This window comes from Vreelandella sp. 2A-K22 (assembly GCF_054065485.1).
The window spans coordinates 1-57671 of record NZ_JBSUGC010000021.1; the positions used below are offsets into that span (position 1 = coordinate 1).

The window sequence follows — 57671 nt, forward strand, 5'->3', positions numbered from 1 at the left end:
TGGTGCTGGCGTTTACGGACTCCGACGAACACCAACAACTCAGCCGTCCAGACGTGGATAATTATCTGGATCCAGCCAACCTGATAGGCGTTGAAACGGACCTTGAGTCCTACCTGTTCGGCTAGGGCTATGGACTAACCCAACGGCACCGCAACTAAGTAAGTGGCGGTGCCGATTTCCTCCCGTCGCTCAATACATGCAGTTTTTTTGAGAGCCAAGTGGCTTGGTGAGGTAATAAAAAAGCTTCCCCTACTCAAACTCAGAGCTTATGGGGAAGCTTTTTTGATACTCAATCCTAATGGGCTACAAATCTATCCTTAAGCCACTAGCAATTCTTGGTGAAGAGGCTCAGAGGTGCCAATAATGGGCGTACTTTCCATCAGCGTATCCAGCCCTGCGACTATCTCGCCTTGATGAGACTCTTCACCCTCGCCTGCCCATTCGATCTCTTCAGCGTAAATCTCGTCAAATTCAATTCGCTCACCGCGCTCAGGTATCAGTGTTGCCAAAGCAGGATCAATGCTATCAAAACTGTTTTGCCCCATAGCCTCTACAACGCCTAGCATACTCAGTACGCCCTCAAGTACTATGGCACTAGAAACCGCATCAAAATCTAGCTCTAGCCCTTCCAGCGCTTTTAAGCTCAGCTCTTCCAGGCCCCGTTGCTCAATGAGGAGCGTAGGCACACCATCAATAGCAATTCCATTGCGTGCTATTTGTGGCGTGTCGCCACCGGGAAACAGTGACAAGTAGCCATAATCAAAATCATCGAGCCCTTGTGATATAGCTACCGCCGCTTGCTGTGCTGTTGCGGTAATGGTGGGATCGACGTCATCATTGGTTGGCCACAAGACTGACATCGTGTCGAGCTTGCCTGACTCGTTGATGTAGTTATTTTGGTTATGGTAATCAAGAATTAATTCAGGTTGAATCGCTTCGACCACCTGCCTAACAGCGGTGGTTTCTGGGATTAATGATGCATCAATCACTTCACTAGAATCCCAGGTACGGTTGAGGTCAATGTCCTCGGAGTTACGACGGGGATCGATGGTTGTTTCAGGGTCTAATTCACCTGCAACGAGCCCCTCCCAGCGCTCAAAACCGTCAGGGTTTACTCGTGGCATCACGGTTAACGTCACTTGCTCACGCAATGCTTGAGCAGCTTCACTGTCACCGCTCAGCCACTCTAGAAAATGCATGGCCGCCTCTGTCCCAGTTGGTTCATCACCATGCTGTTGGGTCACGATCATTAATTGGCGCGCCCCTTCGCCTACCGTGGCACTATATAAGGGCCTGCCTTCCAGCGACTCACCCGCCTGCTCTAAGCTCAACGTATCATAGGTGGCATCTAACGCTTCCAGGTCTTGATAAAGCTGTTCATTGCTGCGAAAGCCATCCTGCACAAGAGAGCGTTCTGCATCGTAACTATCAGCATCAACACTGGACGAATAAAAATTAGCAATAGAGGCATAGGCCTCGAGCGCCTCTGCATCTGTCGGGCTAGCGCCCCCAATTAGAGCCTGTAACAGCGCTTGGGGAGAGAGCCCAGCACTAGCCTGCTCCGACCAATATTCAATACCCTCTGCCTCTGCTTCACGAGCAAACAGGCTTTGATAAACTTCGTTTATCCACTCATTATCTTCCAGCCCTGACAGTTCAATGCGCCTTGCCTGGAACTCTTCAGACTGCAACATAAACGCCGACACACCATCCATATCCACTGAGCCGCTTTCTACCTGCTCTAGCCAATAATTAAACCCGTCTGGATCAGCCGCGCGCCCTAGGACACCCAAATAAAGAGTTTGTAGATTTTTTTCAATGGAAAGAGTTGTCATCATTAATGCCTCCAGGCATCACTACATATCGTTCCCTGTATCGCCGGTGGAGCGTCATTAGCGAAGCTGAAAATAGGCAGCTACCGCTAGTCACAGCACTTTACTAAGCACCTTTATATTTTTCACGCAGAAGGCTGAAAGTGACAGCCATCCTTTTCACACCCCTTTAAGGAATAGAGACAAGCACCCTATTTGTCAATATTCACCCTGGGCTTATGTGCTGGCTAAGTCATCGTCAGAGACCTCTATGCTCCAGCACGAGTATTTCTATCCTCTTTTTCATTACAGTATGGCTGGCTTCCACCTACCCAGAAGCACAATAAAAAAGCCAGTCAACATTAGCTGACTGGCTTGTAGATCAAGATGGCCATACCTGACCAATGTCTTCTTTTAGTGTGTCTTTTGCTCAGGAAGCTCATCTTTTAGCGCACGCGCGTAGGCTGTACGAGCCGTTTGGGCGATAGCTAACTGCTGATTCAAACGTTGAATTTCTTGATCAGTCACGCGCAGGTTGAGTAGCTGATTACGTGCATTTTCAGATAGATCTGACACATTGAATTCACTGCCGTCGATAGTAACGGTTTGTGCTTTATCCTTCGCCATACAAAGCTCCTTAGGGTAATACAAATTAGCGGTGAATTATTGCAGCTACGCGCATAAATGTCGAAGCGGTGTGCACCTAACAAACCTTCTACTACGCTGCTTTGGTATCAAGCGCTGTCAACAGCCCATCAATATCGGCCGTAGCTGGCAACGCCTGAGATGGGCGACTAGGGTGGCGTAGCGAAAATTCTTTTAGCGTTTTAGCAGGCAGTGCGGCATCCAGCGTTGGCACGCCGACTTGCCAGACCAAATGCCTTTTGGTTGAGTGAGTGTCCTCCTCAACCACTCCCCAACCCACTACCCCATGACCTTTCACGTAGCATAGTACTCGATCATCTTGCCGGTAATCGTTAGTCGATTCAAAATCGCTCAGGCGAAATGTAGCCATTCTGATGGGCCAATGCTTTTGCGCCCATTCTTTTGAAACGCTTTGCCAGAAGTATCGGGGGGATTCGGATACCGAAGGCTGTCGATGAGGATCTGGCAACGCGCTTGCCAACAGTAATTGATAATGCTTGCGAGCAACATGGTGATGCGCCAGCCGTTGATGGAGCTCTGCAATGTGCGCATCTACAAGGCCTAAATTGATCAGCTGTTTTCGCGCTTTGGCACTTAATGCCCACGTGGGGTAGCGACGCCCTTCAATAACGATACTTTTCGGTAATTTCGCCATCACTTCCCAATCTCGTCGCTTAAAATCAACGCGGCATTGTACTCAATTCAATCAGCACGGTAAAAAGATTCGTCCTGCGCCTCTGGCGTTAGTCAGTCGGATTCATTCAGTCGCTATGTTTTCTAGCCCAGCAGGTATGTCTCGATATCTTCCGGCACCCCAATAAGACCCTGCTCGTAATGCTGTTGAACATATGCATCAACATTAGCTTGAGTTGCATTGATGTATTCATCAGAATTCGTAAACGCTAACACCAAATCCCCCCCATCAAATGCCTCTTTTTGTAGTTGCGTCTGCCAATAGACGGCTCCCTCTGCATCTGGGGCACGTCCTAAAACCTGCTCATAGAGAGAGTCGATCAGCACCTCTGCCGTCGTCTCAGTTTGGCTATCCAAAAACTCACTGCTTGCAAAGAAGTCTGCAGCGGTAGACGTAAGTGATTTGCCACCTGCTAACGCTTCAAGCCAATAGTCGAAGCCTTCCTCATCAGGTTCTCTCCCTAGCACACCGGTATACAAACGTACCAATGCAGTAGCCAATTCCTCCTCAGCTGCCGTCGGCCGACTGTCAAACCCAAGCGCTTCTGGGTCTAAAGCCTGCAAATCAACGCCCCACATTAACAGCTTTGCCCCCTGAACCAGAGAGTAGCTACTGGTCACATACTCTGCCGAGTTGGTAAACGCTAACGCAATGTCTGCCAGCTCTACTTGCCCCCCTGCGAGCTGCTCTAACCAGTATGCCTGACCCGCTGAATCCGGATCGCGGCCAAGGACACTGTTATAAAGCGCCTCAATACGCCCCTGCATTCCACCGCCTAGCTGGTCTGACAAGTAGGTAAACTCTTCCGATACCACAAAGCTATCCGCCAAAACGCGTAAACTACTCCCCGCATTGAATTGTGATACCCAATACTCAACACCTTCTTTATCCGGCTCTCGCCCTAGCAGACCTGTATAGAGTCGTAGCACTGGATCGATAGTGCTTTCTAAACCAGGGTAGCGAAGTAGTTCATCTCGACTTTGCAGCGCTTGATCAAGCGTCTCAGACCACTCCCAACCCGCTGCAGCTAGCAGGGATTCAAACGTCTCCACATAAGACGCGCTATTCTCAACGTCTTGGCTTGGCAGTGGAGAAATCAAGCTGTCATTATCTTTAATCCATTGATCAAGTGTTGCTAAGTGAGCACTCACGTCAGCCGCCCATTCATCAGTCGAAACGGCGCCTACTACCACTGGGCCGTCACTTGATGAGTACCATACTGGCCCACCGCTATTGCCAGGATTAATTTCAAAGTTCTTGAGGTCTATTAAGTCATAACCAGACATAAGTGTTGTGGCACTATTGTCTTCCATAAGCCTTGGGCCACTGGCATCACGATATACACCGGGATAACCTGTCACACGATAGGTCTCTCCAGAGGCATAATCCCCCAATGAAAACCAACCAATATCATCACCAATGGCATCGCCTAACGAGACTAAAGCAAGGTCATACTCGCTTTCGGACGGTGACAAAAACCCTGGTTCTTCAACATCTAACTCATAATAATTAAGCCCAGCCGCTTGAAAGGTGCCATAAGGACGTGCCCCACCATCGCGGCCAAACTCCACTTCTACATCAGTAGCAGCCCCCAATACGGGATCATAAAGCACATGGGCAGCCGTCAGTACATCGTTACGACCGACCAACGTACCCGAGCCTGAGACCCGTGTACCATCATGAAAGGTAGCTTCTAAGTAAGCCACGGCTGAGAAAGGAAAGGTATTGCTATCAGTACCAACATAACGGGTCATGGATAAACCTCTTTAACAAGCCAGTAATGGCTTACCTTATAAAGCAACATTGGACTGCTAAGAATATTTTCTACTCTGCGAGATGCCGCCTCATAACTTTTCGTTAAAAGCCAATAAAATTTTTCTGATATTCTCGGAATGAGCTTAATTATTCACCGCAACCCAATTATGCTGTTATCCCGTGCTGGGCATTACCAACATTGTATCTTTGCGTGTCTGTAATTGACAAAACGTTAGCTGTATAGCATACATTGTTTGAATGTCTAATAAGTAAACTCAAACAATGCAGAAACAAGCGCATGCAATTAAATTACTATCCAAAATCGAATTGCAGATCATCGCTATCGTCTGCAAATAATTCATCGACTGATTCAGTCATGCCTATTTTGGCATGCAGTGCAGCACGCTGTGCCAACTGGTCATGCTGCGCCATGGAAAACATCTGACCATAGGCTACCGCCAAAGGCACTCCCTGCAGTTGATGCAACTGCTGCGCTGTCAATCTATTCAGGGCCTCCTCTTCGACTTTATAAAGCCCTTTAATGCCTGGCCCGTCTTCAGTAGTTTGCCATGGCTTCAAGATGCCCTGCTCAGCAAGTGTCTGGCAGGCAGTGTCAGTAAGGCGGCGGTTCTTGGCGCACTCACCAACGAAGTCGAGTTGCTGCCTTACCGACTCTGTCAGCTCTCCCTGCTCATCGAACAGTGGCTCCCCCCCCTGTTGCAACAGATGATCGGCATGGACTTGCAGCACCATTTCATCTGAGTCCTGCCGCCTCGCTACTGCAAAAGGATAACCACGAAAATGGGCGGGAACATACGTCCCTAGCCAACGACCATCCTCGGGGTGGATATAGTGGTGTGAATGCGCTGCTCGACCAAGCAACGCAACAAGATGATAGCGCTCTTCACGCTTAATAAAACCCATAACGAACTGCGTCAAAGCCTGTCGCAGTTCTCCTGCCAGAATCGGTGCTACTGCCTGATCCGCGGTGAACCGATAGTTCTGGCGCGGCGAATAACGCATGGATGCATGCTGTTGACGCGATAAAGTAACCCAATTTGACATGCTATCTCCTTTACAAGAAAACCCCGATCCAAGGATCGGGGTTCAGTTTATCCCATACGTATATCAACAAAGATATAACGTTTAGGAACCAGATGTCGGTACAAGACCGACACCTGGAGTGCGTCCGCTATTACGCAAGGTTAACAGCAGAAGCATCGATTTCGTTACCGAAATCAACGATACCAACCAGCGACGCATCAGTGAACTCGTTGGCGGTATTGGCGTCGTTGACACCAGAACCGGTCAGTTCGAACACTTTGTATTCGCCAGCGTTGTTATCGTTCTCGATCATCACTACAGATTTAACGGTATTGCCAACAAGGTCAGCTACATTGGCAGATACGTCGAGAGTACCGTCGACGATGCTGCCGTAACCAGCGTTGTTGCCGTTTTGGATAGCAGCCAACAGATTTTCTGCTGTCAAGCCACCCCAAGTCTCATCTGCAGCATTACCAGTACCAGCAGCAAAGTCGTTGATGGTGATAACGTTGTTAGCAGTAACGGTAGTTCCACCGTTAACGCCAGTTGTCGGGAACGTATCACGCGACTCTGCAGAAGTGCTGCCTTGGAATTCTTCGTTGCCTAAGTAGGCAGTGAAGTCCAGAGTATCAGCGCCAGTGCTAGTGCCGTCGGCGTCGAAGTTAACAACGGTGTTACGATCGAAGTTATCTTCAAATACGATGGTTTCGTTGCTGACATCGTTAGTTGACAGAACGATAACATCGCCGCCAGAACCAGCATTGATTTCGTTGCCGGTGTTGTCAGCAGTAGAGGCTGTACCAGTATATGTGTCAGCCTGAACGCCACCACCAGTACCGATACCGTTAATACCGTGAGCAGCGCTGGTAGAGCCATTCAATACGGCTTGCAGGTTAGCGTCAGTGCCGTCGAAGTTAGAGTCATTAGACTCTTCACGGATGGCGGACTCGAGACGACCTTTAGCCGAATCACTCATGCCGCTTACGCCAGCAGGTGACAAGGTGATTTGCAGATCATCGGCTTCAAACTGGCCATCAACCTGTGAACGGATCACGAGGCTGTTGTCTGGGCCGTTTTCAGCAACCAGCAGCTTGCTAAGCACTTTATGGTTGTTAACAACCTGTGCAATTGCAGCATTGATATCACGCTGATCACCGAAGACGCGGTCACCCAGGATATCGTTCAGGTTGATGATACCTTCGAAACCATTGTCGAAAGAATCAGCTGCAGCAGAAGTTACTGCACCACCAAGGCTAGCACCGGCCAGTGTTACAGTCAGCTGAGCGCCGTAAAGCACAGCAGGAATATCGTTGCCAGCAGGTGTGGTTTGACCAGAGGAAAGGCCAGCCGCATTGCCGCGTAGGTCATCAAATGCAGTGTTCTGAGTGTTAACCAACCAAGTGGCACCCAAATCGCTGTTCATTTGAGACAAACCGCTGTTGTCGCTGTAGATGGTGTCGTTGCCAGCACCAGTGCTGATCAATACACCGCCTGCGCCTTCAGTCCAAACAACGTCATCGCCTTCACCAGTGTTGATCACAACGTTGTGTTGCAGATCTTGCTGGTTAGGCAGACTGAAGTCGTCAGCGCCTTGAGCAATGGTGTGAACAGTATCGTTACCAGCACCTGTATTAATGCCCAGAGAGAAGCCGTTGAACTCAGCAGCTTTGTCGAGGGAGTAATCTACAGTGATGCTGTCGTTACTGGCACTGGTGTTATAGACGTGAGCCTTGTTTTCAGCGTTCGGCGCCCAGTCATTAGCAGTTGAATCCAAACCTGCTTGACCAGCTACAGAAAGGTTCTCGCCTGCAAAAGCAGTAGCGTCGAAGTTGTAGACATTGCCTACGTTTTCGATAGACAGGTCGCCTTCAGCAGCACCAGAAGTTACTTCGATCTGTTCGAAAGCAACAAGCTCAGATTGACCAGCTGCAGTCATGCCGTGAGCAGTAAGAACATTGTCTACCTTGCTGCTACGATCAACTTCCAGGTTCAGCTTCTCGATAACTTTCTGAGAGTTGGACATACCACCGATGATGGCATCGCCAGCTGTGGAGCCACGACCAGCGTTGTCGAGAATCAGGTTGGTTTCGATCAAGGTAGTGCTGACGTCCGGCTCAACCGGCTGTGCAGTACCGGCTACCAGGAATTCGTCGTCAACAGACTCAACGCTGTTGTAGTCGAAGCTAACGTCAGAGAATGCGTTACCTTCTGGATCGGTAACCAGGATTTCCTGGGCAGTGAACGGCAGGTTCACAGTGTTACCGGCTACAGTTACTTGGTTGTAAGGGTTAGCCAGTTCAACGTTGTAGCCATTAAGACCCAGCTCGTCCAACTGTGCTTTTACAGCTTCTTGCAAGCCAGCATAAGTACCGTCAGTAGAGCGCACGTCTTCTAGAACGTAGTCTTCACCGTCAACGCTGAAGCCGATAGTCAGTTCAACGTTAGTTAGCGGCGTCTCAGGCGTTGCGGTGGTTACGTCAGCAACGCGAACCATCAACTGAGAGTTGCTCTGCTGAGGACCTTCTTTGGTCAGCGAGTTGGTATCGAATGCAGCACGCAGGTCGGAATCAGTATCAACACTGCGCATACCAAAAGTGATGTCTTTGGTGACGGACAGTTTGCTACCCAGACGCACGTCATCAATGAAGAGACCTGAACGATCGCTGTTGTCAGACCAGAACTCTTCAACGCTGTCCATACGACCAGCATCCAGAACCACGCCATCCAATGCTTCGATGTGTGTTTCTTCGATGTTAGTAGTACGCGGCGCGACATATAAAGCATCAGTACCGAAATTAACGTCTCCAGCATCTACTTTCTGATCGTTAATCAGGCTAGCTTCAATCTTGTCGCGACCAGCGCCGCCGTCAAGAATGTCACCAGTAGACAGTGCGTTGGAAACGGCACCGTTCTGGTTTTGACCAACGAGACCCACAAAGGTGTCGTCTGCGTCAGTACCAGTTAAATTATCACGACCTTCAGTCAGGACGAACGTTTCGCCAGGATTAGAAGGCTCAGTCGGCTCTTCAGGTTCAGTCGGCTGAGGAATACCTGCAACAACTTCAGCGATGTCCAACTCGCCAAGGTCAGTGCTTGCGTCAATTCCGGCTAGGAATTCAGCAGCATAGTTATCAGCTGCGGTGCCTGACTGATCATCACCTGCCGCTTCGGTATAGAGGTCGGCTGCAGCAACTTTATTTGCCAGCGTATCGGCATCTGGCTCATCAGTGTTGGTTGCATTCTGTACGATGGTTAATGCAATGCTCGCCAAATCTTGCTCACCGCTTTCTAACTTCTCTACATAGAAAGCCAGGCCTTCAGCGTCAGCATCACGACCAAAAGACTGCTGATAAATGCCGTTTACCAGTTCTTCGTTTTCAAGGTCGCCAAAACGAGTGGTGTACTCTTCGGAAGTACCGAAAGCACCAACAACTGCTTGCGCGCCGCGGGCTTCAATTTCCTCTGCCCAGAATTCTAGACCCTCTGCATCAGCAGGGCGGCCATAATAGGCTACGTATAATTGTTGAGCCAGATTCAAATTCTCTTGTGTTGCCATGGGACTATAGTCTCCTTGCTTAAGAAAGATACCACCTACAAAGGCGGCTCTTATCACCTTGAGCGCTCAAGGTATTTTTAGGTTCCTTAAATAGCATAGTTTTCAGCGTACTGACTAAGCAGATTGGCTGATCCTCCTACACTACTAACATCAACTGGAACACGCCTAATGTAATGTCACACATCAAGATAAGTCAATTGCTGTGACCGTGGCAAGGTTGCAAAAGCAACACAGGCTACCCGCGTGAACACCTACTACAATAAGCACTCAACGTCAAAACCTACTACAGGGAACCCGTTTTAGGTTTTCGCGCTAACGTCGAGCCAGCTGTGTCAGAACCCTCGCGTGGAGTTTTTTACTAAACTCCACGTTTTCGAACACTGATCGCTAATAATCAGTATAAAGCGATGCGAGCAATTCTTGCAATACTTAGATTGAGAAGGCGCCCTCTTTAACTTGGTGCATAAACTCGTCTCAAAATAGCTACTTGAGCCTTTAGGTCAAATTCCGCTGGGCGTTTTATTGCTTTTTTTTGACAAATAACTGACCCAACGCAACCACTGCTGCGGTATCGAGCTACCGATCCAGTTCTCGCTTTGAGCTCAGCGCCCAACCGTTTGTTCGCCCCATTTATTCACTGTATACCAGCTTTGTGACAACTTGATGCCAAGAAATTTTCTCCGCGTAATAGGCCTCACGGCCTTGCTTACCCATTTGCTTAGCCTGAGCGCGGTGTGCATAAGCATCATCCAACGCCGCAGCGAGTGCCTGAGGGCATGGTTCGCATTTCCAGCCTGTCACGCCGTGCTCAACAAATGCTGTGGGGCCACCACTATCAGTGCAGGTAATGACGGGCTTGGAGGCTAGCATTGCTTCTAATGTGACATAACCATAATCTTCATCAAAGGGAGGAAACGCTACTGCTAACGCATGGGCGTATAGTGTGCGCTTCTCCTGCTCGGAAATATGCCCTAATAGCCGCACTCGGTTACCCAAACCTAAGCGCTCAATCAGTTCTTCAAGCTGGCGACGCTGACTGCCTTCACCGGTGAGCAATAACTTTATGGGCGTCCGGGTGTTCGCCATGGCCTCTATCAATAGCATCTGACGTTTCAGCGGCTCCAGTCGGCTAGGGTAAAATGCATAGCCCCAGTCATCACCGCAGGTAAAGTGTTCAGCTTGGTGAGGAGGATGGTACAACGGTTCCGCCATTAAGCCGTTATAATAGTGCAAGCGTTCGGCCACACGGGGGGAGTTGGCAAACAGGTGTTTGGCCCCACTAAGGTGGCGCCGGTCAAACGCTTCTACCTGGGGTTTTAATGCGGCCAGTGCGGGACTTGCCTGCTTGGGGTCGTAAAGCTCATAGCAAACACGGTGCTGATGCATTAACCAAACCACATGTGCGGGGTGGTGTAAGCCATAGGTAGGAAATTGCAGGCTGATAACACGATCAACCAACACGTCGTTTGGAGCAGTAAGGTCGAGTTGCTCAGCAAACATCATTTGGCGTTCAATCTGTGTTTCGCCATAGTGAAACGGTAGGCGTAGGCATTCCACTTGGTGCCCATAACGCCTTAGCGCCGCCACTAATCCTTCCACATGATAGTTGGCACCGCCGGCGATAAAAGGCGTATGGTTAGCTGTCACGAGTAGCTTCACGGTGCTTCCTTGTGGTTGGCCTTTAACCCTCGTAGAGCATCGCGCAACAGTTTAATCATGGCAGCAGCCTGTTCGTCGCTTAGCCATTTAATCGGTGGCTTTGCTTGCGATGATGCCGCTTGTGATAATGATGCTCCCGGTCGTGAAGTATCTGGCAGTGCAATGCCTAGAGTCATCATTTTTTGTTGTATATCAGCCATTTCAGTGAGCGTTATAGCTAACGCTTGATACTCCTCACGGCGCTGCCCTTGATGAACTAAAATATCATAAAATTCGCCCTCTTCTTTCCAGCGTTGTTGATAACGGCGCCACAGTAAGTTGACAATCACTTTCCACCCCCACAACCCCCTACGGCAAACGCCAGACAGCGCCGTTAACCGCCGATGCCAGCGGTTGAGCCGGAGCAGTCCACGGGGCAACTCTAGCCGCTCCTGCTTTATGTAGTCTTGGGTTTCAGTCGCTTGCAGCAGAATCATTAACGTGGCAACTCGACCTTCACGGGCTGCAAGCTCGCTATGATAACGAGCCCCTTGCTGGTCTGGCATACGCCCCATTAGGAAGCTATAGGCGCGTTCGACAAATGCCTGGTCATCTAGATGAGCACTCAATAGCTCGGCTAGGCGCGGCGCACGAGGATCGTAAAGTCGATGTTGTTGTGTTTGCAAAATAGGCACAAGGCGCTGCTGCCATAACCAGAGCCAGCTTTCAATTGCCAGCGAATCTTGTGTATCCGCCAACATCGCTTGATCTTTGAGACGCTTAACCAACGTGTCTATATCCTGCTCAACATTTGTCATGCTGGCGGCCTATTTCAAAAGCGCAGTCTAGGCGACACATACCTGAAAACTTGCTGAACCGGTAGCCCGCCACTTCAAAGGTATCGAGACTGTCATGCCACCAGTAACAGTTTTCCAGGTGGTGGTCGCTTGAATGAAGTGCGGCAGAGAGGGTGTACTTGCCGGGTGCGATGTTGGCCTTAATACGCACTACTACATCGAGCTCCTCACCTTCACTCATGACCAGCGTTTGCTTGTGCTGATGGGTATTTTGGCCGAACACATCCTGCCCGTACCGATCGCGCAACAGTACTCCAAGGGCGATGTCATCAAGTGCAGCGCTGGCCTTTAAGCGCAAATGAATTTCCAGTGTTTCGCCACTAGCAAGCATTGAGCTTTGGCTATCTTGCCCCTGTACATGGCAGTGGGTTACCACGACTTCTTGGGTACCGAAGGCACCGGATTCACCTTCTCGCAGGTCATCGCCTTCTGCCTGCTCGGCCATAATTCGGTTGTAATGATTAACAGCGCCTTCCGGGTCGCCGTTATGAATTAAACGCCCTCCTTCTAATACAATCGCGCGGTCGCAAAGTACTTTGACTGCATTGAGGTCGTGGGACACAAACATTATAGCGCCGCCCTCTTGCTTAAATTGGCGGATACGCTGAATGCACTTTTGTTGAAAGTAGCCATCTCCAACCGAAAGCGCTTCATCGACTAAAAAGCAGGCGGGATCGGCGTGAATGGCAATGGCAAAGCCTAGCCGCATGACCATGCCGGAGGAGTATGTCCGCAGTGGTTCATGGATATACTCGCCTAGCTCACAGAACTCGATGATGGCGTCTCTGTGACGCTCGATGTCCCCATGCGTCATACCCAGCATCAGTGCATTGATAGTGATATTGTCGATGCCGCTGAGCTCTGAATTAAAGCCAGTACCAAGCTCTAGAAGCCCGGTTACTCGACCATCGATCTGTAAGCTGCCTGCGTCAGGCATCAATACGCCAGTGAGCAGTTTTAGCAGCGTCGACTTGCCCGCGCCGTTGCGTCCTAATACGCCAAGCACTTCACCTTCTGCCACCTCGAAGCTGACGCCGTCCAAGGCGGTATGCTGGGTATGGTGACTCTTGCCAGTAAGGGCTTCTTTCAAGCGTTCGCGCGGTGAGGCAAACAATTTGAAGGATTTATGCAGGTCTTTAACAACAATCACTGTTATCTCCAGAAACGCTGCACGCGGCTAGCACACATGGCTAACACACGTCGCTAACTCAAGTACTTGTACACGTGCTATAGGCGTCGTCGTCAAAGCGAGTCGCGCAGGTCGCGCTCGGTGCGTTTTAGCAACCAAAATCCGACGTACAGTAACACAAGTGTTACCGCTAGCATGGCCAGCAGCCCGGTAGCCCCAGGAAGACGCTGGTATAAAATCAGCTCTCGATAGGCATCAATAAACTGAAACATGGGATTCAAGCTGATCAGCCCCAGCGCCCAGTCAGGTATAATGTCGTCAACGTAAACAATCGGTGTCAGCCAGAACCATACCGGCAGTAACACCGCAACGCCTTCGCGAATATCTTTTAAATACACGGCGAGAATTGCCAGCGAAAAGCCGAGCGCATAGGTAAATGCCAGTTGTAGGGTGAGTACCACGGGTATTGCCAGCCAGTGCCAATCGATGGGAAAACCGATCATTAGCAGGAATACCGCGAAGAATCCCATGCTGATCAGGTAAACAACAATTTCAGCCAATAGTACCGAGAGCGGCAGCGCGGCTAGCGATGTATTCACTTTGGTGATCATGCCCGCGCGTTCGATAAATAGGTTGGTTATGGTGCTTAGGCTTTTGGCGAAGGCGGTCCAGGCGAGAATGCCGCTGATCAGATAGATACTGTAGGTGAAGCGTTCCACCTCGGCACCAAAGCCTTCAAGCCGTGCGCCCATAATGGCAGAAAAAATCAGCACAAAGACCAAAATATTTATTAGCGGTGAGAGCAGCGTCCAGATTCGTCCCAGCACCGAGCCTTTGTGGCGATCCACCAGCTCTTGGCGGGTTAGCAGAATAATCAGTGGTAAATGCTGCCGCCACCAGCTCAGGGTTTGACGTACTCGTTTTTTCAATAACGGACGCATCTCGCGGTTACCTGGCAATGCCATGGGCATGGCTCCTTGGATAGGTCGCTGTGTTTTCTGACGAACATTGTTCGGTTAATAATTGGTCTCCAAGCACCGCAGCTAACCACTGCTCGCTGCTTTGCTGCCAGCCGAGATAAGGCATGCCATCAGAAGCAATCGTATGACCTTCCCGCCAGTCGCTAGCCCAGTCTTGCAGCGCCTGCGCTAGCGCTTGAGGTGTATCGGCGTCGAAGTAAGTCGCATAGTCACCCGCGACCTCGCGGAAAACCGGAATATCTCGGGCGAAAATAGCAATACCCTGGCGAGCAGCCTCAATCAGTGGCAGCCCAAACCCTTCACCGTAAGAGGCTGCCACAAGCACATCGCTTCGCCGATAGAGCTCTTCCAGCAGCGTATCGCTGGCACCTTCCGCCCAAAACAGCTGCTGGCCACGCCTCGGATGCCGTTTGATGCGGCGAATCAGGCCTTCTACCTGCCAGCCTTGCTTGCCCACCACCACCAGATTAATATCAGTGCATTCCGCCCAGCATTGCTCCATCGCGTCTAGCACTTGTTGATGCCCCTTGCGCGGTTCAATGGTGCCCACCATTAATAGGATCGGCCCACGACACCTGGCCAGCGGTTGCAACCATTGTTGCTCTGCTGTGCTTAATACCGCGCTCGTAGGTGGTTGAAAATCGGCTCCAAGGTGGAAGTGCTTGACCCAGGGCCGCTGCCCTTCCTGAAAGCCCTGCCGATCGAGCGCAGCATCAACTTCCTCGGCTACTTGGCGAGAGACACAAGTAATGCCATCTGCCAGCTCACTGACCGATGTAAACCATTCCTTCATCGTCGCTGGAATATGTTCAGGGAAACATGCAGGCAGTGATAAAGGCAGTAAATCATGCACAGTAAAATAAAACCTAACGCCGCTGGCACGCATTCGGCGCATAATGTGACCTGCTTGCTTGAGTAGCGGCGGCGCCCACTCCAAGGACACATAGCGATCGCCGGGGCGTGCTTCTACTGGCACATCGGGGCCCGGTGGCGCTAGTCCTAAGTGTTGGCTGGCAAAACCGCGGGCAAGATAGAAATCATCCCCCCCCCAGCGAATCAGCTCTATCCGCCAACCGGCAGGTGGGTAACGAAGAAGATAGTCGGCTACTCGGCGGGTAACGCGCTCAATCCCGGTTTTAAGGTCTTCCCAGGCAATAGTGCTAACATCAAACAGTAGCCGCGGTGCGTTTTCATCGGGTGTGGTATCCACCTCGCTTAGCACTTTTGTTAGTCGCTTGGCAGACTCAGCCTCTTGCAACTTGTCACTTAGCGGCTCGTGCGCTGCCAGTTGGTCAAGAAATCGTTCGTACTGGTAACGGGGCGCGATCAGTGGTGCCTCCAAAATCGCATGCCGATACTGCTCGGCCACCCGCTCTGGTGCCAGCATGGTGGTCACGTAAGCCCGCCCTGCCTGTCCCAGCCGTTCACGCTCGTCATCATCAGCAATTAGCTGACAAAGAGCTTGACGCAGCGGTGCTAACAGTTGCTGCTCGGGGTCATCGGCCAACTGCCAATGACTTTGCGAGGGCAGTTCCGCACTGCTGCCATGGGCGTTGGCAATCACTGCTAGTCCATGGGCCATCGCATCAATAATAGCGCCTGATGTCTCACCACGAGACTGGGTGCGTAGCTGTACGGCGATATCGGCGGCTTGCAGCCAACGCTGGTATTCCTGGCGAGAAGCATAGCCAGTGACAGTCACTTGGCAACCAAAGGGATGGCGCTTAATCCGACGCGCTAGCGTATGGCCGTACTCACCGCTGTGCTGCGCACCTACCAAGACCAGTCGCACCGGCTGGCTCGTGGCATTGACTAACGGCGGCTCGCTCTCTTCGAGATCACCTAAAAAGGCGTCCAGTAAAAGATGGGACAGTTTTTTGGGGTTAATGCCGCCGAAACTGGCAATGACTCGCTCATTGCTGGCGATTCCCAGCACCTTGCGAGCAGCCTGCTTGTCAAAGGGGGCTGGGAGTTGGCGTAAATGCGGAATTAAATACGTTGGGCCGGCTTGCCCTTGCTGCCACCGTTCGGCCAATGAGCGGGCAAAGGCGGAGTGGTAAATCAAACCACCTGCTGGGCGAGTTACCATACCATTCACTGGGTATTGCTCCGCTCCACGCGCGTTTTGTGCCGCCTCGGCATGTGCCAGCAGTGCCGAGTAGCCGTGATCAATATAAAGCTGCTGTACTAGCGCGTCAGGCTTCAAACCGCTTTCGTTAAGCCACCAAACAGCATCAAACAGGAAGTAATCGTGCAAGACCACAATCCCAGGATGCCGCTGTAGCAAACCGAATTGGTAGGCATGGTAAAGTGAATTCCCCACCTGATAAAGGGTGTAATCGAAGGATTCAGCTCGCTGCAGAAAAGTGTCAGCATTGATACATTCAAAAACACTGCTTAGCTCGCGATCTACTTCGGGCTGATCAACTACCAGCGTAATAGTAAAATGCGTGGCTAGATAAGGTAGTAATTCTGCACTGTAGTTGGCGATGCCCGTTGTTTGAGGCGGCAGTGGCGAAATAAAGGCCAGTGTCGGTTTGTCAGCATCAATACTTGAAGGCGTAGACGTCAGTTCGAGCGTCAGTCGCCTTTCACCCGTGGCAATATCGATTACCGCTGAGGGCATCAACGCATTAATCATATGCTGTACAACGATATCAGGCAAAGCGGCACTCACCGATGCCAGCGTTTCTTCCTGGTCGGGCAACAGCGTGTGACACTTTCTAGGCGCCACGCCGAGGCGAAACAGATGGCGGTGGCAGGCAACCAGACTAACTTCATCAAAACCAAGCAGCAAAACGTGAGCGCTGCCAGCAGGATTATCTGGCGTGAAAACCTCTGATAATGCCGCCAGCCAATCCTCTAGCTGGTTGAACTGTGATTTCTTACGGGCATCAACTATATAAAGGGTATCGTTATTCATGCAGATGCGGCTTCCTACGCTGTTCCAACCCGTCCATTAAACGCTGTTGACGTTCTCCATAGCCTTCGGTGCGATTTGGCGTTACTCCACCTCCGAATGTACCTGCCTGGACTAGACGAATCACCCAGCCTTTTAGCTTTGGAAAGGGCTGAAGTATGCGCTGCCCCAAGCGCCTAATTAGTGGATAGCTGATCAGTTTTTTCACTACGGGGCGCAGCACTCGTTTGACGGCAATCTGAATCACACGTCACTCCTTGGTAATAAGGTACGTTTCAGCGGTACTTCTTGGACGTTTAGTTGAGCTTTTCACTCACGAGTGTTTCCAGACGCTGGGTAAACACGGCATTGCTGAATGCCTCAGCTTGGAGGCGGCAAGCCTGCGGCGAGAATTCGTGCGCCTCAAATGCCTCGATAGCCGCGCTTAGGCTCGCTACAGTTTGCTCAGTAAAGTAAACACCGGTGGCTTGCTGGTGATGCTCCAAACCTTTGACAGTTTCAAGAGCGCCTCCATGCCCATAAGCAATGACCGGCGTACCGCAGGCTTGAGCTTCCAGTGGCACAATACCAAAGTCCTCATCAGCAGCGAATACAAAGGCCTGGGCGCGTTGCATAAGCTGATGCAGCTTTTCCCCCTGCAGGTAGCCTATAAGCTCAATGTGCGGGCTTCCTTCTGCCAGCCGTTTTAAGCGCTGAAACTCAGGTCCGTCACCAACCACTTTCAGTTGGCGTTTTAATGGATCCTGGGCAAAGGCTTGTATGATCAAATCCATGCGTTTATAAGGCACAAGCCGTGATGCCGCCAGGTAGTAGGGCTCCCTCTGGCCGATATGTAATGTAAAGCTGTCGGTGTCTACCGGTGGGTAGAGCACGTCTGCGTCGCGGCGGTAATACTTGGCAATACGCTGTGCGACGTTGTGGGAATTAGCTAGAAAGAAATCCACCTGGGTGGCCGTAAAGTAATCCCATTGGCGCAGGCGCTTGAGCGTTTTACGCACATACGCAGTCATGCCTGGCAATCGAAAGTGGCTATTTTCCAGGTAAGCTTCTTTCATATCCCAGGCGTAACGCATCGGCGTATGGCAATAGCAGATATGGGTTTGACCAGGATGTGTGATCACCCCTTTTGCCACTGCGTGGCTAGAGGAGATGACCAGATCAAAGCCGCGCAGGTCGAATTGCTCAATGGCATAGGGCATCAGTGGTAAACAATGGCGGTAAAAACGACTAATGAAGGGTAGGCGTTGGAGGCCGCTAGTATGAATACGGTGCTGGGTTAACCATGGGATGCTAGCGCGCTCAAGCGTATGCACTAAGGTGAATATTTCAGCTTGTGGGAAGACTTCTGCCAACCCTTTGAGCACTTTTTCAGCCCCACCATTAACCACCAACCAGTCATGTACAATGGCGACGCGAAGGTGCTGAAAACGTGTAGGGGCTACTTGCATGATGGACAGCTTTCCATGTCGAACGGAATAAAGCGCCATAGCTTAAAGTAAGCATGGCACTAGCTCCAGTGAATACGGCAAACAACCAGAGCTAGTGCCGTTGGTGATTTGCACATCGCTGTGTTGAGGACAGAGATCCTTGAGGGCGTTGTTAACGCGTTCTTGAGCGCTATTTTCACCGCCCTTGGGCGAAAAGACCTTGCTTCAACCTGCCCTAGCGCTCGTTATCGAATACTGCAGGAGAAGTCATTTCCAACTGCGATAGTTCTGGCAAACACACCGACGGATTGTGTAAAGAACATGCTTTCGTCCGTCTTCTATTCTCGCCCATATTTGTCGTTGTAACGCACAATGTCGTCTTCCCCAAGGTAGGATCCCGTTTGCACTTCAATAAGCTTGAGAGGAATCACGCCTGGGTTTTCCAGGCGATGTACAGTTCCCAATGGTATATAGGTGGATTCATCTTCGGAAAGCAGGAAACTATGTAAATTAGAGACATCCCCATGACCTTCGCCTTGGGTTACCTGGGCAGTGCCTTGAACCACAACCCAGTGCTCGGCACGATGATGGTGCATCTGCAAGGAGAGCTTGCCACCTGGTTTAACGACAATTTCTTTGACCTGAAAGCTATCCGTTAACACCATGGTGCGGTAATGCCCCCAGGGGCGATAAACCTGCTGATGCGACTGACACTCTTTTCGTCCCGCTGCCTTAAGGGCATTAACAATTAATTTGGTATTTTGCGCCTGACGACGATCGGCTACCAGCACGGCATCGTCGGTTTCGACAATGATCAGGTTATTAACCCCCACCGCTGCCACTAAGCGAGACTCGCTATATACCAAGCTGTCGTTGGTTTCATGGAGCATTACATCACCATGTATTGCGTTGCCGTTCTCTTTATCCTCGCTGGAGCGCAGCTCGTGGAGCGCGTCCCAGGCGCCTATGTCACTCCACCCTGGAGACATGGGCACAACGGCCGCCTGGTTAGTATGCTCCATTACAGCGTAGTCAATGGATTCGCTGCGACACTGTGCAAAGGCTTCTTCGGCAACACGCAGAAAGTCCATGTCTTCTGAGCGCTGCTCATAAGCGGCCTGGCAGTTGGTCAAAATGTCGGGGGCATAAGCTTTGAGAGCAGCTAAATAATTGCTGGCCTTGAACAAGAAGATGCCACTGTTCCATAGATAGTCGCCGCTGGCTAAGTAGCTTTCTGCTACCCCTAGATCAGGTTTTTCGACAAAGGCCTCAACGCTAAAACCTCCCTCCAGCGCCTGCCCACGTTTTATATAGCCATAGCCTGTGTGCGGCGAGGTTGGCGCAATACCGAAGGTTACCAACTTATCTTGCTGGCTCAGTAAGCGGCCTTTTTCTACGGCGTCAGCAAATGCCTTTACGTCTTTAATGACATGGTCAGCAGGCATTATCAGTAACTCGGCTTCCGGGTCGGTTTTGGCTACTGCTAATGCGGCAAGCGCTAATGCGGGAGCTGTGTTTCTACCGCAGGGCTCCAGAATGATTTGGCTCTTCTTAAAGCCGAGTTGATGCATTTGCTCAGCAACTAAAAAACGGTGCTCCTCGTTACATACGATGATGGGGTCACCTGCGTTGGTGACACCTTTTAGACGTAGCGCCGCCTCCTGAAGCAGGCTGACGTCGTCTCTATGCAAATTCAGAAACTGTTTTGGGTAGTGCTCACGCGATACAGGCCAAAGGCGCGAACCTGAGCCGCCAGATAAAATCACCGGTATGACCATATTTTCCTCGAAAACGTATTTTACAAACATCAAAAAAGGGGCTGGTATTACTGGGTGAATACCCAACACCGTGCTAGCACGTAACTTGCCACAGCAGCGACTACCACCGCTGTGGCGATGGCCCAAAGCCCGGTTACCCCCACCCCTAAGGCACCCGCTAGCACTAGGTTGTTAATACTAAATCCAGCGAGAGACATGACGGTAAAGCGCCATAGACTTGCACTGCGACGAAAAGTAACCCGCTGATGGCCTGCTAATGAGATGCCAAAGGCGACGCTATAGGCCAGCGCATTGACGATAAACTCATGAAGCGCTGGGAATACCATTATCATCAACGCTGCCGCCAGGATATGGGTCATTGATGCCGCTAGCCCAATAAGGCCGAAGCGCAGCATCTGCCATAGTTCAGCGAGTGGAGGTGTATTCGTCACTGGTGTCCGCCACGATGTATAAGGGCCGCTGTTTACTTTCAATAAAAAGACGGCCGATGTATTCACCTAAAATACCGATAGAGAGCAGCTGCATACCGCCAAAAAATAAAACAGCTGTCATCAATGATGCATAGCCTGGCGCATCGCGCCCGAGAAACAACACTTGGCTAACGATGATGATAATATAGATAAACGCCAAGCAGGCGATGAGCCCGCCAATATACGACCATATGCGCAGCGGCAGCGTACTAAAACTAAACATGCCATCTAAGGCAAAGTTCCATAATTTCCAATAATTAAATTTAGATTCCCCCTTCAGCCGTGCGGGACGTCGATATGGAACGCCAATACTTCGATAACCGACCCAGGCATAGAGCCCTTTCATGAAGCGGTTACGCTCCGGCATTGAGCGCAGGGCTTCGATCATGCGACGATCAATCAAACGAAAATCACCAGCGTTTTCAGGGATCGGCGTTTCAGTAATACGGTTAAAAAGCCGATAGAAGCCACTGGCCGAATGACGCTTAGCGGCCGTATCATCAGGGCGTTCGCTGCGAATACCGTAAACCATATCGACACGTTGCTGCTGCCAAATCGTGACAAATTCCAGAATGAGCTCGGGCGGGTCCTGAAGATCCACATCAATGGGCACCGCCGCATCGCCATGTGCGTTGAGCAAGCCAGCCGAGAGCGCTGCTTCTTTACCGAAATTGCGGCTTAGCGCAATAAACCCAACGCTTTCGTAGCATTCAGATAGCCGTTTTATCTCGCGCTGGGTTCCATCTGTTGAACCGTCATCAACCATCAAAATACGCCACTGCCACGGAGCGTCGGCCAGCACGCTGTGCACTCGTTGAACAAAGGTCGTTACGGTATCGACCTCGTTAAACACTGGAACGACAAGCGTAATGAGAGGGGGAGTATTAACGTCCATGCGAACCTTTATTGAGTGGCTTGTGGTGACAACGGTGAGTAACGACCTGACGAAACCGCAACGGGTTGCCATAGAATGGTGACGTTTTCATGCGTCACACAGGCCCAACTGGCTAATCGACACGCTTGTTGCGAGAGCTCGTGGTCGGTTATCAAATACACATGCCCTTCGGGCAATTCACCTTGTGCCAAATGGCGGCGGTAAGTTTGTGTTGCTGTGTCGATGATTTGTTGATTTGCCCTGGCAAGGTAGGCAACGTTGATCGAGAGATGGTGTTCTGCTGCCAACCACAAGTAGGGTTTAATGGCATCAAGGTCATGTGCTGGAAAGGCGATCAAGCTGTCGTGTGATGCCCATACCTGACTTAACTCGTCATCCTTCAATACGTCGTAAGCACGGGGGTCGACACGACTGGCTTCGACTTGATTTTTAACCTTGTTTCGCATGAAGCTGTAAAGCTCGCGCAAATCTTCTCTTTGCACCACCATGGCTAGAACCAGCAACGGTAACAGCCAGCGTGCTCTCATATTTTGGGCAAGCTGGATAAACGTAATAACCAATAGTAAGTAAAGTAGCGGCCATACCATTCTACCGCTTGACCGTAGATAATCTTTGAACGGCTCAAACAACATGTCGTAGTAGAGCGGAATACTGCCTTGGCCTATCGATACTTCTCCAGCCATAGCGAATGCAAACAGGCCAACGGAGGCTATCCAAGCTGGTAGCCAGCGGTGATCAACTAACGCTTCTTGAGGGTAGCCATCATTATTTACTGCATTAACGCTTGCTAGATTTACCCCGCGATTAAACCAGGTGCTGACTATCAGCGCTAACCACAGCAGCAAAACACCTGCGCCAACATAGGCCATACCTTCGTACTGACCTTCTTTAGCGGGCTGCCAGCCGGGAAAAAGCACTGATAGTGACGTAAAATTGTCGTTAAAAAACCATGCCGATGAACGCGGATTGAAAAACGTCAGTAGTTCAGCGGAATAAAAGCCGTAGCCACCCGACGCGGCGCTTTGGCTATCTAAATGAAAGTAGCCTGCCCCCCACATCACAACGAGGATAGTGCAGGGTGTCGCCCCCCCCATCAGCCACCACGCTTGATAGCTGTAGAGCACACTCATTATATGCTGTCGTACTGGCTTGTCTCTTGTGTCAATCGCCCCTTTCACCACCCTATAGCTAATCGATAACCACCAAACCGCCCAAAATACACCCGCCATAAAAAAAAGATAAAAGTGCATCAAGACAGCCACTGTTAGCAGCAACAGCCAGCGAATTGCCCCGTTGAGGCTATGCTTTTCGGGTGTAAGTGTAAGCTCAATAGCAAGCAGAATTATCCAATGCGCAGTTAAGGCTTCGTGGCCTTGAATACCGATACCGCGCAAAATAACGATGGGCAAGCTGCTGATGAGCAATGCACCAGCTAGCGCTGCATAGGCGGGAACACCGACGCGCAGTAGTAACCGACAAGCTACTAAACCGTTCAAACAATAATTAATGACAATGGCTAGCCCTAAATATTGAAAAGTGTCGGGCAGCCAGTGGTGAAACAGTTTTAGAGGAATAGCGTAAAGCGGTATTGAGTCAGTATAGACAATACTTGTGGATAGTTCAGTGGCTAGCGTTTTCACGGCCCCTAGGGGCCAGCCCCACGGCTCCTGACGGAAAAACTGCCAACCAATGTAATGTTGAAAAGAGTCACCTTCGCGTAAAAGCCAATCAGCATCGCGAGGGTCCAGCATGCCACGGTAAAAATAAACAGCTAACAGTGCTGATAGAATGCCAGCACCAACTGCCGTGATCGCCCCGTGCTTTTCGTACCACCAGCGCCACGTCCCTGTCATCTTCATTGGTCGCTTACTCTAAGGCTGTCGATTCACAAATCCATGCGTGATGGTCATGGCGAGTATTTTGAGATCAAACCCCAACGACCACCGTTCTATATAATAAATATCGTACTCTACCCTCTTTTCCATCAACTTGACGTCGTCCGTGATGCCCCGCAGGCCGTTTACCTGGGCCCAACCTGTCATACCCGGCTTGACGCGATGACGCTGCATGTAGATATCAATGTGGTCTTTATAGTGGTCGTTGTGATCCATGGCGTGGGGCCTTGGGCCAACAAGCGACATTCGGCCTTGTAGTACGTTATAAAGCTGGGGAAACTCATCTAAGCTGGTACGTCGTAAAAAGCGCCCCAATGGCGTTACACGGTCATCATCGTAGGCAGCCTGCTGCGTTGTATCGCTTTTGTGCAGACGCATGGTTCTAAATTTATAAATTTTGAAGCGCTTTCCGTCTAGGCCATGCCGCTCTTGCTTGAATAATACCGGCCCACCCATTTGCCAACGAATTGCCGCTGCAACTGCTAACATTATCGGGCTAAAAAGCACAAAGAGCACTAGACCTAGCACGCGGTCTTCCAGTGCTTTAATAAAACGCATGGAGCCACTAAGCGGGGTGTAATTAAGTTCTAATGAGTAGAGGCCCGCCACCTGCGTAATACGGTGGTTCAACAAGCGTATATCAGGTAAGTCGGGGAAAAAGCGAATACTAGAGGGAATACCGGCAAGCAGACGCATTAAGTGGCGCACGCGATTACCTTGAACCAGGGGGTAACCTATCCATATTTCGTCAAAATTGCGCTGAAAAATGTTCTCTTGGGCGAAAGCAGCCATTTTGTGAAAAAAAGTCGTGTCGTCTTCATCAATATAATGACCTACCACTACATACCCCGCATGGGGTGTTTCAATGACTTTTTTTTCTAATAGGGCGATATTATCCTTTTTACCAATTAACAGCACTCGCTTTAAGTTATGCCCTTGTGCGCGCAGGCGCCTCAAGTATCCGTACAGCAACGTACGCATTACACTGCCCACTGCTAGCACCGATAATGCAGAAACACCCATCCACAAACGAGAGAAACTCTGTGTGCCTTTAATGGCAACAAGCAATAGGCTGAGCAGGGCAATAGTCGCTACCCAGGTCACAAGGTAAATACCGAGCATGGTGTAAAGGCTGCGCCCACGCCAAGGCTGGTAGAGCCCGAATAGCTCACCTACAGCGGGTAGCAACAGGCTGCCAATAAGTATCAAGAAAAGGTAGTCATTGCCATCGTGGTCGATATCGGGCATCAGCCAAAGAGTAGCCAATGCTACTAACGTGGCTATACCCGCATCAAAGCAACGCATCGCGCGACGCAACCACTCACTACCTTGGCTTGTTTTTATAACGGCCATAGTATGATGGCTACCGAGCTACCTGCGCTGACGTGGACATTGAGGCCAGTAGCGCCATAATGCGAGCCAAGTCATCGCTTTCCAAGCTCCCGACTGCAGCATGCAGCGCCAGCGTGTCCAAGGCATAATTACCCACGGTATCAACGTACTGAATACGCTGATCATAAAGACTCGCACGAGCATCAAGCACATCGACAAGATCGCGTAGTCCTAATTGTTCACCTCGTTCGGCGGCATCTAAAAACAGTTGACTCGATGAAATAGCTTGATTCAACGCCTCCAAGCGACGTTCGCCACCGTTAAGTGCTCTGATACGCTGCCGCACCTCTTGGATCGCAAGGTTGCGTTCATTATCGAGAGCAGCCAACCCTGCCTCTATACGCTTTTCACCTTGCCGAACGCTGGCATTAGTGTAGCCACCACGATATATAGGTACGCTTAATTCCACGCTCGCCCGGTAGTCTTCGCTTTCTCTCAGTTCATCGTCACTGACCCGATCTGAATAACTAAGATTTAGGTTTAGCTCGGGGTAGTAACCAGAGCGCCTGACGCTACTATCAGCCTGGACGACCTGTTGCTCTTCGCTAGCATATAGGACATTCAAGTTTTGATTAGTGCGGGCGATCCACGCTTCGGGATCACCAATATCATTATTGAGGGTAACCGTCGTAAGTTCGCCAGGCGCAGAGCTTTGAAATTCGGGCATCACGCCAGTGAGGCGCTCTAATTCGCTTAAAGCATTATCTAGCTCGTTTTCTGCCTCAACAGCATCGGATACCGCCTGATCATACCTGGATTGGGCTTCCAATAGGTCTACTCGATTCCCCACCCCTAAATCAAACGCACGACTTGCTTGGCGGACTTGCAGATCAAGTGACTTTTGCTGGGCTTCCAGCAGCCCAGAACGCTGTGCAGCTAAATAGGCTTTTACATAAGCTTCGCTTACCTGTATCGCCAGCTCTTGTTCTACAACGGCAAGCTGTAGTTCAGCAGCACTTACCTGGGCACTGGCAACATCCATTTTCCTCCAGCGCTCTAGGCTGAAAAGTGGTTGCTGTAGCTGAACTTGATAGTAGGTTTCATCAATTTCGCCGGGCCTTGTTGCGGGTTGACCTAAATCTTCATCACCAACGGTTTGGATATTTGTAGAATCTTGCCATAAGTACCCTCCAGTTGCGCTGATTTGGGGCAGCAGCTGTGAGCGGGCCATAGGTACTTCTTCTTGAGTAGCATCTAGCTCGTATCGCTGACGAGTAAGGTCTGAGTCGTGACGCAGTGCCCGGGCAAATAGCTCAGGCAATGATGGCAGCGTTTGGGGTTGTGACTCCGAATTAGCCAACGCTTCTAGTTCAGTAAGCGCTTGATCATCTGCGGTAACATCGTTTTGTGCCAATGCCGGCTGACTAAGCAGCGCAACTGCAAGTACAAGCGCACTCAGGTTAAAAGGTGTCGTCCGTGTCATTAATCCTCCCGGATAGCACGCGATAGCATGTCAGTAACTGGTTTGGCGATGTAACTAGCAAAAGTACGCTCACCAGTACGGATCATGACTTCAGCAGGCATACCTGAAAGCAGGTGCATTTGCTCCGTCATGTCCTCTTTTCCTTCATCAGTTACCCGAATGCGCGTTTTATAGTAATTCTGACCGGTCGCCTCATCTTCGAAACTATCGGCGCTGATGTGAATAATCTCACCATCAATTACATTTGTTAGTCGCTGGTTGAAAGCGGAAAAACGAATTTCAGCAAGCTGGCCTATGAAGAGGTTATCGATATCACGCGTTGGAACACGAGCTTCCACCACAAAGCCGTCATCTGACGGAACCACTTCCATGATGGGATCCCCAGGTCGAATAACAGCACCGACTGTATGAACTTGGCGGCCCACCACGGTACCCGAAACTGGGGCGCTCACAACGGTTCGATTGACTTGGTCGGTCAACGAGGTAATGCGCTCCTCCGCTTCCGCTATTTGCGCTTGAGCATTGCGCAGCTGTTCACCTACTTCGGCCTGAAACTCCTGTTGAGTGATCTCTTTTTGCATACGAATTTCGCTGATTTGCGAACGAAGCTGAGCAATATTAGATTGGAACTCAGCATTGTCGCCTTCGTATTGCAACACTTGACGCTCGAGTTCGCGCAGGCGCTGGTTGTCGCCGAGGCCTTCGCGATACAACGAACGGAAGTCTTCCGCTTCTGAACGCAATGAGTTAATGCGCTGGTTATTAACTCGTTCACGCGCTTCTAGACCATCAATCTGCTCTTGCATTTGAATGATCTGCTGATCCATTGAGTCTAGTGTACTGAGCAGCGATTGACGGCGCGCATGAAACAAACTTTGCTGAACAGCTGTTACCTGTTGGATCCTATCGTTATCCACCGACATCAGCTCTTCGGGCATCTCAAGCGTTTCGGCGCCTTGCTGTTCTGCTAGTAAGCGCACTTCCATCGCTCGGTTTATATAGTATTGAGATTGAGCAATTTCAAGTTGCGAGCGCACCTGAGTATCGCTCAATATAACTAGAGGCTGCCCGGCCTTTACTTTGTCACCATCTTCCACCAAAAGCTCTCGCACAATGCCACCTTCAAGGTGCTGCACCGTGCGCTTAAACGACTCCATAGATACATTACCTGGGGCTACCACAGCTACCGCCAATGAAGCTGTCACAGACCACAATACGAACCCGCCAAGCGCTATACCTAGAATAGCGTAACCGAGCTTACGATAGCCTTTATCACTGGTTGGTAACTTCTCTTGAGCCTCACCTTCAATGGTAGCTGGGCCTTGTGGCGTTACATCAATTTCGCTTTTGGCTGGGAGCTGATCTTTGTGACTGCTCATATTACGACTCCTCACTACCACGACCACCTGAAATGGCGGAGAGGCGAGCTGAACCCTGTTGGCCTACTTGAGGGCGTGGCTTTTTGGCAAACTGGGCAAGTACTTGGTCTCGGGGGCCAAACATACTGACTTGGCCTTCTTTCATGACCAAAAGCTTGTCCATTGTTTTTAGTACGCTAGTTCGATGACTTATTACAAATAGCGTTGTACCTTCTGCTTTTAATTGAGCAATGGCTTGGCTCAGCGCTCGTTCACCAGCGTCATCGAGATTGGCATTTGGCTCGTCTAGCACTACCAACACTGGGTTACCATATAAGGCGCGTGCTAACCCTAAGCGCTGGCGCTGACCACCAGAGAGTGCACCGCTATTTGAGGCAATAATCGTGTCGTACCCATCAGACAGTTCCAACACCATTTCATGAACGCCTGCTTTTTTGGCGGCTGCAACGACTTTCTCTGGATCAACATTGCCAAACCGGGCAATGTTCTCGCTGATGGTGCCATCAAAGAGTTCGATATCTTGGGGTAAATAGCCGATATAGGGGCCTAGCTCGTCACGGTTGTATTGATTAATTGCTCCGCCATCAAGCCTTACGTCGCCCACCTGTGTTGGCCATATCCCCAGCAGCACGCGGGCAAGCGTTGATTTGCCTGCCGCACTAGGGCCGATGATGCCAACATGCTCACCTTTAGCGACACTAAAATTGATGCCTCGGATGGTGGCCATACGCGTACCTGGAGGAGCAGCAGCTACGTTTTCTATATCAACAACACCTTGTGGAGCAGGCAGCGACATGTGGGACTGTTCGCCTGGAATCTGTACTAGAAGCTCGTTTAACCGGCCATAGGCACCACGCGCCGATACAAAGCCTTTCCAGCCACCTATCATTTGATCGATAGGGGCCAGCGCACGTCCCATAAGGATAGAACCCGCAATCATCATACCGGGGGTCATTTCACCTTCGAGCACTAAGAGCGCACCCAGGCCAAGAATCAATGACTGGAACAGTAAGCGCATCACTTTAGATGTATTCGTTAACGCGCCTGCTCGGTCGCTTGCTTGCGACTGCTTAGCAAGAAACTCATGATGGCGCTTTGACCAGCGCCCCATAATGCCAGGCAGCATGCCCATTGCATGAAGCACTTCAGCGTTACGTAAGTTAGAGTTGGCTAGGTTTTGCGCTTGAATCTGTTCACTATTAGCTTCAGCAAGCAAGGTTTTTGTAGACTTCTCATTAGCCACCGCTAGCGCAAATAAAATAATACCCGCACAGGTAGCAAACACCCCGAGCCAGGGGTGGAAAATAAACAGAATACCTAGGTAAACCGGCACCCAAGGGGCATCAAAAAAAGCAAACAGGCCATTTCCGGTAAGAAATTGTCGCAAGCTGGTCAGGTCATTAAGCGGCTGGGCACTTTGGCTGCCAGGGGACATTATGCTACGTCGAAACATGGCGCTGTAGAGGCGCTGATTGATAGTGGTATCTAAACGGTTCCCTATCCTCACCAACATCCTTGAACGTACCAGTTCCAGCCCGCCCATCACCATAAATAGAAATACGACGACGAGCGTCAACATGATCAGCGTATCGAGACTTTGCGTGGTGAGCACGCGGTCATACACTTGGAGCATGTACATGGGGGGAACTAGCATCAGCAAATTGACGAACATGCTAAAAAAGCCCACCGATACAAACGAACCCTTACAGGCGCTTAATGCACGCTGTAGATCCGTTGCTTCCTGTTGCTTTGCCATGGAGGGATCACCGTTGAATCAAAAGAAGTCACGCGAAGATTATCGCGGCAGCATAACAGAAACGCCCCTGCCTAGGGTAGGGGCGTTATGAGAGTAAAAACTGTCAGGAAGGGGGTCGAGCTTATCTATACCCAACCCAAGGTCTGCAAATAAACCGTTAACCAAACAGCATCATGCTCTCATCTGACTCGGTAAAACCAACCATAACGGCGCCTCGCTCGGCACCATTATCCAACTGATCCAACCAGAACTCTTTACCTGCCGAATCAGACGTTCTCTCGAGTACGTTTGAATACATCAGTTCAATAAAGGCGTCGTCTTCTAGATTCCCGTTTTGACTATTGAACTCAGCTGACGCAATAAAGCTGTTGGCAATATCACCTAAACCAGTAGTCTCCTTAATTTCCAACCAGTACCCCAACCCTTTACCATCCGCATCGCGATCAAAGGCAGCATCGTAAAGGCGCAATAGTGGGTCAACAGGCGCGCTGAAGACTGCATCGCTACGCTCATCAAGGTTTTGGATGCGCAGGTCTTCGCTGGCAGGGGTTTCTTCTTCGCTAAATGGCGTTTCGCTGAACATGCTGGCCATGTATTCAGCAAAGGCATCCTGCTCAGTGCCCTTATCGGCGAAGGTAAACTGGCCATCATCTACAAACGCGTCCATAAGATCCACGCGGTCTTGATAGCTGCCTTCATCTAACGGATAACCGTCGCCGCCGTCGGCTAAAAAGCCTAAGGTAACGACTTTGATGCTCTCTTCAGCATCACCTACCAAGCGGCCATTGGCGACCAGTACATCGTTTACACTGCCATCCTCATTAACGATTACCGCATTTTGGATGCGCTCGCCAGCGGGTTGACTTACATCAAAGCTGTATTGGATACCGCCCACCTGGGCAAACTGACCAGCAGTGACACCCGGCGCTGACGCTGCTACCGCATGCTCCAGGATATCCAATAGCGTGCTACGCGTGACGGTAATGATGGTCAGGTCGTTATTGAAGCGTAGCGATGACGCTGCATCCAGCTGGGATACACCCCCTTCCGGCTTGCCGATAGCGGGGTTGGCGCCCGGCACCTGATAGCTGGGCTCGCTATCGCTTCCTTCCACCACGACATCACCAATCGGCTCACGAATACCACCGCCGTTCTTAAACGATACCAGTACCTCGGCATCCAGCTGTTTGGCGTACCAGAGGTTGGCGTCGGCAGTCAGGTTACCCAGGTTGGTCTCTTCGGTACGCACTGCGCCCCGCTCCCCCACCAGATAAACATCGGTTAAACCAAGGATGTTGCCGTCTTGTTCAGCAACGAATTCCCCTACGGCGCCGACTAGGTCGTTGGCCACATCCCCTTTGGTGCCTTCAGCAAAGGCGCTTTCAAGGTCGCCCCATAGCGCTTCTACCTGTTCGTCAGTGGTGGCATAAACGCCTGAGGTGTTCTCATCGATTGAATCGGCAACAACCCGCCCCTGTTCGTCAAACTCCACCACCAGCTCGGCAACGTAGCGCCAGCCACCATCAGTATTCACTACCACGACATCATTACCTGAGGCGTCCTGGGTAACAATGGGGTATGAGTCATAGGGCTCGCCCGCTCCTGGAAACAAGCCGCGGTCTTGATCTTCTTGATCCGCTAGCAGGCTATTGGAACCACCGGCAATGACGATATCGACCCCATCCAGCAGTGTCGCTAGCTCTTCTTCAAACTGAATTTGCTGAAGGTGCGAACTGAGGATGATCTTATTGATGCCCTGCGATTCTAGGTCATCAATGACTGGCTGAATCAGGTCGGCCAGGGCCTGCATGTCGTTACTACCCCCTGTCAGCACGTCTACATCACCTGGCGAAGAGATGCTTTCAAGGATTTGGGTAGTTACGCCAATAATGCCAATTTTTTCACCACCACGCTCGGCAATCACCGCCGGGGCTAGCTTAGGCTTATTAGCGCCAGCTAATAGCTCTTCCAAAGTAGCTTGGAAAGCGTCTTGGCTGAATAACTCATTGGTAGCCAGCTCGCTTAGGGCGGCATCAGCGGAGAAATCCAGGTTGGCTGAGAGGTAAGGGAACTGCGAGCCCAGCCATTCAATTTCAGCAGCCGTAGCGCCGTTAACCACAGGCGCGATCATTGCAGCAATTAGATCAGTGCCTAGATCAAACTCGTGATTGCCCAATGTCACGGCCGCAGCGTCGACCAGATCCATCAACAGAGTCTCAACACGCCCAGAGGCCGCCGTGATTCCGCTCATGGAACCCGCTTCTAGCCCATAAATCTCTTCAACCGCGGCTTGGAAGGCCGTTTGTAAGCTTGAATCAGCGGCGGCGTTCAAATACGGCCCGGGCAGAACTAAATCACCCGAACCGACAAACAGCGAGTTGGCGTACTGATCTTCTAAGTGATCCACGATAGAAATGAAATTGGGTGCGTTAAGCAGATCTCCCCCTCCCCCTTCCATATCGGCTGCGTGTAGGAGTTGAAGTTGGAAGTTACTCATGGCGATTCCCTTTTTTAATCCGTGGAAAAATAGGCAATCGTGAGATTACGCAATCAACCATTGCAAATACGTGACGCTTTAAAGAAAAAGTATACTAGCGTCGCCAAAAAATCACTTCGTAATCCAAGCATCATTAAAATAAAACATTTAAGTCATTTAATTGCTATGACTTAGTAATAAATTCAACCTTTCTATTCATTCTGAGAGGGCTGGTTAAATGACCAATTTTGAGCTTGTTTCTACGTTATATCACGATATTTTGTTGCGTGAGCCGGATGAGGCTGGTGCTAATTATTGGACTGCCGCCCTGGATAGCGGAACTGTTGATGTCGCAACCACTCTTGACTCAATGGTGACCAGCGATGAATTTCAGCTGCAAATCCAGCCTATTATTACGCTCTATAGTGTTCACCTATTACGTACGGCCGACCCTGCAGGCCTCGCGTACTGGGTCAATGAGTACCGCAACGGCTTAGCATTGGAAGAGATTTCCAATAGTTTTCAAGCGTCTAATGAGTTTGAAGCCACCGTTTCCAACTTGAACGATACCACTTGGCTAAATCAACTCTACAACAGTGTTTTGAACCGTGAGCCTGACCCAGAAGGCTTAGTGTACTGGTCAGCGCTGCTGGCGGACGGGCTGTCTCGTGAGGAGCTTGCCGCAGCATTTATGAACAGCAGCGAAAGCATTGAACAGCAACCAGCACGTGTATTAGCTCCTTTACTCGGCGATGGCTCCAGCGTGGATGATGTTGCATCGCTACTGAGTCGTTATATTGAGCAGCTTGAGAGTGAGCCAGAAGAACCTGAAGAACCAACAGAACCTGAAGAACCAACAGAACCTGAGGAGCCAACAGAACCTGAGGAGCCAACAGAACCTGAAGAGCCAACAGAACCTGAAGAGCCAACAGAACCTGAAGAGCCCAACAACCCAACTGACCCCAGTCAGCCTGAGCCAAGCAACCCAAACTTCAATCTGGGAGAGCGCTACCACACGGGCACTTCTGACGCTTCAGCAGCGATTGCCGTGGGTGAGGGTTTCATACTGGTGGCGGATGACGAAGACCAAGTGTTACGCCTCTATGAGCGCGACACTGACGGCGCCCCTCTGGCGGAAATTAACCTAAATACTGCTCTGGGTTTGAATGACACCCAAGAGGTGGACTTGGAAGCGGTGGCGACTTATCAGGGTACCCACTACTGGCTAGGCTCCCACGAGAGCAGCCAGCGCTCAATGATTTTCGCCACTGAAGTGACAGGTGATAACGCTGAGAGTTTGAGCATCGAGGTGACGGGCCAGTTTACCGATTTAGCCAGCCAGCTTAACGACTGGGATGCCCAAAATGGCCATGGGCTTGGTGAAAATGCGCTGAGCCTCTCGTTAGGGGTCAATATTGAAGGCGCTGTGTTTATCGGTGATTCCCTTTATCTTGGCCTACGCTCGCCGTTGGATGATGACTTCGCACAATTAGTGCCCGTTGAAAATGTGATTGACCTAGTCGCTGGAGAGGCTAACGAAGCTTCCTTTGGCGATCCCCTGCGTTTAGACCTGGATGGTCGCGCTGTGCGCTCTATTGAATCTGCTGGCGATGAAGGTTATCTGATCCTGGCGGGCCCGGTTAACGATGACGACGACGTAGGTTTTGGTCTTTACCTATGGGATGGCGATTATGCCGTTCGTGAAATAGACGGCCCGGATCTCAATACCCTACCGGACGCACTGACGGCGAAGCCGGAATCACTTTTCGATGTCTCCATTACCGAGTCGGGCGTTACTGCGAGCGTGCTGTTTGATAGCGGTACGGTGGATTGGTTAGAGGATGGTCAAGAGTCTAAGGATCTGCCCGCCGAACAGCAGCGCTTTGTGAGCACAGACATTGAGTTCAACCTGCCTGATTTTGCACCTCAGGCCGGTGACATTGCGATTACTGCGGTCAGTGGTAGCGAAAAATCCTTCCAGTTCGTAGCATTGAAGGGTATCAGCGAAGGTGCGGAAATTACCTTTACTGACTCAGGCTGGGCAGGCGATGGCTTCCGTGCCAGCGAAGGCGCCGTTCAGTGGACTGCGCCTGAAGGCGGCGTACCTGCAGGCACGGTTGTTACTTACACTGCGGATTCTCCGCAATTCACTACTGCTAACAGCAGCGAGGTGGGTAATAACGGGTTTAATCTTTCGGTCAGCGGTGACCAAGTACTTGCTTTCGTCGGCGAGGCTAGCGACCCAACATTTATCTACGCGGCTCAAACCAACAGCGATGCGTGGCAGGAAACTGCTGACTCCTCTAATAATTCTGCCCTGCCGCCTGGCCTTGAAGAGGGTGTCACGGCGGTTGCCGTTGGCAGCGCACGCAACGCCGCCTTTACCGGTAATGGCTTCGGCACGGCGGAGGAGCTATTAAGCGCCGTTGGCAACCCTGAAAATTGGTCATTTGAGTACGCTGAATTACCCACCAATGCCACCACTGACTTTCATGTGGGCACGATGGAAGCTCCTTATGTGCCGGGCGAGCGCGATATTGGTTTAGCCATCACCGAGATATGGTCGGGCCAAAGCGGTTCTGACGTCACCGCTGATTGGTTTGAAGTAACCAACCGTTCGTCTGAAGCGCTTGATTTCAGCAATATGCCGCTTTACTACGATGATGACAGTGCCGATCCCATAGATGCTATAGAAATTAAGGGGCTAAGCTCGCTGGCTCCTGGTGAATCAGCGATTATTATGGTCGATGGCGATGCCGAATCAGTTGCGGAATTCCGTTCAGCGTGGAGCAACCTGGATAATATCGATGCCTTGAAAATCGGTTATGCCGAGAATGCTTCTGGCCTGGGCGGTGGCGGCGATGCCGTAACGCTGTGGCAAGGTGACCCACGTGTTGATGGCAACCAGGTGGCAATGGAAGCCTACCCAGATACCGACGGGTTTGACGCCGCTTCCTGGGATGTGAATTTAGGCAAATTCACCACCACTGATACTGAGGGGGCGATTAGCTCTGATGCACTGGGCGGTGATGGTAGTGATGTACCCGCCGTAGCGTCACCTGGGCTAGCTAATCAGCCCCAGGTAGATATTACGCTGATTTCTGCAGTACAGGGTGACTCGAGCAGTAGCACTTTAGAGGGTGAAAACGTTACGCTTGAAGCCATCGTCACTATGGTAGCGCCTGGTTTGGATGGCTTCTTCCTGCAAGAGGAAGATAGCGATAACGACAATAATGCCGAGACGTCAGAAGGTATTTTTGTGTACGCGGGTAGCGGTAGTGGCGATTGGCTGGAGCAGCTCACTGCCGGTGATCAAATTCGCATTAGCGGCGAGGTCTCAGAGTATTTCGAGAAAACGCAGTTAACTGCCGAACGCAACAGCCTTGAGGTGCTGGCTAACGATGTGCCTTTGCCTGAAAGCCAGCGAATCATCATGCCCTTTACCGACAAACAAGGCCTGGAAGCCTTTGAAGGTATGCGCGTAGCCATTGAAGCGCTGGACGGTGAGCCGTTGGTGGTCACTGAGCTTTACGAGCTGGGCCGTTACGGCGAAGTTACGCTTGCATCAGGGGGCCGCTTAGAGCAGTTCACGGAAGTCAACGAGCCTGATGTGGCAGGCTATAGCGCTTGGCTTGACGACGCCGAGGCACGCACCATTAAAATCGATGATGCGAATTCGGCACAAAACGCTGATCCGATTATTTATGGTCGTAACGGTGAGGAGCTTTCTGGTTCTAACCCGCTGCGCGGTGGAGATGAGCTTCAGACTCTCGAAGGCGTGCTTGATTACAACTTCGAAGAGTGGAAAGTCCAAAACGTCGAAGGCCTGGACTTTACCGGCGCTGAGCGTCCGGCAACACCTGATACAGATGCTCTGGGTGATGCCGATATTACAGTGGCCTCTTTCAATGTATTGAACTACTTCACTACCCTGGATGAAAACGGCAACAAAACAGAGACCTTAAATGGCACTCTGCATGATCCACGCGGCGCCAATAATGCTGAAGAGTTTGCCCGTCAGGAAGCCAAAATCGTCGAGGCAATTAATACCAGCGGTGCTGATGTGGTGGGGCTCATGGAAATCGAGAACAACGGTTATGGTGACGATAGCGCCATTGCAACGTTGGTTGATGCGCTGAATGCAGATGTGCAGGATAAAAACATTCAGGATGTCACTTGGGCTTACAGCGTCCCCGAAGATGGGAATGGCAACACCACTAGCCCTGGGGATGATGCCATTGCGGTTGGGGTCATCTACAACAGTCAGGCGGTGACACCTACTGGCGCTGCAGCCACTAAAACCGATGGGGCTTTCGCTACTGCAAACCGCGCACCGGTGATGCAAACCTTTGAAGATAGTAATGGTGAAACCTTTTCGGTGGTGGTTAACCACTTTAAATCCAAAGGCAGTGTCGTCAATGGTGAAGACGCTATCGGCGACGGACAGGCCAACAACAACCCCACACGGGTCGAGGCCGCGGAGGAATTGCTTGAATGGCTATCCACCAACCCCACCGGTAGCAATGACAGCGACGTGCTGATTCTTGGTGACTTGAACTCTTATGCCATGGAAGACCCCATCATGACCCTGACCGATGCGGGCTATACCCTTCAGGACGATGATTACAGCTATGTCTTTGATGGATTCTGGGGTTCGTTGGATCATGCGTTAGCCAGTGAAACGCTCGCAAAACAGGTCACGGGCACCACGACTTGGCATATCAATGCGGATGAAGCATCGGCATTGGATTATAACACCGACTTCACTAATGATCGTCAGGATGACAACCTATACGCCGATGATGCGTTCCGTAGTTCAGACCACGATCCTATCTTAGTAGGCCTGAACTTAGGCCTAGCTGAAGCTTAATTAAACGTACTACCTTTTGAGATGGCCTCCGCTTGCGGAGGCCATTTTTTGTCTTACTAGCCATTACCCCTGATCGCTTCAGCGCTCAAAGCGCCCCGTAGCGCTTCCCGCCTAGGGTGTTAAACTCACCGCAAGCACTTTTTTCAGGAGAAATACATTGGGTTCAGTACGTTCGACTACCGCTATTATTCATGACAGCGGCATTGCTTTTGGTACCAGCGGCGCACGAGGGCTGGTTGAACAGTTTACCGATGAAGTATGTGCAGCTTTCACCGTGGCATTTATTACCGCCATGCGGGACTCTTTTCCAGTAGAACGTATTGCGCTAGGTATGGATCGCCGCCCCAGCAGCCCGGCGATGGCAGCCGCCTGTACCAGTGCGGCCCATACGCTAGGAGTAAAGGTCAATGACTATGGCGTACTGCCTACGCCTGCCCTGGCGTTAAAGGCAATGGCGGATGGCATACCTTGCATCATGATTACCGGCAGCCATATACCGTTTGACCGTAACGGCATCAAGTTTTACCGCCCTGATGGCGAGATTACCAAAGCTGATGAAACCGCTATTCTTAATGCTGAGGCGGCTATGCCTACCCTCCTCGCGCCAGTGCGCGGGGAGGTTTCTGAAGCCGCTAATCAGGCCTACTCAGAGCGCTTCACCACCTGGTTTCCAGGTGAGCCATTGAAAGGTTGGCGGGTAGGCTTGTACCAACACTCGGCCGCAGGGCGCGATTTGAATGCGCATATTTTGAGCGAGTTAGGTGCGGATGTAGTGGTACTAGGCCGCAGCGAAGCCTTTGTGCCTGTAGATACCGAGGCCGTTAGCGACGAGGATCAGGCTCAAGGGCGTGCCTGGGCAAACCAACACCAACTACAAGCCCTGTTTTCTACCGATGGCGATGGAGATCGACCGTTGCTTGGAGATGAAACGGGTACGTGGCAGCGTGGTGATATTGTCGGGTTACTCTGCGCCCGTGCATTGGGAATCGAAGCGCTGGCTGTGCCGGTAAGCTGCAATACAGCGATAGAAGCGTGCGGTGCCTTCCAGCTAGTTGAGCGCACGCGCATTGGTTCACCGTATGTATTGGACAGTATGGCTAAGCTCAGTAAGCGGTTTACGCGAGTGGCTGGGTTTGAAGCCAACGGTGGTTTTCTATTGGGAAGCAGATTGGAGAGTGATGGCCGTCAATTAGCCGCCCTACCCACCCGCGATGCGCTGCTCCCCGCCCTTACTTTGATGGTGATGGCCGCCCAACGCGGGATTAACCTCTCGCAGCTAATCGCTGACTTACCTGCCCGCTATACGGCAAGCGACCGACTCAAGGATTTCGCCACGGAGAAAAGCCATGCGTTGCTGACCGAATGGCAAACCTCACCTGAGCTGATGCAGCAAACATTAGGTTTACAAGCTGGCATTTCAGCAATCAATAGCACTGATGGCTTGAGAGCCACGCTTGAAAATGGCGATATCGTGCACCTTCGCCCCTCTGGCAATGCACCGGAGCTGCGCTGCTATAGCGAATCTGCTTCACAAGCAGACGCATCGGCACTGGTAAAACAGAGCTTGGCCGCTCTCGAAAAGCTGAACTAGGGGCCTTACTCTTAGCAAAGAACAGAGCACTAACAAAGAACGGGCGACCCTAATGGGCCGCCCGTTCTTTGTGGCTATCCTTCGCCAAGGAGAATGGTTACAGCTGCTTATTTATAAACCGGAAGCCGCGCACAAACCTCGGCCACTTTATCCAACACCTGGGTTTCGATGGCGCTGGTGTCTTCGCCCTTGGCCAGTACGTCCAGAATGTCACAGATCCAACCTGCCAACGTACTACACTCTTGTTCACTGAAACCGCGCGTGGTCACCGCCGGGGTGCCAATACGCAGGCCAGAGGTGACAAACGGGCTTTGCGGGTCGTTAGGAACAGCGTTCTTGTTCACGGTGATATGAGCACGACCCAAAGCAGCATCGGCATCTTTGCCCGTTACGCCCTGCTTAATCAGCGAAAGCAGGAAGAGGTGGTCTTCGGTACCACCAGAGACGATGTCGTAACCGCGATCGATAAACACCTTGGCCATTGCCTGAGCGTTCTTAACTACCTGCTGCTGGTAGGTTTTGAACTCGGGCTCCATAGCCTCTTTGAAGCAGATCGCTTTGGCGGCGATTACGTGCATCAAGGGGCCACCCTGGCCGCCGGGGAAAACCGCTGACTGCAGCTTCTTCTCGATATCAGCGTCGTTTTCCGCTGAGAGAATCACGCCACTGCGGGGGCCGCGTAGGGTTTTGTGGGTGGTGGAGGTGACCACATGGGCATGGGGCAAGGGGCTGGGGTATACGCCTGCCGCGACCAGACCAGAGACGTGGGCCATATCAACGAGTAAGTAAGCGCCTACTTCATCGGCGATTTCACGGAACTTGGCCCAATCAACAATTTGTGAATAGGCTGAGAAGCCGGCGATGATCATTTTGGGCTTGTGCTCGCGAGCAAGCTGAGCCACTTGATCGTAATCAATTAACCCCTGCTCATCCAGACCGTACTGAATGGCGTTGTAGTGTTTGCCAGAAAAATTAGGCTTGGCACCGTGGGTCAGGTGGCCGCCCGCATCCAGGCTCATACCTAAAATGGTATCGCCTGGCTTAACCAGCGCTTGGAACACCGCGCTGTTGGCTTGCGAGCCTGAGTGGGGCTGAACGTTCACGTAGGTGGCGCCGAACAGCTCTTTGGCGTAATCAATGGCCAGGTTTTCAGCGATATCGACGAACTCACAGCCGCCGTAGTAGCGCTTACCGGGGTAGCCCTCAGCGTATTTATTGGTCAGCTGGCTGCCCTGAGCTTCGAGTACGCGGGGGCTGGCGTAGTTTTCGGAAGCGATCAGTTCGATGTGGGCCTCTTGGCGCTCCACTTCTTTCTGCATGGCATCAAACAGCACATCATCAAATCCGGCAATTGTCATATCGCGGCTGAACATCGGCGGGAACCTCGTAACGAGAAAGGGTCATCATGGAAGAAGCGAGGGCGCTATCATAACGCAGCCTGACGCGACTTTCATCGCATCCTCGTCAGGTCTTGCATGAGCGTGATTCATGTAATGACAGAGAAAGTGTCATCGCGAACACAATGAAGCGATCTCAGGGGGCGTCAATTTGCGTTTTCCTTCGCCATGCAAAATACTGTATATTTATACAATATTTTAAGCACCAGGATGCCGACGATGCCGGGCCAGTCTTCTCACTTTACCCCTGCCTTGCCGTTAACCTCTCAGCCGCAGCCTTGTGGCCGCGCTGGTTTTAGTGGCTTTCCTTCGCCAGCCCAGGATTACGAGCCATGCACGCTGGATCTCAACACACGGCTGGTTAAAAACCCTACTGAGACGTTTTATGTCACCGCCACCGGCGACAGCATGGAGGGTTGGGGAATTTTTGAGGGTGATTTGCTGGTGGTTGATCGCAGTATTGAACCGCAACTGGGACATATTCTGGTCGCTATGCTAGAGGGCGAGGCCCTAATTAAACGCTATGCGCTCTATCGGGGAACGCCGCACCTGTGCTCAACACATCCTAACTATCCGCCACTGCCACTTGAAGGCAGCGACTGCCAGCTATGGGGGGTAGTGCGCGCCGTCGTGCACGAGTACTTGCGATGATCGGTCTAGTCGATGCCAACAACTTCTACGTCAGCTGCGAGCGGGTTTTTCAGCCCAAGCTGGAAGGTAGGCCCGTGGGGGTAATGTCGAACAACGACGGCTGTGTCATCGCCCGCTCCGCCGAGTTAAAAGCGCTGGGTATCCCTATGGGTGCGCCAGCCTTCAAGCTTGAAGAAATGCGTCAGCGCGGCGAGATCCACCTGCTGTCGTCTAACTATGAACTCTACGGAGATATGTCGGCACGGCTGACCCAACTACTACGCGATGCCTGCCCTGCAATTGCGCCCTACTCAATAGATGAAATGTTCGTCTACCTGGAAGGATTAACCACAGAGCAGTGTGAGAGGCTGGGGCGAGAATTGCACCATCGTATTCGCCGCCATTTAGGGTTACCGGTGTGTGTTGGGCTGGCACCCACCCACACGCTCGCCAAATTAGCCAATCACCTTGCCAAGCAAGACCCACATTACCAAGGCGTTTGCCTGCTTAATGGACAAGATCACACGACGCAGGCGCTGCTCAAACGTACGCCGGTGGGCAGCGTGTGGGGCGTCGGCCATCGGCTTGCCGGGCGCTTAGCGATTGGCGGCGTGACCACCGCTTGGGACTTGCGTCAAAGCGACGACAAGCAGTTGCGCAAGCGCTTCTCTGTGGTGCTGGCGCGCACCGCGCTCGAGCTGCGTGGCACGCCTTGTATGGAGATGAACGCCCTGGATCAACCGCGCCAACGCATTATGACCTCGCGCTCTTTCGGCCAGCCCACCGGCGTTTTTGCAGAAGTACATAATGCACTACGGCGCCACGCCCAGCGCAGCGCTGAAAAACTTCGCGAGCAACGTAGCTTAGCTCGTGCGGTGATGGTATTTCTCAACACTAACCGTCATCGCCGCGATCAGTTGCAATACTTCCCGCAGGCGCTGATCGCCCTGCCCTCACCCAGCGACGATACCCGGGTGATCCTTGATGCCGTACGCCAAGGCCTTGAGCAGATTCATCGCCCCCGCTACCAGTTCATGAAAGCTGGCGTGATGCTGCTGGATTTAGTGGATGCAGAGCAGCACCAGCTTTCGCTGCTGCATCCGCCAGTCCGTGATCGCCATCCGTTTTTAATGGCAACCGTGGATCAGATCAACCAGCGCATGGGGCAAGGCACTATCAGCTTTGGTATGACGGATGCCCCTGCTGCTTGGCAACTGCGCTGCGCCCACCGCTCAGACCGCTATACCACGCGCTGGGACGAGTTGATGAAAGTGGGCACTCACCCCGGCGCAGTCGCCGCCGCCGAGGCAAAGCAGAAAGAGAAGCAGAAAAAACAGCAGGCGTTAACCAGCGCTAAGCGCAGTACGCAGCCGCGGGCTTAAGGTTTCTCCAAGCGCGACCATGGCAAACAGAATCCCCAGCAACCAGGGCCAGTGAGCCGCAAACGAGACCTGATAAACGCCCAGCGCGTCGACAAAAATCACCACAATGCCCAGCGGGCTAACGTAGCGCACCATGGTCAGCCACAGCGCATAAGGCAAGGGAGCAAGCCCCAGCTCGTCGCGGAAGGTCTCGCTTTTCAGCACAAACCCCGCTACCACTACCGTGCCCAGACCACCCAACGGCATCATCCAGCGCGAGGTTAAATAATCCAGCCAGTCAAAGAAGTTCTTACCGGCCAGTGTCCAATCCGCGCCCAGGTTAAACGACAGCATCGCCAGTGTGCTAATCAACCACAGCACAATACCGGTGCCCCAGGCGGCTGCCGAACGCGAGATACCTTTGTTGTCGCACAGCCAGGAAACCGTGGCTTCGACCATAGAGATCGAAGAGGTCAGCGCTGCCATAGAGAGCATCAGGAAGAAGAGAATGCCAAACAGGGTGCCCAGCGGCATCGCCTGGAAGGCCAACGGCAGGCTCATAAAAATTAGCCCAGGGCCTTCGCCGGGGTTCATGCCATTGGCGAAAATAACCGGGAAGATCGCAAGCCCCGCCATCAAGGCAACAACGGTATCCGCCACCGCCACACTCACCGTGGTGCGGCCAATAGAAGCGTCTTTAGGCAAGTAGCTGCCATAGGTCAGAATCGCCCCAGAGGCCAGCGAGAGGGTGAAAAACGCATGACCCAGCGCTGCCAGAAGGCCTTCGCTAGAGAGGCTGCCCGCATTGAAGGAGAACAGAAAGTTAACCGCAGCGCCAAAGCCACCGGAAAACATACCAAAGCCAATCAACACCACCAGCATGATCACCAGCCCCGGCATCATCCAGCTAACGCTCTTCTCGATTCCCTGCTGCACGCCTTTACCCACGATCAACATGGTGGCCAGCGTAACCAGGGTGCTCCAGAAACCGAGGTTCAGCGGATTGGCGTTATTGGCCCCGAACACAGCGGCCATCTCATCAACGCTGCTGCCCGCGAGCCCCCCGGTCAGCATCTTCCACAGATACGAGAACGACCAGCCCGCCACCACCACGTAAAACGACAGGATCATAAAGCCGCAGAGCATGGCCATCCAACCAATCAACGACCAGGCCGATGAACGGCCAGACTCATTGACCACGCGCCGTATGGCATCCACCGGGCTACCACGCCCCCGCCGACCAAACGCGATTTCAACCATCATCACCGGCACACCCACGGCAAAGATGCACGTTAGATAGACCAGCACGAAGGCGCCGCCGCCAAACTCCCCAGTCATGTAGGGGAATTTCCAGATATTGCCTAGCCCCACCGCCGAACCGGTGGCCGCCAACATAAACCCCCAGCGGCCTAGCCATTGGGTGCGAGGTTGCCTAGAAGAGGTCATTTGCCCATATCCCGTAGAAAAAGGCGCTCATCCTAAAGGATTTCGAGGGTAATGCCCACTAGGCCCCAGTTCCTAGGCGTACACCATGGCTTTTGCGGCGGCATCCAGGCGTTGAGCGGTTTGATCGACCCGGCGCAAACAGGCCAGCAGCACCGCGCCAAGCGTTACAAAACCGCCCGCCAACCACAGCCCAACACCATAGTGGCCAGAGGTTTCAGCCAACATACCGGTTAATGCCGGGGCGCATATCTGGGCGGCGCCGTATGCCAGAGTCATCTGCCCCATTAGCCGCGCGGGGCTGGAAGGATAGAGCCTACCTGCCATGGTCAGCACAAGGCTGACGCAACCAAGGAAGGTACCGCCATAGAGCACCGCACTGAGCAGTACCACTGCTGAGTTCGCGGTAATCGCAGGCAGTACGATCCCCACTACCTGAATCCCCATGGCGAGAATCAGCGCCCCTAAATAGCCCACTCGACGGGCGACCAGATCCCACAGCATCACCGCTGGGGCGGCGGCTAAACCGGCCAGAGCGAACGTCCAGTTGCCCATCCCCGCCAGCAGCGGCTCACGCTCAACGATGGCAACTAAGAAGGTAGCGCTGATCACATAGCCATAACCGGCGCAAAAGTAGGCGGCGAGCATCCAGCGCATAAAAGTACGTGTTGGCGGCGTAGCGGTTCGGCTACTCGCCACGTGAGCCCCCTCTAGCGGCCTTTCCGGCCGCGGCAGCCAGCGCCAGGCAGGCACCAGCAGCACGGCACCCAGCAGGCTAAAGCCCCACCATTGGGTCTGCCAGCTAAAGGAAAACTGGAGCATCATCTCCACTGCCACCGCCGCGACAATCATGCCTAGCCCCAAACCGGCAAAATGAATTCCCAGCTCGCCGCGCTGGCGATGTTGGATTAACCAGTGAAGAATCAGCCCTGACGCTAATAGCATTGCAGCGCTGCTTGAAAGACCCGCCAGAAAACGCAACCCCGCCCAAACCCAGAAGTGATCGGTAAGCGCCATACCCGCAGTCGTGATTACCGCCAGGATTAACCCGCAGCGAAATAGCGTGTCTTTGATATAAATACTGTGAATAGAGGCGGCCAGCACGGCCCCCAGCATATAGCCCGCGTAGTTAACCGCAGCCAGCCAGCCGCCATCGGCATCACCCATCCAGGTCTGCTGCTGCATCACCGGTAGCAATGGGGTATAGGCAAAGCGCGCGATGCCAACACATAATATTTGGCTAAAAACGCCCGCCAACAGCACTTTGAAGCGCTGGGCACCTAGCGTTGCGACGGTCATGGGGCTACTCCTGAACGGCTCTTTAACGACGACTGAGCGGACGTTATGTTAATTAGCGTGCGTATTTTATCGTCATAGTAAGGCCTTTCAGGCAGCGGGTCATGACCACCTAAGTCGAGGAGCGAGGTTAAAAAGGCCTAGCTCGCATCAACCTCCATGCTTAACAGCAAAAACGATAGCGTCTTGCCATGCCCATCCAAGTTGAGCGCGCCATTAACGCCGCCCTGCAGCACGTCATCGATCACGAAGTTCATGCCCGCCAAATTAGGCAAAGGGTAACGCCGCACTCGGCTGGCACCACGATGAGCAAACAGCGCCAGCACACGCTCCTCGGTTACCTGCTCCAGCAGGGTGGTGTAATGGTCTGGGTCATAGGCAAACAGTGCCACGTTTAGCCGTTCCCCCTTATCACCTGCGCGGGCATGGGCGAGTTGATGAAGAGCGACCGAGGAATGCGGGTGCACCGCCGTTTGCGTGGGTTCAGCTTGCAGCATAACGTTCACTCCTACGTTCGCCGAGCGGCGACGATTCAAACAGGCTGGCATGAGCATTAACGTCGCTACGTTTGACCAAATAAGAGGCGGTAAATACTCGCCTTTGAAATTGGCGCCGCACGCCACCGCCACCCGCGGGCCCGGCACAATAAAGCGCCAATAGCTCCTGGGTGGCGCGGGCTACCCAGCGCCGCTCGCTGTGCTCGGCCGCCAGTCGCAGCCGATAATCGCCGCTGGCAGACGCTGAAGCGCTACGCTGCAGCTCACCGCTATCGCTATCGAATACGCTGGCCAAGCCAATGATATCCAAGCGGGTACGCAGCTCAGCAGGGGCTCGAAACACCAATCGTTCACGCAGTACCTGCGCTGCAAGCTGGGCTCGTGCCAAGGCGTTCGGGCCGGCATAGGAGATTTCCGCCTCGCCCTGCCAACCGCCTTCATAGCACACGGTGGTTTTTAGCCGCTCAGGCGCAGGCTTGCCGCGAATTCCCGTCACCGCCACACGGTTAGGTGACAACTGACGCACCTCGGCGTGGGAAAGATCCACCGTGACATCCGGGGTTAGGTAATTCGCCGGGTCATGCACTTCGTAAAGCAGCTGTTCTTTCACCGTTTGCTCGGTAACACAGCCACCGGTATTGGCAGGCTTGGTAATAATAAGGCTGCCATCCTGCTCCACTTCAATAATCGGATAGCCCACCGTGGCGAGCCCCGGCACGTCTTTAAAACCCGGATCGGCAAAGTAGCCGCCGCTTACCTGGGCGCCACACTCAGCCAAATGCCCCGCCATCATCCCGCAAGCCAGGCGATCCCAATCGTCCCAACGCCAATCGAAGTGGTGCATCAGCGGCGCTAAAAACAGCGCCGGGTCGGCAACACGGCCTGTAACCACCACATCCGCCTGCATGGCCAACGCCTCAGCCAGCGCCTTGGCTCCCAGGTAGACATTGGCTGAAATCAGGGCGTCATCGCCAGGCATATCCAGCCGCTCGGCCTCCCAGCGCTGTAAGTCCAAGCTATGCAACTGCTGGCGGATATCGTCACCGTGCACCTGGGCAATGCGCACATCCCCGCGCCCAAGCTGTGTCGCCAAGTCAGCAATTACCTGACAAGCACCACGGGGGTTCGCCGCACCAAAGTTGCCTAAAATCTTAATGTCGTGATCCAGGCAGTCGCGCAGCACTGGCGCCAGCAGCTCGTCTAACAGCGGTTCAAACCCGCTATCGGGATCATCACGCATCGCGCGGTGAGCTGCCGCTAATGTCCGTTCACCCAGGGTTTCAAATACTAAAGCGGAGGGCTGCTGTCGCTTGATCAACTCTGCCACCACCGCCACGGCCGCATCGGTACGGTCGCCAGAAAAACCCGCACCACTGCCTAATAAAAAGCTCATAGCTGTGTCTCCTTGGCCTGAAGAGAGTGGTGGTCGCCCGCGACGGCCCCCTGCTCGTCTCTCAGCAGCGAGCGGCGGCGTATAAATAGCCCAATGATCAGGGCTAGCGCCGCCAGCGTGGTCAGCCAGCCGGGTGTCAGCGCCAGTCCAATGACCGCGATCAGCCCCACGACATCGATCACGCGCTTACCCGTCATGGCTACCCGGGACATCAGCGCGGCGAAGGCCATCACAAACACGACCCCTTGGCAGCTGGCCAAGACGATCTCCAGGGCAGAACCAAACCCTGCCAGGGCTGGGTAGATCAGCAGCAGGAAGGGAATGACGTAGATAGCCGCCGCCAAGCGCACTGATTCAACCGCCGCAGGCAGCCAGTTGGTGTCGGCAATGCCTGAGGCCACAAAGACCGCAATGCAGACAGGCGGTGTAATGACTGAGAGTGTCGCGAAGTAGAAAACGAATAGGTGGGCAATCAGCGGCTCAACACCGATGGTGGTGAGCGCAGGCGCCAGCACTGATGCCACCAGAACATACGCTGCCGTGGTCGGAATCCCCATGCCCAAAATCAGACACACGCCGCCGACGATAAAGGCGACCAGGAACAGCGACTCTCCGCCCACCGTGACTATCAAGCTGGCTAGGGTCACACCGATGCCTGTCATACCGATCATCGCCACCAGTATCTGCGCCCCGGCCAGCAGCACGCCAATAATCACCATGCCCTTGCCTGCATCGACTAAGCCTGCCACCAGCTTGCCGAGGATCTCGCGCAGCGGCATCTTAGCCATGAGCGCAAAAGGCACGAACGTTAGCACGGTCATCAAGATGCCGTAGAACGCCGACATTTGGATCGAACGACCGCTGAGCACGCCGTAAAACAGCCCGCCTAATGCAGCCAGAATGGGAATAATTCGTTCAGGGCGTATCACGTCTGACCAGCTTGGCAGCTCATCATCAGGCACTACCTGCAGTTGGCGGCGCTTGGCGACGAGGTGAATGGTGACAAACACCCCGAGATAGAAAAGAATCGCTGGCAACAAGGCCGCCAAGGCGATACGCAGGTAACTTTCGCCTAGAATTTCCGCCATGATAAATGCCGCAGCACCCAGGATTGGCGGTGCGATTTGGCCGCCGGTAGAGGCCACGGCCTCAACTCCAGCTGCGAACGGGCGTGGGTAGTTCAAGCGCTTCATCATGGGAATGGTGAAGTTGCCCGTGGTGGCCACATTGGCCACCGCACTGCCGCTGACCATGCCGAATAGCCCGGAGGCCACCGTGGCCACTTTGGCAGCACCGCCTGGCGAGCGGCCGCTAATACGCAGCGCCAGATCCATAAAGGTATTCCCGCCTCCGGTATGTAGCAGCAAACAGCCGAACAACACGAAAGCAGCGATAGTGGTGGCGGCGACGCCCACCAGCATGCCCCACACGCCTAAATCGCCGAGGTAGATGGTTTCGGTCATGTAATACAGATCAAAACCACGGTGACCGAGCGGCCCTGGAATGGCTGCTCCAAACCACGCATAGGCCAATCCCACTAACACCAACAGTGGAAAGATCACGCCGATGGCACGGCGTGACAGTTCCAAAATAGCCACTAGCAGTACGCCGGTCAGCAACATATCCCGAGGCGTTGCCCAGGGTAGTTCGACCAGAATTTGTTCGTAGTTAAGCGCCACATAGCTGCAGGCAACTACCACACCCACTGCCAACACCACATCAATAGCGATACCCAGCGGGCGCCAGCGCTTGCCTGCGCCTAACGGATAAACGGCAAGCCCTAGCAAAATGACCAGCGCGAGAAAGATACTCCGCTGAATCAAACTCTCGAACGGCCCAGTGGCGGAGGTATACAGGATTAGCCCGCCCAACAGGAGCGCCAAGCCTTTGGTGAGTATCTCACGCATGATCATCTTCTCCGATTGGCCTTACTGGACTGGCTGCAAGACATCGGGGATGTCATACCCCTGCTCTTCGAAATAGCGCGCAGCGCCAGCATGCAGTGGCACGGTGCCAACCTCCAGGGTCATTTTCGCCATGTCCGCATCCTGCATGGCAGCGAAGGCGTTAACCTGCGGCTCTGGGTTTTCCATCACCGCTTTGACGATTTGATAGGCGGTTTCTTCATCCATATCCGGATGGGCGTGCACGGCAACCCCAAAGGCCCAAGTGGTGTAAGCAGGAATCCCCTCCGCAGCACCTTCAGGTACATCGACAATCGCCACATCGGGCATTTCGCTGCGCAGTGTGTCGGCCTGCTCTTGGTCAAGCGACAGCACGCTAATCGGTGTGAAAGTGGCGATATCCATGGAGGAGCCATCCAGGCGTTCTCCGACACCCGATTTTACCGACCCCATCACTCGGCCATCTTTCATGGCGTCGACCATATCGGTGGTGGAACCACGTACATAATCCGGTTCGATGCCAAGTGCGCGCATTACCGCTTCGGTGGTTTTCTCGGTGGCTGACCCCGTAATGCCTGGATTGAAGCGCACACCGTCTAAGTCAGCGAAGGTTTCCACCCCTGCATCCTGGCGCATTACGGTATTCTGCGGGGCCACGGTGTAGACCCACAGCAGGCGGTTATCGACGGGGCGGCCTTCAAAATCCTCCTCGCCCGCGTAGGCGTAATAACCCGTATTGGTGGTCACCAGGCCCATATCGATTTGATCACGCCCTAAACGGCGCAGGTTATCCACCGTGGCACCGGTTTCGGCAACCGAAGAACTGATCCCTTCAACTTGGTTATTAATAATCTGATTGACTGCCACAAAGTAGCTGTAGTGGCTGGAGGAGCTTGAGGTAGAGCCAATCAACAGGCGTTCATCGGCATGAGAGGTCGCAGCGGCTAGCACAGCGGCGCTTGCCACCATGGCGGTCAGTAGCGTTTTCATTGTGTCTCCGAAGCTCGCTAAGCGAGCTATTGTTATTGTAGAGCGGTTTTTATCTAAAACGGTGATCGCGACGAATCTAATCGCGATAAGCCAAGCATGGTGCTCCGGTTTAATTTTGTATATTGAATAGTTTTTAATTTATGTTTTACTTTCTAAATGAATCCAAGCATCCAGCAGTTGCGTGTTTTTGTTGCCGTCGCCCACTCGCGCAGCCTTGCAGAGGCCAGCGAGCGAGTACATCTTTCCCAACCGGCGATCTCTATTGCGCTGCGTAAACTTGAGGAGAACGTCGGTGGTGCACTGTTTTCCCGCACCACGCGCCAGCTCGCGTTAACACCGGAAGGCGAGGCTTTTCTGCCCGTTGCCGTGCGGCTCTTGAATGATTGGAACGAAGCCTTTGAGGATCTCAACGACCAATTTTCCAAACAGCGCGGAAAGGTAACCGTGGCCGCCCTCCCCACTCTGGCGGCAGGACTATTCCCGCGGGTCATTAAGCTTTTTCATGAAGCCTACCCACGTATTAACCTCAGCCTGCACGATGTGCTGGCCGATCAGATCAATCAAATGGTGCGCGAAGGCCGCGCCGATCTGGGTCTTTCAGTGCCGCCAAGCGACGCAGACGACTTAACGTTTGAACCCGTCCTCGAAGACAGCTATGTGGTCGTTTGCCCCTGCGGGCATCCGTTGCTGGCGCAATCAGCCATCGCCTGGAGCCAACTTGCAGCTTATCCGTTTATTGGTATCAATCGCCTTTCCAGCTCGCGCCAGGATATTGACCGCATTATGCAGAGCGTAGGAGAACGGCTGGATATCTTGTGCGATGCGCGCCAGATCGCCACAGTAGGCCGCATGGTAGCTGCGGGGTTAGGCATTAGCGTGCTGCCCTCGCTCAGTTTTCGTCAAATTGCCGCTGATGGGATTGAGTACCGCCCGTTGGTAGAGCCAACCATTCGTCGTGAGCTGGGCATTATATTGAGCCGCCGTCACCCTCCTTCCGCCGCCACCAGCGCCCTGCGCGAGCTAATTCATCACCATGAATAAGCGGCTTTCTCTACACACAGTGCGGGAATCTGGCAGACTAGAGGTGATTAACATCCACCTAAAAATGAGTGAGCGACAACGATGAGCGATAGTGCGAAACCCTGGACACAACCGATGCCCGACGCGCAGTTCAAACTGATGCGCGATATTCTTGCCGCCCCTAGCCCCGTAGGCCTGGAAGCTGCCATGACCTACGGCGTGCTCAAGCCGCATTTTGAGAGCTTCGCGCCTAAAAGCTGGCACCTTCACCAGTTTAAGGGCAACGCGGGCGTTGTGCTGGACACTCACCCCGGCCGCGACGACATGTTCAAGGTCATGCTGATCGGCCATGCGGATAAAATCCGCATGCAGGTGCGCTCGATTGGCGAAGACGGCAAGATCTGGATCAACACTGATTCGTTTCTGCCCACTGTGCTGATCGGCCATGAAGTGAAGCTGTTTAGCGAAGACCCGGACGCCCCCGGTAGCTACCGCTGCATTGAAGGCGGCACGGTCGAGGCCCTGGGCGCGATTCACTTCTCCGATCCTGCCCAGCGCGATGGTAGCAAAGGCCTGAAAAAAGAGCAGATCTACCTGGATCTACAGATCCACGGCGAGAATAAAAAGCAGCAGGTGCTGAACCTGGGCGTACGGCCCGGCGATTCGATTATTTTCGACCGCCCTATCCGCCCCGGCTTCAGTCCCAATACCTTCTACGGCGCTTACCTGGATAACGGCCTAGGCTGCTTTGTGGCCGCCGAAGTGGCGCGTTTGATCGCCGAAGCAGGTGGCACCCAAAATGTGCGCGTGCTGTTTGCGATTGCCAGCTATGAAGAGATTGGCCGTTTCGGCAGCCGCGTGATGGCGGGCGAAATGAAGCCAGATGCGCTCATTGGTGTCGATGTAAATCATGACTATGTGGCTGCGCCCGGCATCGGCGACAAGCGTATGCAGCCGCTAGAGATGGGCAAAGGCTTCACCATGGCGGTGGGCTCTATTGCCAGTGAACAGCTCAACCGCATTATCGCCACGGCCGCGAAAGAGCAGGACATTCCGCTGCAGCGCGATATTGTCGGTGTGGATACGGGTACCGATGGCATGGCAGGCGTATTGGCGTCTATCGACAGTGCCGCTACCTCGATTGGTTTCCCCATCCGTAATATGCACACCATCTCAGAAACCGGTCATACCCAGGACGTGCTGGCGGCTATTCACGCCCTCACCCATACCCTGCAAGCCTTGGATGCCATACCTGACCTGCAGCGTGAATTCCTGGATAACCACCCGCGCTTAGACCAAGCGAGCCCGCTCACCCATCAAGGCGGCGACAAGCCTGACAGTGAGAAGGATGACAGCAAAGACGAGAGCAGCGAAGGCAAAACAGTTAGCCAAGGCAACGACAGTAAGAAAAGTAAGAAAAAGGCGAAGAAATAAAACAAGCGTATAAAAAAGAAGCCCCGGCCACTCCCTGGCTGGGGCTTTATCAAACCTTCCTTGATTCGTCTTCACAAACATCCTGTTTGTGCTTCCATGAGCGTAAGCTTTCCTAGCTTTATCTTCCCTGTTGCCACTTCCTTGTGCTGTGTACTCACAGTGAACCTTAAAACACTCTATTTATCTAACCTATGTTATTAAACCGGAAAAAATTTATCTTTTTTATTCAGATTAACTGCACCTATTTAAAGCACGCTTTTTTATATGGCACATATGCCTTGCAGCGCTATACTATTAAAAGTATCGGCAACGATACCACTCTACACGGACGTTACCACGCCTGAACCATCATCTAACCTAATGGTAGGAGGTCAGCGTGCGAGACATTATTATTAGCAGCAAAGTCAACGGGCTGGATGTCATCTGTCGGCATTGTGGTAACTCAGAGTCACCCAAAGACCCGTTTTTGAACCGCTTCCGTTTAGAAGGCACCGGTAAAGACAGTACCACCGTACGCTGCCTGAACTGTCAAACAGCGGTTGAAATACCCTTGAGTGAATTAAGCTCGCTTTATTATCACTATGCTTGTTAAAACAATCGCTTACCAACTTGAGCAATTATTATAAAAAAGGCTTATCTTTGTGACCGCTGCCTTTTTACTAGCAATAGCAACACATAATTAACAAAAGCGTCATAAGAGCTTAATTAAATTTTTATTTATTCCAGGGTAAAAAAAACCCGGCCACTCCTTGGCCGGGTTTTCATCTGTTCTTCCCTGATCTTGCACCACAAACATCCTGTTTGTGCATCCTTGTGCTACACAAGCAATCCTTGCTTGTTCTTCCCTGTCGCGAGTTCCCTTCGCTGTGTGCACACAGTGCGCTTTATAACAGCGGGTTTATCTAACCTGTGATATGTAGCGGCAAATAAATTGTTTTTTAACGGATTTTTGGATTTTAAATAGCATTTTAGCCAAGCAAGTTTTTGACGACGATTGTTATAGCAACATTTTCAGCGGCATCCATAGCCCCATCAGCACCATGGCGATATTTTCTGTCAGCGATACAAACCCTAGTGGCACATTGCTGCTTCCGCCAACGCAGGCACATTTCAACTCACGCTTATCCACGTACACGGCTTTAAAAACCGACACCGCGCCCACCGTGCCGATAAACAGCGCCAGCGGTGCTGCCAGCCAAAGCATGGCACCGGCCAGCATTAGTATCCCTGCCAGGGTTTCTGCGTAGGGGTACACATAGCTGTAAGGGACATAGCGCTGAGCCAGTAAGTCGTAGTTAAGGAACATCGAGCTAAAGCTCTCTACATCCTGCAGCTTCTGCAAACCCAGCAGCACCATGGCCGTGGCCACCGCATACTCAGGCATTCGTGCTGCCACTAAGGTGCCATTGGCAACCCAGCTAATCGCCAGACCGATGAGCAAAGCGGTAACAAAAATCGCGATCACTGGCCGATATGCGGTCTCTTTTGCACTCGGCACGCTCATGCCTAAATGCTCACGAACCTCTTCATAGCCGCCAATACGTTTATCACCTATATAGGTTTGCGGAGTGGTATCGACATTCTCCTGGGCCTTGAACGCTTCAATTTCATCTCGGGATGTAAGCGGATGGTCATCAACCTGATAGCCTTTGCGTTTTAACAAATCGACTGTTTTCATACCGAATGGGCAGAGATGTTCCGCGGTTTTCATCCGATAGACGCGTGCTGTCTCCATGTTAGTCGCCTCCTTGTTGCGCTGCTGAGAACTGCGCTGTTGAGAACATAGCTAATTAAAAATAAATAACCTATCTCCCTATAAGCATAGTCAGAATCTAATCGGCACCCAAAAATACAAACGGCGAGGAGAGCCTCGCCGTCGTCACCAAACCCGGTATTAATACCGGCGGGTTATTTCGTCAGCCACGCCATTAGCGTTTCAGCCGTGAGCGCTGAGGAAGGCGGGTTTTGCCCTGTGATCAGTTGGCCATCTTCACGTACGTAAGGAGTGAAATCATCCGCTTTGCTATAAATCCCGCCGCACTTTTGCAAGGCATCTTCAACGAGATGCGGCACGATATTGGTCAAGCCCACAGCCTCCTCTTCGCCGTTAGTAAAGCCCGTTACTTGGCGGCCTTTTACTAGCGGTTCACCAGCGCTGTCTTTAGCATTTACCAACACTATCGGCGCGTGACAAACCGTGGCAACCGGCTTGCCTTGGGCGATAAAGGTTTCGATCAAGCGAATCGAGTCCGCGTCGTCAACGAGATCCCATAGCGGGCCATGGCCTCCGGGGTAGAATACCGCATCGAAATCATCAGCCTTCATGTCGCTCAAGCGATGGGTAGCGGCAAGCTCCGCGTTAGCTTTTTCATCTTGCTTAAAGCGGCGCGTTTCATCGGTTTGGCTATCGTCTGCGTCACTTTTTGGGTCAAGCGGCGGCTGCCCACCCTTGGGCGATGCCAACGTTACTTCAGCACCCGCGTCTTTAAAGACATAATAAGGGGCTGCCAGCTCTTCGAGCCAAAAACCGGTTTTATTACCGGTATCACCCAACTGATCGTGAGACGTCAGTACCACTAAAATACGCTTGCTCATATCTCTCTCCTGGCGGTGGAAAATGAGGCAATTAAAATGCGTTACGGTTAGTTAGTGGGGGTCTGGATGGCGGAATGCAAGGAGAAACGACAAGTGAACATCGAAGCGCGGGATTTTTATCGCAGTGGTCCTGACCATCGCCAGGGGCAAGCCAGCAGTTTTGCCCTGATCCGGCGTCAGTTTGATTTTCGCTCCATTGAGATTGGACGCTGGGTAACCAACGCTGAGCGCGACCGTGCCGCGGAGCTGTTTCATGATGCACTGTGCGATCTTATGTTGATTTTACAGGGAACAGAGGCGTTGATTTCCCTACGCGGCTCAATCGCGCTGCAGTACGGCAGCGGTGGTCGACCGGGTGTTTCTGCCCACTATGACCCCAGCCAACGCAGTTTTGCGCTGGCTAAAAACGCTGGCCCCGGCAGCATTGCCCACGAGTGGTTTCATGCTTTTGATCACTACATCGTCAGCAAGTGTTTTCGCGGCACACCCGTCGGTATGTTCGCCTCTACCGCTTGGCTAGCTGATGCAACGCCCATTGCACACCCTCTGAATCAATTATTGATGAACTGCTTCAAAGCTATTCTGCTGCAGCCAGCAGGCGATCAGCCTAGCGAGCTGTTTCAGCACTCGGTGCAGGTGGATAAAAAACTTGGACAGCTCTATTACAGTAAACCCGAAGAGCTCTGCGCACGCGCCTTTGAAGGGTTTGTGCAAGATGCGGCCATCACCAATCACTTCCTGGTCAAAGGCACCAAGGCCTCTCCTGAAGCGGAAAGAGGTCTTTACCCACGGGGCGCACAGAGGGAACAGATCAATGCAGCGTTCAGCGACTACTTTGGCAGGCTGGGGAAAGCGTTGGGTAGTGAAAATTTAGTCAAATAAATCATTTTCAGTACTGATATCTACCTTACTTTCATTGCGAATCGTTTTCAGATACTCAAGAAGCTCAGGTACATTGTCTTGAATAATGCTCCATACAGTATCTTCGTCAATACCCAAATATGCATGGATAAGTCTATTGCGTGTCGCAATGATCAAGCGCCAGGGCACTTCTGGATACCGTTGGCGCACTTCATCTGGAATTCTGGTGGCTGCTTCACCGATAAGCTCTAAATTACGCAACGTAGCATCGTAGATGAGATCATCATTGAGGAAACCAATTTGATCTAACCCATCTGTGTAGGAAAGCACTTTTTCACCAAAACCGACCATATCATCAATATAGAAGCGCCATTCACGCTCCAGGCCTTTCTCAGACATGTAGCGCCTCGCTCTCGATGTATGGCCTCAATTCATTCCGAAGGGCTTTATCTGTCACTAAATCGACTGGAGACCCAAGCAGATCTTCTAAATAAAATTGAAGACCAAAATAGCGTGCGGAGGTTGCTGGGCCATCGAAACTGACAAGAATATCAATATCGCTTGTATCTTTAGCGCTCCCACGGGCCATAGAGCCAAAAAGAGCAAGCTTCTTCACATCGAACTGCGAAGCCAATATCGGCTTGTGCTCATGTAATAGGCGCAATGTTTCGTCTCTGTTCATTTTGATCCTCTCCTTGCCACGGGCACACCATATATGACGCAGCCATATGTGCGCCTGCTTCCGTCTTACTTCAGCAAATTTTATATCATCAAATCCAGTATGGCATGCTTACAAAGGTTCTGGTTCAACTACTCATCCATATATCCAATGTTGCACTCCTAACAGGCAACAGGAGCAGGTTAATGCCGCGTTTTGCGACTATTTTAATGGACTAGGTATAAAGCTCTGGATCGTGAAAATTAGTAGTTTTGAGTTGATAAAATGCAATGACATAACATCTTGGGGGGGGGGTAGGCCTACACTTTCAGCTCTAGCACAGGAGATTCATCATGGCTCAGCAAGAGTGTGCATGTCCCAAGTGTAAGTGCGCGGTCGATAGCAAAGCCGTAAAAGAAAGACGGCAAGCTTTATCGCTGCGAGTCCTGCGCTACCGGCCATGCCAATGGCTCCAGCGACTGCGGCCATGACTGTCAATGTGGAAAATAAGTCCGTTACTGGGGGTTTTCTGCTCTTTTTGTTAACGCTCGACAGCTTTTGATTTCAAACCTCGTTGTCGGGCTTTCTGGCAGGAATTTTTCTGCCACCATGGAAAGGTTACTCAGTTGTCGCCTACGTGCGAAATAGCGCTTTCGCGACTACGCTATAGCAACGCTCACTACTCAAAGGAAGAGAATATGTCTACTACCACTATCGTCGTTATCGTTGTGGTTATCGTTGCCGTGCTGGGTATTGGCTTCGGCGGAGTGCTGCCTTTTTAAACAGCTTTCTTTATTTTTCCCAAAACAACCCCTGAGAGCCAAAAACAAAAAAGGCCGTCGAGCTAAGTGCTTGACGGCCTTTTAAATTCTGTGGCGGAGGGGGAGGGATTCGAACCCTCGAAGCCTTGCGGCTTACACACTTTCCAGGCGTGCTCCTTCGACCACTCGGACACCCCTCCGCGTTTTGGCGCTGTTGAAAGGCTGAACCTTTCGCGACAGAACGGCGCATATACTATTGGCTAAGCCTCGAAATAGCAAGCCTTTTCCGGCTGACGAACCTTTAGGTTAGTGGCATACCCCGGTTATCGTTCAGACAATACAGCGTAGCTGCCGCTGGCTTCCAGGCAGAGCGTCTCGCCACAATAGAGCCGCTGGGTTAGCGCTATGCGGCCTTTTCCTCGCTCAGCGAGCTTGTTGGCAAGCTGAGTAGGACCTTCTGGCACTGCTGGCGTACATACCAGGCGGTAATCACTGGTTACCGGCGCCAGAAAACGCTGACTGGCCTCAGCCACGACGACATCGCGAGCAATACCCCGCTCACGCAGCCAGAGCGTTACCCAGCACCAGCCTTGCAGCGTCGTCTGCGCCGTCAGTGCACCACCAAAGCCCGTGCCTTTATCGTTAAGGTTGGGCTCCAGCGCTAACTGCCAGGCTAGTGAATCACCCTGACGCGTCATTTCGCTAATACCTAACGCGCCCACCATGGGTATGGCGTCGCTCAGCCACTGCTGAAAAACGGCCAGATTTTCCGGCTGGCCTTTTGGCAATGGCAATCGTGGATGAGGGATGCCTCGCTGACGGGGGAGACTCATCGCTAGTCCCAACGCTCTACAAAGTCAGCAACATTATGCTGCGGTACCGGTTTATGACGACCACCCAAAGTGCCCAGATAGATAAACGCGACGACTTCGTCATCTTCATCCAGATTCAGCCCTTTGCGAACTACGGGGTCGAAAGCGTACTTGCCGCTGCGCCACATTGCCCCCAACCCCAAGGCGTGGGCGGCTAGCAGTATGCCGTGGGCGGCGC

The 57671-nt window shown here is 52.3% G+C and carries 43 protein-coding genes and 1 tRNA gene (1 of these 44 running past the window's edge); 8 read left to right on the top strand and 36 right to left on the bottom strand.

Annotated elements, in window-relative coordinates; genetic code table 11:
- Nucleotides 1-317: 317 nt before the first annotated feature.
- From ACW17M_RS22250 to ACW17M_RS22355, 22 genes are all read right to left on the bottom strand, one after another.
- Nucleotides 318-1838 carry a M14 family zinc carboxypeptidase gene (locus ACW17M_RS22250; RefSeq protein ID WP_009288104.1) on the bottom strand — a complete coding sequence of 507 codons (1521 nt, stop codon included), beginning with the start codon at nt 1836-1838 and terminating at the stop codon, nt 318-320.
- Nucleotides 1839-2225: 387 nt separating this feature from the next.
- Nucleotides 2226-2438, bottom strand: a complete 213-nt coding sequence (locus ACW17M_RS22255; RefSeq protein WP_022519984.1) for a DUF6447 family protein — start codon at nt 2436-2438, stop codon at nt 2226-2228.
- A gap of 91 nt (nt 2439-2529) precedes the next feature.
- Nucleotides 2530-3111 carry a hypothetical protein gene (locus ACW17M_RS22260; protein WP_022519985.1) on the bottom strand — a complete coding sequence of 194 codons (582 nt, stop codon included), beginning with the start codon at nt 3109-3111 and terminating at the stop codon, nt 2530-2532.
- Nucleotides 3112-3233: 122 nt separating this feature from the next.
- Nucleotides 3234-4904: a DUF4214 domain-containing protein gene (locus tag ACW17M_RS22265; RefSeq protein WP_022519986.1), complete on the bottom strand. Its 1671-nt coding sequence runs from the start codon at nt 4902-4904 to the stop codon at nt 3234-3236.
- A 313-nt stretch (nt 4905-5217) separates the two neighbouring features.
- A complete protein-coding gene (locus ACW17M_RS22270; protein ID WP_009288102.1) occupies nt 5218-5970 on the bottom strand; it encodes a SapC family protein in 753 nt (250 codons plus the stop codon).
- Nucleotides 5971-6100: 130 nt separating this feature from the next.
- Complete coding sequence (locus tag ACW17M_RS22275) at nt 6101-9505, bottom strand: DUF4214 domain-containing protein (protein ID WP_457548109.1); 3405 nt, start codon at nt 9503-9505, stop codon at nt 6101-6103.
- A gap of 630 nt (nt 9506-10135) precedes the next feature.
- Entirely contained in the window at nt 10136-11164 is a 1029-nt protein-coding gene (locus ACW17M_RS22280) for a glycosyltransferase family 4 protein (protein WP_230804594.1), read from the bottom strand.
- Nucleotides 11161-11961 (bottom strand): hypothetical protein, encoded by an 801-nt coding sequence (locus ACW17M_RS22285; RefSeq protein WP_009288100.1) that lies wholly within the window; start codon nt 11959-11961, stop codon nt 11161-11163. The genes ACW17M_RS22280 and ACW17M_RS22285 overlap by 4 nt, the downstream gene beginning before the upstream one ends.
- Nucleotides 11948-13150, bottom strand: a complete 1203-nt coding sequence (locus ACW17M_RS22290) for an ABC transporter ATP-binding protein (protein WP_009288099.1) — start codon at nt 13148-13150, stop codon at nt 11948-11950. Before ACW17M_RS22290 ends, ACW17M_RS22285 begins: the two co-directional genes overlap by 14 nt.
- A gap of 92 nt (nt 13151-13242) precedes the next feature.
- Nucleotides 13243-14094 (bottom strand): ABC transporter permease, encoded by an 852-nt coding sequence (locus ACW17M_RS22295; protein WP_022519991.1) that lies wholly within the window; start codon nt 14092-14094, stop codon nt 13243-13245.
- The gene (locus tag ACW17M_RS22300; protein WP_457548110.1) at nt 14078-17032 is read right to left on the bottom strand and encodes a glycosyltransferase; all 2955 of its coding nucleotides are present in this window, start codon (nt 17030-17032) and stop codon (nt 14078-14080) included. The genes ACW17M_RS22295 and ACW17M_RS22300 overlap by 17 nt, the downstream gene beginning before the upstream one ends.
- Entirely contained in the window at nt 17025-17276 is a 252-nt protein-coding gene (locus tag ACW17M_RS22305) for a hypothetical protein (protein WP_022519993.1), read from the bottom strand. The genes ACW17M_RS22300 and ACW17M_RS22305 overlap by 8 nt, the downstream gene beginning before the upstream one ends.
- Before the next feature lie 49 nt (nt 17277-17325).
- Complete coding sequence (locus ACW17M_RS22310; RefSeq protein WP_457548111.1) at nt 17326-18477, bottom strand: glycosyltransferase; 1152 nt, start codon at nt 18475-18477, stop codon at nt 17326-17328.
- Nucleotides 18478-18794: 317 nt separating this feature from the next.
- Nucleotides 18795-20234 (bottom strand): mannose-1-phosphate guanylyltransferase/mannose-6-phosphate isomerase, encoded by a 1440-nt coding sequence (locus ACW17M_RS22315; protein ID WP_022519995.1) that lies wholly within the window; start codon nt 20232-20234, stop codon nt 18795-18797.
- A gap of 47 nt (nt 20235-20281) precedes the next feature.
- Nucleotides 20282-20665, bottom strand: coding sequence for a GtrA family protein (locus tag ACW17M_RS22320; RefSeq protein ID WP_022519996.1), 384 nt, complete (start codon nt 20663-20665; stop codon nt 20282-20284).
- Nucleotides 20640-21599, bottom strand: coding sequence for a glycosyltransferase family 2 protein (locus tag ACW17M_RS22325; RefSeq protein ID WP_457548112.1), 960 nt, complete (start codon nt 21597-21599; stop codon nt 20640-20642). Before ACW17M_RS22325 ends, ACW17M_RS22320 begins: the two co-directional genes overlap by 26 nt.
- An 8-nt stretch (nt 21600-21607) precedes the next feature.
- Nucleotides 21608-23452 carry a DUF6311 domain-containing protein gene (locus ACW17M_RS22330; protein WP_457548113.1) on the bottom strand — a complete coding sequence of 615 codons (1845 nt, stop codon included), beginning with the start codon at nt 23450-23452 and terminating at the stop codon, nt 21608-21610.
- Nucleotides 23453-23470: 18 nt separating this feature from the next.
- A complete protein-coding gene (locus tag ACW17M_RS22335) occupies nt 23471-24847 on the bottom strand; it encodes an undecaprenyl-phosphate glucose phosphotransferase (protein WP_022519999.1) in 1377 nt (458 codons plus the stop codon).
- A gap of 10 nt (nt 24848-24857) precedes the next feature.
- The gene (locus tag ACW17M_RS22340) at nt 24858-26309 is read right to left on the bottom strand and encodes a TolC family outer membrane protein (protein ID WP_457548114.1); all 1452 of its coding nucleotides are present in this window, start codon (nt 26307-26309) and stop codon (nt 24858-24860) included.
- A complete protein-coding gene (locus ACW17M_RS22345; RefSeq protein ID WP_457548115.1) occupies nt 26309-27688 on the bottom strand; it encodes an HlyD family type I secretion periplasmic adaptor subunit in 1380 nt (459 codons plus the stop codon). Before ACW17M_RS22345 ends, ACW17M_RS22340 begins: the two co-directional genes overlap by 1 nt.
- Before the next feature lies 1 nt (nt 27689).
- A complete protein-coding gene (locus ACW17M_RS22350) occupies nt 27690-29444 on the bottom strand; it encodes a type I secretion system permease/ATPase (protein ID WP_457548116.1) in 1755 nt (584 codons plus the stop codon).
- A 157-nt stretch (nt 29445-29601) separates the two neighbouring features.
- Nucleotides 29602-31941, bottom strand: a complete 2340-nt coding sequence (locus tag ACW17M_RS22355) for a DUF4214 domain-containing protein (protein WP_457548117.1) — start codon at nt 31939-31941, stop codon at nt 29602-29604.
- A gap of 217 nt (nt 31942-32158) precedes the next feature.
- On the opposite strand from ACW17M_RS22355, the gene ACW17M_RS22360 reads away from it, so the two are divergent.
- Both ACW17M_RS22360 and ACW17M_RS22365 read left to right on the top strand, forming a co-directional pair.
- Nucleotides 32159-36790 carry an ExeM/NucH family extracellular endonuclease gene (locus ACW17M_RS22360; protein ID WP_457548118.1) on the top strand — a complete coding sequence of 1544 codons (4632 nt, stop codon included), beginning with the start codon at nt 32159-32161 and terminating at the stop codon, nt 36788-36790.
- Between the two features lie 157 nt (nt 36791-36947).
- Nucleotides 36948-38381, top strand: a complete 1434-nt coding sequence (locus tag ACW17M_RS22365) for a phosphomannomutase (RefSeq protein WP_414120653.1) — start codon at nt 36948-36950, stop codon at nt 38379-38381.
- Nucleotides 38382-38488: 107 nt separating this feature from the next.
- Here ACW17M_RS22365 and glyA read toward each other — a convergent pair whose 3' ends face one another.
- A complete protein-coding gene (glyA, locus tag ACW17M_RS22370; RefSeq protein WP_009288087.1) occupies nt 38489-39754 on the bottom strand; it encodes a serine hydroxymethyltransferase in 1266 nt (421 codons plus the stop codon).
- 243 nt (nt 39755-39997) lie between these two features.
- On the opposite strand from glyA, the gene ACW17M_RS22375 reads away from it, so the two are divergent.
- A complete protein-coding gene (locus tag ACW17M_RS22375; protein WP_022520377.1) occupies nt 39998-40429 on the top strand; it encodes a LexA family protein in 432 nt (143 codons plus the stop codon).
- Entirely contained in the window at nt 40426-41790 is a 1365-nt protein-coding gene (locus ACW17M_RS22380) for a Y-family DNA polymerase (RefSeq protein WP_035538499.1), read from the top strand. Before ACW17M_RS22375 ends, ACW17M_RS22380 begins: the two co-directional genes overlap by 4 nt.
- Here ACW17M_RS22380 and ACW17M_RS22385 read toward each other — a convergent pair.
- The 6 genes from ACW17M_RS22385 to ACW17M_RS22410 all read right to left on the bottom strand — a co-directional run bounded on the left by ACW17M_RS22385 (nt 41752) and on the right by ACW17M_RS22410 (nt 49292).
- Nucleotides 41752-43215, bottom strand: a complete 1464-nt coding sequence (locus ACW17M_RS22385; RefSeq protein ID WP_041157895.1) for a sodium-dependent transporter — start codon at nt 43213-43215, stop codon at nt 41752-41754. The genes ACW17M_RS22380 and ACW17M_RS22385 overlap by 39 nt on opposite strands.
- A gap of 72 nt (nt 43216-43287) precedes the next feature.
- Nucleotides 43288-44511 (bottom strand): YbfB/YjiJ family MFS transporter, encoded by a 1224-nt coding sequence (locus ACW17M_RS22390; RefSeq protein WP_041157894.1) that lies wholly within the window; start codon nt 44509-44511, stop codon nt 43288-43290.
- Nucleotides 44512-44648: 137 nt separating this feature from the next.
- Nucleotides 44649-45005, bottom strand: a complete 357-nt coding sequence (locus ACW17M_RS22395; RefSeq protein WP_457548119.1) for an AtuA-related protein — start codon at nt 45003-45005, stop codon at nt 44649-44651.
- Entirely contained in the window at nt 44992-46398 is a 1407-nt protein-coding gene (locus tag ACW17M_RS22400; RefSeq protein WP_457548120.1) for an acyclic terpene utilization AtuA family protein, read from the bottom strand. The genes ACW17M_RS22395 and ACW17M_RS22400 overlap by 14 nt, the downstream gene beginning before the upstream one ends.
- Nucleotides 46395-48305 (bottom strand): TRAP transporter permease, encoded by a 1911-nt coding sequence (locus ACW17M_RS22405; protein ID WP_457548121.1) that lies wholly within the window; start codon nt 48303-48305, stop codon nt 46395-46397. Before ACW17M_RS22405 ends, ACW17M_RS22400 begins: the two co-directional genes overlap by 4 nt.
- Nucleotides 48306-48326: 21 nt before the next feature.
- Nucleotides 48327-49292 carry a TAXI family TRAP transporter solute-binding subunit gene (locus ACW17M_RS22410; RefSeq protein ID WP_457548122.1) on the bottom strand — a complete coding sequence of 322 codons (966 nt, stop codon included), beginning with the start codon at nt 49290-49292 and terminating at the stop codon, nt 48327-48329.
- Between the two features lie 156 nt (nt 49293-49448).
- On the opposite strand from ACW17M_RS22410, the gene ACW17M_RS22415 reads away from it, so the two are divergent.
- Together ACW17M_RS22415 and ACW17M_RS22420 are read left to right on the top strand one after the other, a co-directional pair.
- Entirely contained in the window at nt 49449-50333 is an 885-nt protein-coding gene (locus ACW17M_RS22415) for a LysR family transcriptional regulator (protein ID WP_009288082.1), read from the top strand.
- Nucleotides 50334-50414: 81 nt separating this feature from the next.
- Nucleotides 50415-51746, top strand: coding sequence for a M20/M25/M40 family metallo-hydrolase (locus ACW17M_RS22420; protein ID WP_009288081.1), 1332 nt, complete (start codon nt 50415-50417; stop codon nt 51744-51746).
- Between the two features lie 997 nt (nt 51747-52743).
- Here ACW17M_RS22420 and ACW17M_RS22425 read toward each other — a convergent pair.
- Nucleotides 52744-53481, bottom strand: coding sequence for a glutaredoxin (locus ACW17M_RS22425; protein WP_039860162.1), 738 nt, complete (start codon nt 53479-53481; stop codon nt 52744-52746).
- A 173-nt stretch (nt 53482-53654) separates the two neighbouring features.
- Nucleotides 53655-54341, bottom strand: a complete 687-nt coding sequence (locus ACW17M_RS22430; RefSeq protein ID WP_009288080.1) for a type 1 glutamine amidotransferase domain-containing protein — start codon at nt 54339-54341, stop codon at nt 53655-53657.
- A gap of 93 nt (nt 54342-54434) precedes the next feature.
- Here ACW17M_RS22430 and ACW17M_RS22435 point away from each other — a divergent pair, with 93 nt between their 5' ends.
- Nucleotides 54435-55223: a CLCA_X family protein gene (locus ACW17M_RS22435; protein WP_457548123.1), complete on the top strand. Its 789-nt coding sequence runs from the start codon at nt 54435-54437 to the stop codon at nt 55221-55223.
- On the opposite strand, the gene ACW17M_RS22440 is transcribed toward ACW17M_RS22435, so the two are convergent.
- The gene (locus tag ACW17M_RS22440; RefSeq protein WP_039860158.1) at nt 55212-55601 is read right to left on the bottom strand and encodes a HepT-like ribonuclease domain-containing protein; all 390 of its coding nucleotides are present in this window, start codon (nt 55599-55601) and stop codon (nt 55212-55214) included. The two genes, ACW17M_RS22435 and ACW17M_RS22440, sit on opposite strands and share 12 nt — an antisense overlap.
- Entirely contained in the window at nt 55594-55884 is a 291-nt protein-coding gene (locus ACW17M_RS22445) for a nucleotidyltransferase family protein (protein WP_039860157.1), read from the bottom strand. The genes ACW17M_RS22440 and ACW17M_RS22445 overlap by 8 nt, the downstream gene beginning before the upstream one ends.
- 602 nt (nt 55885-56486) lie before the next feature.
- Here ACW17M_RS22445 and ACW17M_RS22450 point away from each other — a divergent pair.
- Entirely contained in the window at nt 56487-56642 is a 156-nt protein-coding gene (locus tag ACW17M_RS22450; RefSeq protein ID WP_161575197.1) for a hypothetical protein, read from the top strand.
- Nucleotides 56643-56733: 91 nt separating this feature from the next.
- Here the strand turns inward: ACW17M_RS22450 and ACW17M_RS22455 are convergent.
- From ACW17M_RS22455 to ACW17M_RS22465, 3 genes are all read right to left on the bottom strand, one after another.
- Nucleotides 56734-56821 (bottom strand) — tRNA-Ser (locus ACW17M_RS22455).
- 123 nt (nt 56822-56944) lie between these two features.
- Nucleotides 56945-57454, bottom strand: coding sequence for a YiiD C-terminal domain-containing protein (locus ACW17M_RS22460; RefSeq protein ID WP_457548124.1), 510 nt, complete (start codon nt 57452-57454; stop codon nt 56945-56947).
- Between the two features lie 2 nt (nt 57455-57456).
- On the bottom strand, nt 57457-57671 hold the 3' portion of the coding sequence (locus ACW17M_RS22465) for a nitroreductase family protein (protein WP_039860150.1). It continues 346 nt past the right edge of the window; 215 of the gene's 561 nt are visible here — the last part of the coding sequence; its start codon lies off the right edge, out of view — the gene reads right to left on this strand; it ends in the stop codon at nt 57457-57459.

What these genes read in the sequence shown, in the direction of transcription:
- ACW17M_RS22360 (WP_457548118.1), top strand. Translation starts at nt 32,159, where the DNA reads ATGACCAATTTTGAGCTTGTTTCTACGTTATATCACGATATTTTGTTG.
- ACW17M_RS22325 (WP_457548112.1), bottom strand. Translation starts at nt 21,599, where the DNA reads ATGGACGTTAATACTCCCCCTCTCATTACGCTTGTCGTTCCAGTGTTT.
- ACW17M_RS22335 (WP_022519999.1), bottom strand. Translation starts at nt 24,847, where the DNA reads ATGGCCGTTATAAAAACAAGCCAAGGTAGTGAGTGGTTGCGTCGCGCG.
- ACW17M_RS22300 (WP_457548110.1), bottom strand. Translation starts at nt 17,032, where the DNA reads ATGAATAACGATACCCTTTATATAGTTGATGCCCGTAAGAAATCACAG.
- ACW17M_RS22420 (WP_009288081.1), top strand. Translation starts at nt 50,415, where the DNA reads ATGAGCGATAGTGCGAAACCCTGGACACAACCGATGCCCGACGCGCAG.
- ACW17M_RS22380 (WP_035538499.1), top strand. Translation starts at nt 40,426, where the DNA reads ATGATCGGTCTAGTCGATGCCAACAACTTCTACGTCAGCTGCGAGCGG.
- ACW17M_RS22265 (WP_022519986.1), bottom strand. Translation starts at nt 4,904, where the DNA reads ATGACCCGTTATGTTGGTACTGATAGCAATACCTTTCCTTTCTCAGCC.
- ACW17M_RS22340 (WP_457548114.1), bottom strand. Translation starts at nt 26,309, where the DNA reads ATGACACGGACGACACCTTTTAACCTGAGTGCGCTTGTACTTGCAGTT.
- ACW17M_RS22345 (WP_457548115.1), bottom strand. Translation starts at nt 27,688, where the DNA reads ATGAGCAGTCACAAAGATCAGCTCCCAGCCAAAAGCGAAATTGATGTA.
- ACW17M_RS22395 (WP_457548119.1), bottom strand. Translation starts at nt 45,005, where the DNA reads ATGCTGCAAGCTGAACCCACGCAAACGGCGGTGCACCCGCATTCCTCG.
- ACW17M_RS22430 (WP_009288080.1), bottom strand. Translation starts at nt 54,341, where the DNA reads ATGAGCAAGCGTATTTTAGTGGTACTGACGTCTCACGATCAGTTGGGT.
- ACW17M_RS22440 (WP_039860158.1), bottom strand. Translation starts at nt 55,601, where the DNA reads ATGTCTGAGAAAGGCCTGGAGCGTGAATGGCGCTTCTATATTGATGAT.
- ACW17M_RS22400 (WP_457548120.1), bottom strand. Translation starts at nt 46,398, where the DNA reads ATGAGCTTTTTATTAGGCAGTGGTGCGGGTTTTTCTGGCGACCGTACC.
- ACW17M_RS22425 (WP_039860162.1), bottom strand. Translation starts at nt 53,481, where the DNA reads ATGGAGACAGCACGCGTCTATCGGATGAAAACCGCGGAACATCTCTGC.
- ACW17M_RS22350 (WP_457548116.1), bottom strand. Translation starts at nt 29,444, where the DNA reads ATGGCAAAGCAACAGGAAGCAACGGATCTACAGCGTGCATTAAGCGCC.
- ACW17M_RS22390 (WP_041157894.1), bottom strand. Translation starts at nt 44,511, where the DNA reads ATGACCGTCGCAACGCTAGGTGCCCAGCGCTTCAAAGTGCTGTTGGCG.
- ACW17M_RS22410 (WP_457548122.1), bottom strand. Translation starts at nt 49,292, where the DNA reads ATGAAAACGCTACTGACCGCCATGGTGGCAAGCGCCGCTGTGCTAGCC.
- ACW17M_RS22250 (WP_009288104.1), bottom strand. Translation starts at nt 1,838, where the DNA reads ATGATGACAACTCTTTCCATTGAAAAAAATCTACAAACTCTTTATTTG.
- ACW17M_RS22275 (WP_457548109.1), bottom strand. Translation starts at nt 9,505, where the DNA reads ATGGCAACACAAGAGAATTTGAATCTGGCTCAACAATTATACGTAGCC.
- ACW17M_RS22405 (WP_457548121.1), bottom strand. Translation starts at nt 48,305, where the DNA reads ATGCGTGAGATACTCACCAAAGGCTTGGCGCTCCTGTTGGGCGGGCTA.
- ACW17M_RS22445 (WP_039860157.1), bottom strand. Translation starts at nt 55,884, where the DNA reads ATGAACAGAGACGAAACATTGCGCCTATTACATGAGCACAAGCCGATA.
- ACW17M_RS22315 (WP_022519995.1), bottom strand. Translation starts at nt 20,234, where the DNA reads ATGGTCATACCGGTGATTTTATCTGGCGGCTCAGGTTCGCGCCTTTGG.
- glyA (WP_009288087.1), bottom strand. Translation starts at nt 39,754, where the DNA reads ATGTTCAGCCGCGATATGACAATTGCCGGATTTGATGATGTGCTGTTT.
- ACW17M_RS22260 (WP_022519985.1), bottom strand. Translation starts at nt 3,111, where the DNA reads ATGGCGAAATTACCGAAAAGTATCGTTATTGAAGGGCGTCGCTACCCC.
- ACW17M_RS22330 (WP_457548113.1), bottom strand. Translation starts at nt 23,452, where the DNA reads ATGACAGGGACGTGGCGCTGGTGGTACGAAAAGCACGGGGCGATCACG.
- ACW17M_RS22375 (WP_022520377.1), top strand. Translation starts at nt 39,998, where the DNA reads ATGCCGGGCCAGTCTTCTCACTTTACCCCTGCCTTGCCGTTAACCTCT.
- ACW17M_RS22355 (WP_457548117.1), bottom strand. Translation starts at nt 31,941, where the DNA reads ATGAGTAACTTCCAACTTCAACTCCTACACGCAGCCGATATGGAAGGG.
- ACW17M_RS22270 (WP_009288102.1), bottom strand. Translation starts at nt 5,970, where the DNA reads ATGTCAAATTGGGTTACTTTATCGCGTCAACAGCATGCATCCATGCGT.
- ACW17M_RS22255 (WP_022519984.1), bottom strand. Translation starts at nt 2,438, where the DNA reads ATGGCGAAGGATAAAGCACAAACCGTTACTATCGACGGCAGTGAATTC.
- ACW17M_RS22285 (WP_009288100.1), bottom strand. Translation starts at nt 11,961, where the DNA reads ATGACAAATGTTGAGCAGGATATAGACACGTTGGTTAAGCGTCTCAAA.
- ACW17M_RS22415 (WP_009288082.1), top strand. Translation starts at nt 49,449, where the DNA reads ATGAATCCAAGCATCCAGCAGTTGCGTGTTTTTGTTGCCGTCGCCCAC.
- ACW17M_RS22385 (WP_041157895.1), bottom strand. Translation starts at nt 43,215, where the DNA reads ATGACCTCTTCTAGGCAACCTCGCACCCAATGGCTAGGCCGCTGGGGG.
- ACW17M_RS22295 (WP_022519991.1), bottom strand. Translation starts at nt 14,094, where the DNA reads ATGGCATTGCCAGGTAACCGCGAGATGCGTCCGTTATTGAAAAAACGA.
- ACW17M_RS22460 (WP_457548124.1), bottom strand. Translation starts at nt 57,454, where the DNA reads ATGAGTCTCCCCCGTCAGCGAGGCATCCCTCATCCACGATTGCCATTG.
- ACW17M_RS22310 (WP_457548111.1), bottom strand. Translation starts at nt 18,477, where the DNA reads ATGCAAGTAGCCCCTACACGTTTTCAGCACCTTCGCGTCGCCATTGTA.